Source organism: Paraplanobispora takensis (assembly GCF_016863195.1).
GTDB lineage: Bacteria > Actinomycetota > Actinomycetes > Streptosporangiales > Streptosporangiaceae > Planobispora > Planobispora takensis.
This window is the reverse complement of the sequence record NZ_BOOK01000010.1, coordinates 1-56709: the sequence shown is the minus strand read 5'-3', so window position 1 is coordinate 56709 and position 56709 is coordinate 1. Positions and strand designations below refer to the sequence as shown.

General features: G+C 72.3%; 46 protein-coding genes, 1 other RNA gene and 2 pseudogenes. 24 read left to right on the top strand and 25 right to left on the bottom strand.

The window, feature by feature from the left end; genetic code table 11:
* The first annotated feature begins 220 nt into the window (after positions 1-220).
* Positions 221-712: a tyrosine-type recombinase/integrase gene (locus tag Pta02_RS07820; protein ID WP_203874019.1), complete on the top strand. Its 492-nt coding sequence runs from the start codon at positions 221-223 to the stop codon at positions 710-712.
* A 77-nt stretch (positions 713-789) separates the two neighbouring features.
* Here Pta02_RS07820 and rnpB read toward each other — a convergent pair.
* The 4 genes from rnpB to Pta02_RS07800 form a co-directional block, all read right to left on the bottom strand.
* An RNA gene (gene rnpB, locus Pta02_RS07815) (RNase P RNA component class A) lies at positions 790-1184 on the bottom strand.
* 60 nt (positions 1185-1244) lie between these two features.
* Complete coding sequence (locus tag Pta02_RS07810; RefSeq protein ID WP_203874018.1) at positions 1245-2555, bottom strand: bifunctional RNase H/acid phosphatase; 1311 nt, start codon at positions 2553-2555, stop codon at positions 1245-1247.
* A complete protein-coding gene (locus Pta02_RS07805) occupies positions 2552-3292 on the bottom strand; it encodes a zinc ribbon domain-containing protein (protein ID WP_203874017.1) in 741 nt (246 codons plus the stop codon). The genes Pta02_RS07810 and Pta02_RS07805 overlap by 4 nt, the downstream gene beginning before the upstream one ends.
* Entirely contained in the window at positions 3289-4128 is an 840-nt protein-coding gene (locus tag Pta02_RS07800; protein WP_203874016.1) for a Nif3-like dinuclear metal center hexameric protein, read from the bottom strand. The genes Pta02_RS07805 and Pta02_RS07800 overlap by 4 nt, the downstream gene beginning before the upstream one ends.
* Positions 4129-4348: 220 nt before the next feature.
* On the opposite strand from Pta02_RS07800, the gene Pta02_RS07795 reads away from it, so the two are divergent.
* The gene (locus tag Pta02_RS07795; RefSeq protein WP_203874015.1) at positions 4349-5857 is read left to right on the top strand and encodes a flavin-containing monooxygenase; all 1509 of its coding nucleotides are present in this window, start codon (positions 4349-4351) and stop codon (positions 5855-5857) included.
* A gap of 67 nt (positions 5858-5924) precedes the next feature.
* The gene (locus Pta02_RS07790) at positions 5925-6965 is read left to right on the top strand and encodes a dipeptidase (RefSeq protein WP_239129846.1); all 1041 of its coding nucleotides are present in this window, start codon (positions 5925-5927) and stop codon (positions 6963-6965) included.
* 69 nt (positions 6966-7034) lie between these two features.
* Here the strand turns inward: Pta02_RS07790 and Pta02_RS07785 are convergent, their stop codons facing one another.
* Positions 7035-7871, bottom strand: coding sequence for an NmrA family NAD(P)-binding protein (locus Pta02_RS07785; protein WP_203874014.1), 837 nt, complete (start codon positions 7869-7871; stop codon positions 7035-7037).
* 82 nt (positions 7872-7953) lie between these two features.
* Between Pta02_RS07785 and Pta02_RS07780 the strand changes: the two genes are divergently transcribed.
* Positions 7954-8910: an AraC family transcriptional regulator gene (locus Pta02_RS07780; protein ID WP_203874013.1), complete on the top strand. Its 957-nt coding sequence runs from the start codon at positions 7954-7956 to the stop codon at positions 8908-8910.
* 19 nt (positions 8911-8929) lie between these two features.
* On the opposite strand, the gene Pta02_RS07775 is transcribed toward Pta02_RS07780, so the two are convergent.
* The gene (locus Pta02_RS07775; RefSeq protein ID WP_203874012.1) at positions 8930-9622 is read right to left on the bottom strand and encodes a hypothetical protein; all 693 of its coding nucleotides are present in this window, start codon (positions 9620-9622) and stop codon (positions 8930-8932) included.
* Positions 9623-9684: 62 nt separating this feature from the next.
* Here Pta02_RS07775 and Pta02_RS07770 point away from each other — a divergent pair, with 62 nt between their 5' ends.
* Positions 9685-10398, top strand: a complete 714-nt coding sequence (locus Pta02_RS07770) for a MerR family transcriptional regulator (RefSeq protein ID WP_203874011.1) — start codon at positions 9685-9687, stop codon at positions 10396-10398.
* A gap of 55 nt (positions 10399-10453) precedes the next feature.
* On the opposite strand, the gene Pta02_RS07765 is transcribed toward Pta02_RS07770, so the two are convergent.
* The 5 genes and pseudogenes from Pta02_RS07765 to Pta02_RS07745 all read right to left on the bottom strand — a co-directional run bounded on the left by Pta02_RS07765 (position 10454) and on the right by Pta02_RS07745 (position 15125).
* Positions 10454-10753: a helix-turn-helix domain-containing protein gene (locus Pta02_RS07765; protein WP_203874010.1), complete on the bottom strand. Its 300-nt coding sequence runs from the start codon at positions 10751-10753 to the stop codon at positions 10454-10456.
* A pseudogene (locus tag Pta02_RS07760) lies at positions 10750-10968 on the bottom strand (type II toxin-antitoxin system RelE/ParE family toxin); the annotation flags it as partial. The gene Pta02_RS07765 and the pseudogene Pta02_RS07760, both read right to left, overlap by 4 nt.
* 388 nt (positions 10969-11356) lie before the next feature.
* Positions 11357-12820, bottom strand: coding sequence for an AMP-binding protein (locus Pta02_RS07755; protein WP_203874008.1), 1464 nt, complete (start codon positions 12818-12820; stop codon positions 11357-11359).
* A gap of 18 nt (positions 12821-12838) precedes the next feature.
* Positions 12839-13816 carry an acyl-CoA dehydrogenase family protein gene (locus tag Pta02_RS07750; protein WP_203874007.1) on the bottom strand — a complete coding sequence of 326 codons (978 nt, stop codon included), beginning with the start codon at positions 13814-13816 and terminating at the stop codon, positions 12839-12841.
* A gap of 109 nt (positions 13817-13925) precedes the next feature.
* Positions 13926-15125 carry an acyl-CoA dehydrogenase family protein gene (locus Pta02_RS07745; RefSeq protein WP_203874006.1) on the bottom strand — a complete coding sequence of 400 codons (1200 nt, stop codon included), beginning with the start codon at positions 15123-15125 and terminating at the stop codon, positions 13926-13928.
* A 171-nt stretch (positions 15126-15296) separates the two neighbouring features.
* On the opposite strand from Pta02_RS07745, the gene Pta02_RS07740 reads away from it, so the two are divergent.
* Positions 15297-16340 (top strand): sensor histidine kinase, encoded by a 1044-nt coding sequence (locus Pta02_RS07740; protein ID WP_239129843.1) that lies wholly within the window; start codon positions 15297-15299, stop codon positions 16338-16340.
* A gap of 75 nt (positions 16341-16415) precedes the next feature.
* On the opposite strand, the gene Pta02_RS07735 is transcribed toward Pta02_RS07740, so the two are convergent.
* On the bottom strand, positions 16416-17351 hold the full coding sequence (locus tag Pta02_RS07735; RefSeq protein WP_203874005.1) for a DMT family transporter: 936 nt from the start codon (positions 17349-17351) through the stop codon (positions 16416-16418).
* Positions 17352-17627: 276 nt separating this feature from the next.
* Between Pta02_RS07735 and Pta02_RS07730 the strand changes: the two genes are divergently transcribed.
* Both Pta02_RS07730 and Pta02_RS07725 read left to right on the top strand, forming a co-directional pair.
* Positions 17628-18620 carry an AurF N-oxygenase family protein gene (locus Pta02_RS07730; RefSeq protein WP_203874004.1) on the top strand — a complete coding sequence of 331 codons (993 nt, stop codon included), beginning with the start codon at positions 17628-17630 and terminating at the stop codon, positions 18618-18620.
* Entirely contained in the window at positions 18617-19453 is an 837-nt protein-coding gene (locus Pta02_RS07725) for an SDR family NAD(P)-dependent oxidoreductase (RefSeq protein ID WP_203874003.1), read from the top strand. The genes Pta02_RS07730 and Pta02_RS07725 overlap by 4 nt, the downstream gene beginning before the upstream one ends.
* Positions 19454-19608: 155 nt before the next feature.
* Here the strand turns inward: Pta02_RS07725 and Pta02_RS07720 are convergent, their stop codons facing one another.
* The 4 genes from Pta02_RS07720 to Pta02_RS07705 all read right to left on the bottom strand — a co-directional run bounded on the left by Pta02_RS07720 (position 19609) and on the right by Pta02_RS07705 (position 24258).
* On the bottom strand, positions 19609-20997 hold the full coding sequence (locus Pta02_RS07720) for a glycoside hydrolase family 5 protein (RefSeq protein WP_239129841.1): 1389 nt from the start codon (positions 20995-20997) through the stop codon (positions 19609-19611).
* Between the two features lie 4 nt (positions 20998-21001).
* Positions 21002-21901 carry a carbohydrate ABC transporter permease gene (locus Pta02_RS07715; protein WP_203874002.1) on the bottom strand — a complete coding sequence of 300 codons (900 nt, stop codon included), beginning with the start codon at positions 21899-21901 and terminating at the stop codon, positions 21002-21004.
* Complete coding sequence (locus tag Pta02_RS07710) at positions 21898-22902, bottom strand: carbohydrate ABC transporter permease (protein WP_203874001.1); 1005 nt, start codon at positions 22900-22902, stop codon at positions 21898-21900. The genes Pta02_RS07715 and Pta02_RS07710 overlap by 4 nt, the downstream gene beginning before the upstream one ends.
* Before the next feature lie 75 nt (positions 22903-22977).
* Complete coding sequence (locus tag Pta02_RS07705; protein ID WP_239129839.1) at positions 22978-24258, bottom strand: extracellular solute-binding protein; 1281 nt, start codon at positions 24256-24258, stop codon at positions 22978-22980.
* Positions 24259-24433: 175 nt separating this feature from the next.
* Here Pta02_RS07705 and Pta02_RS07700 point away from each other — a divergent pair, with 175 nt between their 5' ends.
* The 4 genes from Pta02_RS07700 to Pta02_RS07685 all read left to right on the top strand — a co-directional run bounded on the left by Pta02_RS07700 (position 24434) and on the right by Pta02_RS07685 (position 27697).
* The gene (locus tag Pta02_RS07700; RefSeq protein ID WP_203874000.1) at positions 24434-25447 is read left to right on the top strand and encodes a LacI family DNA-binding transcriptional regulator; all 1014 of its coding nucleotides are present in this window, start codon (positions 24434-24436) and stop codon (positions 25445-25447) included.
* Between the two features lie 77 nt (positions 25448-25524).
* A complete protein-coding gene (locus Pta02_RS07695) occupies positions 25525-25731 on the top strand; it encodes a hypothetical protein (protein WP_203873999.1) in 207 nt (68 codons plus the stop codon).
* Between the two features lie 200 nt (positions 25732-25931).
* Complete coding sequence (locus tag Pta02_RS07690) at positions 25932-26525, top strand: copper resistance CopC family protein (protein ID WP_203873998.1); 594 nt, start codon at positions 25932-25934, stop codon at positions 26523-26525.
* Positions 26522-27697: a CopD family protein gene (locus Pta02_RS07685; RefSeq protein ID WP_239129837.1), complete on the top strand. Its 1176-nt coding sequence runs from the start codon at positions 26522-26524 to the stop codon at positions 27695-27697. The genes Pta02_RS07690 and Pta02_RS07685 overlap by 4 nt, the downstream gene beginning before the upstream one ends.
* Positions 27698-27740: 43 nt before the next feature.
* On the opposite strand, the gene Pta02_RS07680 is transcribed toward Pta02_RS07685, so the two are convergent.
* Entirely contained in the window at positions 27741-28865 is a 1125-nt protein-coding gene (locus tag Pta02_RS07680) for a hypothetical protein (protein ID WP_239129833.1), read from the bottom strand.
* 95 nt (positions 28866-28960) lie between these two features.
* Between Pta02_RS07680 and Pta02_RS07675 the strand changes: the two genes are divergently transcribed.
* Positions 28961-29542 (top strand): GNAT family N-acetyltransferase, encoded by a 582-nt coding sequence (locus tag Pta02_RS07675; RefSeq protein ID WP_203873996.1) that lies wholly within the window; start codon positions 28961-28963, stop codon positions 29540-29542.
* Positions 29543-29549: 7 nt separating this feature from the next.
* Here Pta02_RS07675 and Pta02_RS07670 read toward each other — a convergent pair whose 3' ends face one another.
* Positions 29550-31865, bottom strand: a complete 2316-nt coding sequence (locus Pta02_RS07670) for a xanthine dehydrogenase family protein molybdopterin-binding subunit (RefSeq protein WP_203873995.1) — start codon at positions 31863-31865, stop codon at positions 29550-29552.
* Between the two features lie 127 nt (positions 31866-31992).
* On the opposite strand from Pta02_RS07670, the gene Pta02_RS07665 reads away from it, so the two are divergent.
* The 3 genes from Pta02_RS07665 to Pta02_RS07655 all read left to right on the top strand — a co-directional run bounded on the left by Pta02_RS07665 (position 31993) and on the right by Pta02_RS07655 (position 37169).
* Positions 31993-34800, top strand: a complete 2808-nt coding sequence (locus Pta02_RS07665) for an alpha/beta fold hydrolase (RefSeq protein WP_203873994.1) — start codon at positions 31993-31995, stop codon at positions 34798-34800.
* Entirely contained in the window at positions 34797-35768 is a 972-nt protein-coding gene (locus tag Pta02_RS07660) for an ABC transporter permease (protein ID WP_203873993.1), read from the top strand. The genes Pta02_RS07665 and Pta02_RS07660 overlap by 4 nt, the downstream gene beginning before the upstream one ends.
* 189 nt (positions 35769-35957) lie before the next feature.
* Positions 35958-37169, top strand: a complete 1212-nt coding sequence (locus tag Pta02_RS07655; protein ID WP_203873992.1) for an amidohydrolase family protein — start codon at positions 35958-35960, stop codon at positions 37167-37169.
* 256 nt (positions 37170-37425) lie between these two features.
* Here Pta02_RS07655 and Pta02_RS07650 read toward each other — a convergent pair whose 3' ends face one another.
* Together Pta02_RS07650 and Pta02_RS07645 are read right to left on the bottom strand one after the other, a co-directional pair.
* The gene (locus Pta02_RS07650; RefSeq protein ID WP_203873991.1) at positions 37426-37596 is read right to left on the bottom strand and encodes a hypothetical protein; all 171 of its coding nucleotides are present in this window, start codon (positions 37594-37596) and stop codon (positions 37426-37428) included.
* Between the two features lie 88 nt (positions 37597-37684).
* Positions 37685-38410 carry an RNA-guided endonuclease InsQ/TnpB family protein gene (locus Pta02_RS07645; protein WP_203873990.1) on the bottom strand — a complete coding sequence of 242 codons (726 nt, stop codon included), beginning with the start codon at positions 38408-38410 and terminating at the stop codon, positions 37685-37687.
* Positions 38411-38651: 241 nt separating this feature from the next.
* Here Pta02_RS07645 and Pta02_RS07640 point away from each other — a divergent pair, with 241 nt between their 5' ends.
* Complete coding sequence (locus Pta02_RS07640) at positions 38652-40709, top strand: ATP-binding protein (RefSeq protein WP_239129830.1); 2058 nt, start codon at positions 38652-38654, stop codon at positions 40707-40709.
* A gap of 64 nt (positions 40710-40773) precedes the next feature.
* On the opposite strand, the gene Pta02_RS07635 is transcribed toward Pta02_RS07640, so the two are convergent.
* Positions 40774-41685, bottom strand: coding sequence for a 4-epi-cubebol synthase (locus Pta02_RS07635; protein ID WP_203873988.1), 912 nt, complete (start codon positions 41683-41685; stop codon positions 40774-40776).
* A gap of 413 nt (positions 41686-42098) precedes the next feature.
* On the opposite strand from Pta02_RS07635, the gene Pta02_RS07630 reads away from it, so the two are divergent.
* Positions 42099-43007, top strand: a complete 909-nt coding sequence (locus tag Pta02_RS07630) for a proteasome assembly chaperone family protein (RefSeq protein WP_203873987.1) — start codon at positions 42099-42101, stop codon at positions 43005-43007.
* Entirely contained in the window at positions 43000-44037 is a 1038-nt protein-coding gene (locus Pta02_RS07625; protein WP_203873986.1) for a Gfo/Idh/MocA family oxidoreductase, read from the top strand. Before Pta02_RS07630 ends, Pta02_RS07625 begins: the two co-directional genes overlap by 8 nt.
* Positions 44038-44039: 2 nt before the next feature.
* Here the strand turns inward: Pta02_RS07625 and Pta02_RS07620 are convergent, their stop codons facing one another.
* Positions 44040-45074, bottom strand: a complete 1035-nt coding sequence (locus tag Pta02_RS07620) for a PucR family transcriptional regulator (protein ID WP_203873985.1) — start codon at positions 45072-45074, stop codon at positions 44040-44042.
* Between the two features lie 117 nt (positions 45075-45191).
* Here Pta02_RS07620 and Pta02_RS07615 point away from each other — a divergent pair, with 117 nt between their 5' ends.
* The 3 genes and pseudogenes from Pta02_RS07615 to Pta02_RS07605 form a co-directional block, all read left to right on the top strand.
* On the top strand, positions 45192-46088 hold the full coding sequence (locus tag Pta02_RS07615) for an alpha/beta hydrolase (protein WP_239129828.1): 897 nt from the start codon (positions 45192-45194) through the stop codon (positions 46086-46088).
* Positions 46085-48070 (top strand): ABC transporter ATP-binding protein, encoded by a 1986-nt coding sequence (locus Pta02_RS07610; RefSeq protein ID WP_239129826.1) that lies wholly within the window; start codon positions 46085-46087, stop codon positions 48068-48070. The genes Pta02_RS07615 and Pta02_RS07610 overlap by 4 nt, the downstream gene beginning before the upstream one ends.
* Positions 48067-49536 (top strand): annotated as a pseudogene (locus Pta02_RS07605) (ABC transporter ATP-binding protein); the annotation flags it as partial. The gene Pta02_RS07610 and the pseudogene Pta02_RS07605, both read left to right, overlap by 4 nt.
* 320 nt (positions 49537-49856) lie before the next feature.
* Here Pta02_RS07605 and Pta02_RS07600 read toward each other — a convergent pair.
* Together Pta02_RS07600 and Pta02_RS07595 are read right to left on the bottom strand one after the other, a co-directional pair.
* The gene (locus Pta02_RS07600; RefSeq protein WP_203873983.1) at positions 49857-50501 is read right to left on the bottom strand and encodes a flavin reductase family protein; all 645 of its coding nucleotides are present in this window, start codon (positions 50499-50501) and stop codon (positions 49857-49859) included.
* 274 nt (positions 50502-50775) lie between these two features.
* Positions 50776-51573, bottom strand: a complete 798-nt coding sequence (locus tag Pta02_RS07595) for a tyrosine-protein phosphatase (protein ID WP_203873982.1) — start codon at positions 51571-51573, stop codon at positions 50776-50778.
* A 160-nt stretch (positions 51574-51733) separates the two neighbouring features.
* Here Pta02_RS07595 and Pta02_RS07590 point away from each other — a divergent pair, with 160 nt between their 5' ends.
* Positions 51734-52609, top strand: a complete 876-nt coding sequence (locus tag Pta02_RS07590; protein ID WP_203873981.1) for a hypothetical protein — start codon at positions 51734-51736, stop codon at positions 52607-52609.
* A 104-nt stretch (positions 52610-52713) separates the two neighbouring features.
* Here Pta02_RS07590 and Pta02_RS07585 read toward each other — a convergent pair whose 3' ends face one another.
* A complete protein-coding gene (locus Pta02_RS07585; RefSeq protein ID WP_203873980.1) occupies positions 52714-55329 on the bottom strand; it encodes an ATP-binding protein in 2616 nt (871 codons plus the stop codon).
* 127 nt (positions 55330-55456) lie between these two features.
* Here Pta02_RS07585 and Pta02_RS07580 point away from each other — a divergent pair, with 127 nt between their 5' ends.
* Positions 55457-56602 (top strand): acyl-CoA dehydrogenase family protein, encoded by a 1146-nt coding sequence (locus Pta02_RS07580; RefSeq protein ID WP_203873979.1) that lies wholly within the window; start codon positions 55457-55459, stop codon positions 56600-56602.
* Positions 56603-56709: the final 107 nt, after the last annotated feature.

Sequence of the window (56709 nt, the reverse complement as noted above, 5' to 3'; positions counted from 1 at the left end):
ATAGAGCCCGCGATTCAGGTCACCCTGGCCCGCCGCCCGCGAGCATTGGCTGTCGCCCTGGCGGTTAACGTCATCATCCCGACCACCGAACGTCTGGACGGAGGCAGATCAACGAGGTCCGGCGAGATCACCTCGACGAGCTTGCTCAGCCGCACGACGGGCTTTGGTCTCCTGGATGCGCTTGACGAGACCCTCGATGACTGCGGTGTTGTGATCGACGGTGACCGGCCTGGCCGTGGACCGGATCGACTTCGGCGAGGGCATGCTGACGGTGGATCTGCAGGTCGTGGTGATCGATCGCCGCCCGGTGCCGGCTCCGCCGAAGACGAAGGCCTCCGTCCGCGACGTCCCGATGCCGGCCGTGCTCGCCGACGCGCTGGCCGGCCACATCGACCGGCACAAGCCCGAGGACGTGCTGTTCCGCACGACGCGCGGCAATCTGATCCGCCGTGACTACTTCAACGCCGACATCCTCAAGCCCGCGATCCTCGCGGCCGGGGTGCCGATGGACATGACCTTCCACGATCTGCGGCACACCTTCGCCAGCACCGCGCTCGCCGAGGGTGTGCCGATCTCCGAGGTGTCCCGGTGGCTGGGCCACGAGTCGATCACCACGACCGTGGACCTGTACGGGCACCTGGTCCCGGAAGCCTCCGAGCGGGCGCGGGCGGCGCTGGACAACGCCTTCGCCGCCGCACTCGGCTCCACGTGAATGTGCCCCCATTGTGCCCTCTGAGCGCTTCGATCTTGCCGAGGACACGCTCCGCCGCAGGTCGGGGGCGGGGAAGGCGGACGAGTCGGCCTGTAGGCCGGGTTCTGTCCTTCACTGGTGTGAAGGGGCGACCATCCATCTAGGACCGGCGTTGCCGCCGGTCTCGAGCGGTCTACCCGCGCGGCTCGGGCGGGCAGCCCTCGAACGTCGCGCGCGGGACGCCCCGGAGGGCGTCCCTTCTTGACCTTGCTCCGGGTGGGGTTTACCGAGCCGCCCACGTCGCCGTGGGCGCTGGTGGTCTCTTACACCACCGTTTCACCCTTACCCCTCCGAGGAGGGGCGGTCTGTTTTCTGTGGCACTGTCCCGCGGGTCACCCCGGGTCGGCGTTACCGACCACCCTGCCCTGTGGAGCCCGGACCTTCCTCGGCGGGTCTTCGAAAGAAGACCCGACGCGGCCGCCCGGCCGGCTCGTCCGCCGTGCCGCCAAGCTTATCGGCTCCCCGGCGGACTCCCGTCCGGCCGCCGGAGGACTCAGCGCAGGTGCGCGGTGTCGTTGAAGGCCTTCACCACGGCCGGGCCGTCGGCGTAGTGCTCGATCAGGGAGACGCAGGCCAGGTCCAGGTGCATGCGGTACAGCGCCGCGGGCGGGGCCATCAGCGCGAGCCTGAGCAGCGTCTTGATCGGCGTGACGTGGGAGACGACGAGGACCGTCCGGCCCTCGTAGCGTTCGACGAGCTTCTCCCCGGTCGCCCGGACCCGCTCCGCCACGGCCTCGAAGCTCTCCCCGCCCGGCGGCGCGACCGAAGGGTCCGCCAGCCAGGCCGCGAGCTCGTCCGGCCAACGGCGCTGGATCCCGGTGTAGGTGTGGCCCTCCCACTCGCCGAAGTCGGCCTCCCGCAGGCCCTCCTCGACGATCACCTCCAGGCCGGTACGCGCGGCGACGGCCTCGGCGGTGGCGCGGGCGCGCTTGAGCGGGGAGCTGACGATCACCTGGACCCCGTACGGCTCCCGCGACAGCCTGGCCGCCGCGGCCTCGGCCTGAGCGCGGCCGTTGGGGGTGAGCTCGGGGTCGCCGATCCCGGAGAAGCGCCGTTCGACGGACATCGGGGTCTCGCCGTGGCGCAGCAGGATCAGGGTCGTGGCCGTGGAGGTGGGCGGACGCCAGCCGCTGCCCTTGGTCACGGACGCGGCCACAGGGGCGTCGGATGATATTTCGGAAATGTCGGTCGAGTCGAAGAGCGACCCCTGCGCCGGAGCCGGGGACGGCGAGGCCGGGCCGGCGGACGCCGGGACGGGGACGGCGGACGCCGAGGAGGAAACCGCAGACGGGGAAGCCGCCGGTGAGCCCCACGCAGGCGGCGAGGCCGGCGCCTCGGACGACACGACCGGCGAGGCCGACGCCGTCATCGTGGAATGCCACGGAACACCCTTGGCCGCCGCGTCCATGGCCTCGTTGGCCAGGCGGTCGGCCTCCTTGTTGCGCTCGCGGGGGATCCACTTCCAGGTCACCCGCAGGCGGCGGGCCAGCGCCCCGGCTTCCAGGGCGAGCGGCCGCAGGCCCTCGTTCTTGATCTTCCAGCGGCCGGCCATCTGCTCGATGACCAGCTTGGAGTCCATCCGGACCTCGGCGGTCGCGCCGTCGCCGGCCAGGTCGAGCAGCGCCCGCAGCCCGGCGATCAGCCCGCGGTACTCGGCGACGTTGTTGGTCGCGGTGCCGATCGCCGCGGCGTCCTCGACGAGGATCTGGCTGTCGGAGGCGTCCCTGACCACCGCCCCGTAACCGGCGGGGCCGGGGTTGCCCCGGGATCCGCCGTCGGCCTCGATGACGTACGAGGTCGTCACAGACCGGACTCCGGCGTGCGGACCAGGATGCGGCGGCACTCCTCGCAGCGGAGCACCTCGTCGTGGGCGGCGGCCTTGATGCGGTTGATGTCGGCGATGGACAGGCTCGTACGGCAGCCGAGGCAGCGGCTGCCCTGGAGCATCGCGGCGCCCACGCCGAACTGCTCGCGGAGCTTGTCGTACAGCGCCAGCAGGTCGGCGGGGATGTCGGCGACGATGTCCCCGCGCCTGCCCTTGACCTCCGCGCTCTCCTTGTCGATCTCGGCGAAGAGGGCGTCCCTGCGGTCCTCGGCGGCGGCGCGGGCGGCGGCGAGCTCGTCGCGCTCGGCGGCCAGCTTGGTCACCCGCTCGTCGGCGGTCTCGCGGCGCTCCATGATCTCCAGCACGACCTCCTCCAGGTCGCTCTGGCGGCGGTGGAGCGAGGCGATCTCCGACTGCAGGCTGGCCAGGTCCTTGGGCGAGGACACCTGGCCGGAGTCGAGGCGCTTCTGGTCGCGCTCGGCGCGGGTGCGCACGGAGTCGACGTCGGCCTCGGCCTTGGTCTGCTCCCGGGCGAGGTCGCCCGCCTCGGTCTCGGCGGCGATCACCTGGGTCGCCAGCCGGGCCACGCGGGCCGCGAGGTCGTCGATCTCGGCCAGTTCCGGCAGAGTGCGGCGGCGATGGGCCAGCCTGTCGATCACGGAGTCGAGTTCGGCCAGGTCGAGCAGGCGCTTCTGGGCTGCCGGGGCTGCTTTCACGTGAGTTCCTCGCACTTTGCTGTTGTGATCCAGGCGTCCGTGACCGTCTCGGAGACGCGCGTCTCAACATTAATCCCCCCGGCCGCCAACCCGGACGCCACGAGTCGCGCGGCATCGGCCAGCCAGGGCCACTCGGTGGCCCAGTGGGCGGCGTCGACGAGCGCGGGCCCGTCACCGCCGGCCTCCACGAACTCGCTGGCGGGGTGATGACGCAGGTCCGCGGTGAGGAACACGTCCACCCCGACGGCACGGGCCGTGCCGAGGAGCGAGTCCCCCGCTCCCCCGCTCACCGCGACCCGCCGGACCTCGCGGTCCAGGTCTCCGGCGACGCGCAGGCCGCCGGCCGTGCCGGGCAGGCCGGCGGCGGCCCGCCGTACGAAGTCGCGCAGGGGCAGCGGCTCCGGCAGCGAGCCGACGCGGCCGAGCCCGCGCCGGGGGTCGTCGGCGGAGGGGCTGAGCGGGACCAGCGGCCCGGTCAGGCCGACGGCGCGGGCCAGGGCGTCGGAGACGCCGGGGTCGGCGACGTCGGCGTTGGTGTGGGCGGTGTAGAGGCCGATGTCGTTCTTGATCAGGGTGTGGACCAGGCGGCCCTTGAAGGTGGTGGCGGCGACGCTGGTGGTGCCGCGCAGGTAGAGCGGGTGGTGGGTGACGATCAGGTCGGCGCCCCAGTCCACCGCCTCCTCGGCGACGGCGGCCACCGGGTCCACCGCGAACAGGATCTTCGTGACGGGCTGGGACGGGTCGCCGCAGACGAGCCCGACCGCGTCCCACGACTCCGCCCACCGGGGGTCGTAGTGGGATTCGAGCTCTCTGACGACGTCGGCAAGCGTGGACACGTGCGCAGACTACCGGCCTCCCCGCGTGATCACGTGAATCCGGCTCCCGGCCCCTCGCCGTGATCACGTGAATCCGCTACCCGCCCCCGCGCGGTCCCCCGGACCCGGCGGCCGCCGTACGGCATGGCGGACCGGACGTTCCCGACAAGACTCACACCTGTTCCCCAATGCCAGCAGATCGCCTAATGTAAGTGAATCCTGACTCCCCCGGAGGATTCCCATGGGTCCGACTGTCGCGATCATCGGTGCCGGATTCGGCGGGCTGTGCATGGCCATCCAGCTCGAACGGGCGGGCGTCGACTCCTACACGCTCTTCGAGAAGGGCGGCGACGTCGGGGGGACATGGCGCGACAACACCTATCCGGGAGCGGGCTGCGACATCCCCTCCCACCTGTACTCCTTCTCCTTCGAGCGCTACTCCAGCTGGACCCGCCGCTATCCCGGCCAGCGGGAGATCCTCGACTATCTGGAGAGATGCGCCGACAAGTACGGCCTGCGCTCACACATCCGCCTGCGCACCGAGGTCGTCTCGGCCGTCTTCGACGAGGCGCTGGGCAAGTGGCGGGTGCGTACGGCGGGCGGCGCGGAAGCCCGTACGGCGGGCGGCGGCGAACGCGAGAAGAGCGACGGACACGGGAGAGACGAGGAGCGCGAGGAGCTCTTCGACGTGGTGGTCTCGGCCGTGGGCCAGCTCAACCGGCCGCACCTGCCCGAGATCGCGGGCATGTCGTCCTTTGCGGGACCCTCCTTCCACTCCGCCCGCTGGGACCACTCGGTGGACCTGACCGGCAGGCGGGTGGCCGTGATCGGGACCGGCTCGTCGGCGGCCCAGCTCATCCCGCCGGTGGCCGAGGAGGCCGCGCACCTGGACGTCTTCCAGCGGACCCCCAACTGGGTGATCCCCAAGCCGGACGCCGCCTTCGGCCGGGCCGCCCGGGCCGTCTTCCACCACCTGCCGTTCTCCCAGCGGATCTACCGGGAGTGGATCTACCGCTACGCCGAGGGCGCCCTCTATCCCGCCCTGGCGGGCGGCTGGAGCACCGCCGTGGTGCGCAAGCGCGCCCTGGACCACCTGCGCGCGCAGATCCCCGACCCCGTACTGCGGGCCAAGCTGACCCCGGACTATCCGATCGGCTGCAAGCGGATCGTCATCGACAGCAAGTTCTATCCCGCGCTGGCCCGTCCCGACGTCGACGTCGTCACCGAGAAGATCGTCCGGATCACCCCGGAGGGCGTGGAGGCCACGGACGGGGTGCGCGAGGCGGACGTGATCATCTACGCGACGGGTTTCCGGAGCACCGACTTCCTGGCGCCGATCGAGATCACCGGCAGGCAGGGGCGCCGGCTCCACGACGAGTGGAAGGACGGCGCGGAGGCCTATCTCGGCATCGCGGTCCCGCACTTCCCGAACCTGTTCATGCTCTACGGGCCCAACACCAACCTCGGTCACAACTCGATCGTCTTCATGATCGAGTGCCAGGTCCGCTACATCATGGGCTGCCTGCCGCACCTGGTGGAGCGGGGGCCGATGGAGGTGCGGCCCGAGGCGATGGACGCCTGGCGCAGGAGCCTGGAGCGGGCCATGGACCACATGGTGTGGCAGGCGGGCTGCGCGAGCTGGTACAAGAACGCCGCAGGCCGGGTGACCAACAACTGGCCGGGCTCCACGCCCCTGTACCACCGGCTGACCCGAGCCCCGCGCCCGGCGGCGTTCCGCTTCGCCCGCTGACCTCCCGGCGCACCCCCCGGGGCCGGTAGGGTCCGGGACACAGTCACCCGCGAGGAAGGGCCCGCACGTGTCCGCCGCAGCCGACCTCCACCACGACGCCGTGGTCGCCGACACCCACAACGACCTGCTCATGGCCGTCACGGCCCGGCCGCCGGCGCGCTGGGCCCCGTTCTTCCGCGAGCGCTGGCTGCCCCAGCTGCGCGAGGGCGGGGTGGACCTGCAGGTGCTGCCGGTGTTCATCGACGAGCAGTACCGCCCCGAGGGAGCCCTCCGCCAGACGCTGCGCATGATCGAATGCGCGCACACGCTGGCCGGGGGCAACGCCGACGAGGTACGCCTGTGCACCACCGGCGCCGAGGTCGACGAGGCGCTCTCGGAAGGGCTGATCGCCCTGGTCCTGGCGTTGGAGAGCATGCCGGGCCTGGACGCGAACGTGGAGTTGCTGCCCACGCTGCACCGGCTGGGCGTGCGGGTCGCCTCGATCGCCCACTGGGGCCGTACGGCTCTCGCCGACGGCAGCGGCGAGGACGCCACCGGGAGCAGGCTGACCGCGGCCGGGGTGGAGGCGGTCCGCGAGATGGAGCGCCTGGGCATGATCTTCGACGTCTCGCACCTCGGCGCGGCGGGGGTCGAGCACGTGCTGGAGCTGTCGGCCCGCCCGGTCATGGCCACCCACTCGGCCGCCCGCGCCCTGCGCGACCACCACCGCAACCTGACCGACGAGCAGATCCGCGGCGTCGCGGCGACCGGCGGCGTGGTCTGCGTCAACTTCCTGGCGGCCTTCCTGTCCGACGACCCGGCCGGCTACACGCTGGACCGCCTGGTGGACCACATCGCGCACGTCGCGGGTGTCGCCGGGATCGACCACGTCGGGCTGGGCCCCGACTTCGTCCGCGAGGTCCTGCACGACGTCACCCCGCCCTGCTGCGAGATCGGCACCGGCGGCCTCGACGCGATGGCCTCCGTCCCCGGCCTGTCCGGGCCGGGCGGCCTGCCCCTGGTCACCGAGGCGCTGGACAAGCACGGCTTCGCGGAGGAGGAGATCGTCAAGATCCTCGGCGACAACGTCCTGCGCCTGTTCCGCGCCGAGCTGGGCCGCCCCGCCTGACCCCCGGCCCGGCACCGGCACGGGACCCGTCGGGATGTCCCACCCGATCCCGGCCCGGCGCGGGACCCGTCAGACGTTCCAGACACCGGTGGCCGCGGCGTCCCTCGCGTAGTCCGAGAAGTCGCGGGGCCCGCGCCCGAGCGCGCGCCGTACCCCGTCGGACAGGTGGGCGTTGCGGCCGTCCAGGACCGTGGTGAACAGGCCGGTCAGCTCCGCCGCCTCCGCGGCCGGCACGCCGTACTCCACCAGCGTGGACTCGTAGTCGGCCGCCGAGACCGGCAGATAGCGGACCTCCCGCCCGCAGGCCTTGGAGATCTCCGCCGCCGCCTCGGCGAAGGTCAGCAGCCGGGGGCCGGTCAGCTCGTAGACGCGGCCCCCGTGCCCGGCCTCGGTGAGCGCCGCGACCACCACGTCCGCGATGTCCTCGGCGTCGACGAACGGCTCGGCCACGTCCCCTGCCGGGAGCGCGATCGTGCCGGCGAGCACCGGCTCCAGCAGGTGGCTCTCGTCGAAGTTCTGGCAGAACCAGCTGCAGCGCACGATCGTCCACTCGGCGCCGGACTCCCGTACCGCCTCTTCGCCGAGCAGCGCGCCCTCCTCTCCCCTGCCGGACAGCAGGACCAGCCGGCGCACCCCGGCGGCCACCGCCTGCGCGGCCAGGTCGCGGACCGTCTCCGCCGCCCCGGGGAAGGCCAGGTCCGGCTGGTAGGTCACGTACGCCGCGTCCACCCCCCGCAGCGCGGGCTCCCAGGTGGCGCGGTCGTTCCAGTCGAACGGCGGGTTCGCCGAGCGGGAGCCCTCGCGTACGGCCAGGCCGCGCGCCCGCAGCCGGGCCGCCACCCGCCGGCCGGTCTTGCCCGTGCTGCCGATGACCAACGTCGTGTTCTGTGTCGTGTTCTCCGTCATGGCACCCATCAAATCCGCACGGCGTGAGACGGAACATGGTTGAGATGCTCGATTCCATGTTCATGCGTCTACACTGATCCACATGGACGCACTCGCCGGCCTCCTGGACGGGCCGCGGGCCCGGGAGGCGTTCCTGCTGCGCGCGATGTTGAGCCCGCCGTGGTCGGTGCGGATCGAGGACGAGGCGCCGCTCTCCCTGGTGGCCCTGGTGCGCGGCGAGGCGTGGGTGATCCCCGACCGCGGCGAGCCGGTACGGCTGCGCCCGGGCGACGTCGCGATCACGCGCGGCCCCGGCCCCTGCACCTTCGCCGACGACCCGGCCACCCCGCCGCAGGTCGTCATCCACCCCGGGCAGCGCTGCACGACCCCCGGGGGCGAGGACCTGTCGGGGACGATGGACCTGGGCGTGCGGACCTGGGGCAACAGCCCGGACGGTCCGGTGGTGATGCTCGTCGGCACCTACCAGCCGAACTCCGAGATCAGCAAGAGGCTGCTGCGGGCCCTGCCCGCCCTGCTGGTCCTGCCGGGCGAGTCCCTGGGCAGCCCCCTGGTCCCCCTGCTCGGCCAGGAGATCGTCAAGGAGGAGCCGGGCCAGGAGGTGGTCCTGGACCGGCTGCTCGACCTGCTGCTCATCGCCGTCCTGCGGGCGTGGTTCTCCCGCCCGGAGGCCGAGGCGCCGGCGTGGTACCACGCGCTCGGCGACCCGGTGGTGGGCCGGGCGCTGCGGCTGCTGCACGCCCACCCCGACCGCCCCTGGACTGTGGCCGGCCTGGCCGCCGAGGTGGGCGTCTCCCGTGCGGCCCTGGCCCGTTCCTTCACCGAGCTGGTCGGCGAGCCGCCCATGGCCTATCTGACGGACTGGCGGCTGGCGCTCGCCGCCGACCTGCTGCGCGGCTCGGACGCCACCGTCGGCGCGGTGGCGGCGCGGGTCGGGTACGGCAGCGCGTTCGCGCTCAGCACCGCCTTCAAACGGGTGCGCGGCATCAGCCCCCAGGAGCATCGCAGGATCGCCCGGACCGAACCCGCCGCAGTCTCCTGACGCACCCCGCCCGGCCGTTTCACACCGCGGCCACGGCGCCGGGCGCCGGTTCGCGATCGCCCATGTACCGCCACCCCAGGACGCCGTACCAGACCATGATCGGCAGGTGAAGGGCGTACCCGAGCTGCTCCAGCGCCACCGTCGGGCCGCCGGTCCCGCTCGTCCACGGAAGCGCCACCCCGACCAGCCCGGAAAGCGCGGCGATCAGGCCGGCGGCACGGAACCTCGCGGACATCGGGATGCCCGCCGCTCCGGCGACGGTGGCGGCGACCCACAGCAGCCCGGCCAGGTTGACCGCCCACTTGGCGGTGAGCAGGACCGCCAGGGCGACGGCGGCGGCCGCCGGGGCGGCGGGGTCGGCGGCCAGCCGGGTCAGCGCCAGGTTCCCGGCGTCGTGGAGGAGACCCGCCAGCCCGGCGGCGGCCAGCAGGCCGCCGGAGAGCGTCACCAGGTGCGGTCTGGACGCGCCGGCCGGGCGGGCGGCCAGCACCGTCCCGGCCGCGGTCAGGGCCAGCCAGCCCAGCACGTCGAGGGCCAGCTCGGTCATGTGCAGCCCGGCCAGCTCGCCCACCGCGGCCAGCGCGGCACCGGGATCGGCCGGATTCAGGGTCAACCCCGATGGCACCACGATGGCCGCACCGGCGATCATGGCTGTCAGCGAGGTCAGCAGCAGGACACCGGCGAGGCGGTTGCGAGGGTTCAGATCGGTCATGGACGGTGACGGTAGAACCCTGACGCAGGGACAGAGTCAACGCGCCGGGGAGAGGAGACGCCATGTGGCGGATCGGGCAACTGGCGCGCATGGCCGGGGTCTCCGAACGCACTCTGCGCCACTACGACAAGATCGGGCTGCTGGCCCCGGCCGCGGTCGACCGCGCGACCGGTTACCGCTGGTACGGCGTGGCCGAGCTGTCCCGGCTCGAACGCATCCGCGGACTGCAGCGCCTCGGCCTGCCGCTGCGGCAGATCGCCGATCTGCTGGACGCTCCCGAGACACAGCTGCGGCAGGCGCTGACCGAGGCCGTGGCCGGCATCCGGCATGACATCGCCGCCCTGACCGCGACCGCGGCCCACATCGCCGACCACCTCACCACGCCGATGTCGGTCCTGCCCCAGCAGGCCGCGGTGGGACCGCGCCGGCTACGCGTCCGCCGCATGCGCATCGGCCATCCGTCCGAACTGGCCGGCCTCTGCCCGGCGCCACCGGCGACGCTGCTGACCTGGCTCGACGGCCGGCCGACGGGCGCGTTCACCGCCGCGGTCACCACCGGCCGGGACGGCGAGCGGCTCACCCTGCCCGCCCGCACCGTCGTACGAGCCGTCGTTCCCCCCGCGGGAGACGTGGTCCGCGCCGGGCAGGACCTGTTCGGCTGGCTGCACCGCCATCGCCTGGACGTCGCCGGTCCCACCGTGGAGGAACACCTCCTCGACGCCGACGGCGCCCACGCCGTCGTCCTGGAGATATCCACCCGCCCCCGCGCCGCCTGACCCCGCCTCCGCGGCGACCGAGGACTCCCCTCCGCAAGAGAGCACCGGGCGGTCCTCAGGCGGCCGGAGCCCTCGGCGTCAGGCGGACCTCGAGGTCGGCGTCCAGGGCGCGGGCCAAACGTTCCAGCACCGGCAGGGTGGGAATGGTTCCGCCGGCCTCGAAGCGCGCCACCGCCGACTGCGTCATGCCGGCCTCCCGGGCCAGGTCGTTCTGGCTCCAGCCGCGCCCCTCACGCATCGCCCGGACCGCCTTGCCCAGCTCGTAGGCGATGCGTGCGGCCTCGTAGGCTTCGGCCGCACCCGGCTCGGCCATGCGCCGGCCCCTGAGCTCCCGCCGGCTTTCCTGCTTGCTCATACCGCCTCTTCTCCCTCATCGACGGTGTGCGCCAGTGCGATACAGCGGCGCATGGCCCGCCGAGCCCGCTCGATCTCCCGATCTTCGCGTGCCCGCGTCTTGGAGAACACGGTCAACAGCACGATCCGGCGACCGGGCGCGATCCAGTAGGTGATGCGCATGACGAGCTCGTCGAGGTGGAACCGGAGTTCACGCAGCTTGCCGTCCAACCGCCTGGCGCGGGGCTCCCCTCATAGCATCGATGCTATGAGGAACGCTCTTGTCGCGATGTGCTTTTATGCAAATACGCTGAGCGACAATCCCTGTCCCGGGGCCCGCCGACTCCCGGCCCGAGGCTTCGAACGTTCAGCAGATCGACCGCCGGGGAGCATGAGGCGACCGCGCGCTCGGACCGCCGCGATCGGGCTGGTGGGCCCGGTGGTGAGCGTGGCGGCCAACGCGGTCAGCTTCCTGCTGCCGACCGCGCTCCTGCTGCCGCGCGGCGACCGCACGCCCCCGACCCGGCGTCCCCGGAAAAGGCGGACACGCGCAGCACCCACCCGGCCTGACGCGGCGCCGCCGGGGGCGCGGGGGTCTCCGGCGGCCCCGGCGGGCGTGGGCCGGTCATCCCCTCGCGGCCAGATAGTCCTCCCGGACCTTCGAGCGGGAGAGCTTGCCGGTGGGGGTGCGGGGCAGCTCGTCGCGGAACTCGACGAGCTTGGGGTGCTTGAAGCGGGCGATGCGCGGGCCGAGGTGGTCCAGGAGTTCCTCCGGCGAGGGCCGGGCGCCGGGGACCGGCTGGACGAGGGCGACCACGTTGTGGCCCCACTCGGGGTCCGGGACGCCGATCACGGCGACGTCGGCGACCGCCGGGTGCTCCAGCAGCGCCGCCTCGATCTCGGCGGGGTAGATGTTCACCCCTCCGGAGATGATCAGGTCGGTGCGGCGGTCGCACAGGAACAGATAGCCCTCCTTGTCCATGAAGCCGATGTCGCCGGGGGCGTACCACTCCCCGCGCATGCTGGCGGCCGTCTTGCCCGGGTCCTTGCGGTATTCGAAGCCGGCGAGGCTCGACTTGACGTAGATCATCCCGGGCTCGCCCGGCGGGAGCTCGTCCCCGTTCTCGTCGAAGATCTTCGCCTCGAAGGTCGGGACCGGGCGGCCGACCGTGCCGGGGCGCTCCAGCCACTCCTCGGGCTTGACGGCGAAGGCGATCGTCGACTCGGTGGAGCCGTAGTACTCGTACAGGACCGGGCCCCACCAGTCCATGATCCCCTTCTTGACCGCCACCGGGCAGGCCGCGCCCGTGTGGATCACCTGCCGGAGCGAGGACACGTCGTATCCGTCGCGGACCTCGGGCGGCAGCTGGAGCATCCGGTGGAACATCGTCGGCACCATCATGGCGTTGGTGACCCGGTATCTGTCGACGAGCTCCAGGACGGTGACCGGCTCGAACCTCTCGGCGATCACCAGTGTGTGCCCCAGGTGCAGGGCGAACATCGTGTGCGCGCACGGGGAGGAGTGGTACATCGGCGAGGTCACCAGGTGCACCTCGTCGCCCGGCCGCAGGTCGCAGACCTCGCCCAGGAACCAGGTGTACAGGGGGACGATCGCCTCCGGCTCGGCGCCCGGCAGGGGCCGCTGCACGCCCTTGGGGAAGCCGGTGGTGCCCGAGGTGTACCACATGACGGCGCCCCCCGAGCGGTCCGCGGGGGCGGTGTCCGGCTGCCCCTCGGCCAGGGCCGCGGTCCCGCCGGACTCCGGGGTGACCACCACCCCGGCGTCGCAGTCGGTCAGGATGTAGTCGATCTCGGCGCGCGTCAGGTGCCAGTTGATCGGTACGTAGTACAGCCCGGCCTGTCCCGTGGCCATCAGCATGATCACTTGGTCGATCCCGTTGCGCAGCACGCCCGCGACCACGTCTCCCTGGACGAGGCCCCGGGCCCGCAACCCGTTCGAGACCTGGTTGACCCTGGCGAGCAGCTCGCCGTACGTCGTCGTCGTGCCGTCTGTGTCGATCACCGCCCGGCGTCCGGGATCGGCCTCCGCGATCCGGTAGAAGCCGGGCAGCCCGCTGATGTCGGCCATGGTTCTCCTCGTACGGTGTTACAGCTCCAGAAGGTCGGCGAGGCGGGCCCGGTGGATCCGCGGCGGGCCGAGGAGAACCTCGTCCGCCTTGGCCCGCTTGTAGAACAGATGCGCGTCGTGCTCCCAAGTGAAGCCGATGCCGCCGTGCAGCAGAAGGCTGTCGCGGGCCACTTCGAAGCAGGCCCGGCCCACATAGACCTGGGCCAGGGCGGCGGCCGAGGCCAGCTCCTCCGGCGCCTCGTCGGCGGCCCAGGCCGCGTGCCGGACGATCGACTCGGCCTGTTCCAGTTTGCAGTGCATGTCGGCCAGCCGGTGCTTGACCCCCTGGTAGGAGCCGATGAACCTGTTGAAGGCGACCCTGACCTTGCCGTAGGCCACGATCGCCTCCAGCGAGGCGCGCAGCACGCCCAGCTGCTCGGCCGCCACGGCCACCGCGAACAGGTCGCGGGCCCGCGCCACCCCCTCCGCGGAGGCGGCCACGACGTCGCCGCCGGGCTCCACCAGGGCCTGCCTGCGGGTGGGGTCCAGGGTGGTCAGCGCGGTGCGCTCGCCGCCCCGCAGGGCCCGTACCCGGTCGCCGTCGATCGACAGCACCACGTCGGCCTCGGCGCCGTTGAGCGCCCGGTTCCCGTCGAGGACGACGGTCGCGACGGTGGTCCCGTCGGCGATCCCGGGCAGCAGCTCCTTGTCCCCCGTCTCCCTGAGCAGGATGGCGGCCAGCGTCGTGGCCAGGAACGGGCCCGGCAGCAGCGCCGCGCCGGTCTCCTCCAGCACGACCGCGAGCTCGGCGTATCCGGCCCCGGAGCCGCCGTGCTCCTCGGGGACGATCAGGCCGGACAGGCCCAGCTCGCCGTTGATCCGCCGGTAGACCTCGGGGTCGTGGCCGCCCTCCGACTCCATCGCGGCCCGTACGGCGGGCAGCGGCGAGGCGGCGGCGAGGAAGCCGCGGACGGCCTGGCGCAGCTCCTGCTGCTCGGTGGTGAGCACGAGTTTCATGCGGGCCGCCCTTCCGCGGTGGTCGCCTGCCCGGTGGCCGTCCGGTCGATGGTCGTCCGGCCGGTGGTCGTCTGCCCGGGAACCGTCTGGTCGGAGGTCGTCCGCCGGGTCACGAGGGGAGTCCCCCGCTCGTCTTCAGGTCCTTGAACGGCACGTTCTTGTCCGTGCGGGGTTCGGGCGGCAGGTTCAGCACCCGCTCGCCCACGATGTTGCGCATGATCTCGTTGGTGCCGCCGCCCAGGGCCATGGCCGGGGCCAGGGAGATCGCGTTCGCCAGCCCGCCGCCGTACCCGCCCTCTGCGGGGTGGGCCACGGCCTCGGGACCGGCCAGCGAGGTGGCCAGGTCGGCCTGGAACATGGTCAGCTCGGCCAGCAGCAGCTTGGCGGCGCTGCCCCGGGCGCCGGGGAAGATCCCGGCCTTGGTCTCCTGGGCGAGCCGCTGGTTGAACAGGGCCAGCGCGCGGGAGCGGACGTAGAGCTCGACGAGCTGGTCCCTGACCACGGGGTCACCGGTGTCCACGGTCGTGCGCAGCGCGTCGAAGGCGACCGGATTGTCCTTCTGGCCGCCCATGCCGACCCCGCTGGAGATCGACAGCCGCTCGTGCAGCAGGGTCGTGACGGCGCAGCTCCAGCCGTCGCCGACCTGACCGACCAGGTTCTCCGCCGGGATGTGCACGCCGTCGAAGAAGATCTCGTTGAAGTGCGCGCGGCCGGTCATGTCCCGCAGCGGCCGGACCGTGACGCCGGGGGCGTGCATGTCCACGACGAACATGGTCAGGCCCTTGTGCTTGGGCACCTCCACGTCGGTGCGGGTCAGCAGCAGGCCCCAGTCGGCGTGCTGGGCGACGGAGGTCCACACCTTCTGCCCGTCGACCACCCAGCCGCCGTCGGTGGCCGTCGCCCGCGTCTGCAGCGCCGCGACGTCGCTGCCGGCGCCCGGCTCGGAGAACAGCTGGCACCAGATCTCCTCACCGCGCAGCAGCGGCCGGATGAAGCGGCCGCGCTGCTCGTCGGTGCCCAGGTCCACCAGGGTCGGCCCGCACATGCCCAGGCCGATGGAGAACACGTAGGTCGGCAGGGTGAAGCGCGCGGCCTCCGCGGCGAAGGCGCGCTCCTCGGCCTGGGTCAGCCCCTGCCCGCCCCACTGCTGCGGCCAGGTGATCCCGGAGTATCCGGCGTCGTACAGCTTCGCCATGAAGGCCTTGGCCGCGGCCACGCCGCTCTCGTCGGGGGCGCCCTCGGGCCGGTCGCCCGGCGCGTTGGCCTCCAGCCAGGCCCTGGCCCGCTGCCGGTAGTCCTCAAGGTCCATGTCAGCTCCAATCAGCGCTCACTTACTTTAACCAGTGGGCGATCAGCCGTACAGAGCATTGCTCTACACCGGAAGGAGAATCGATCTTTGCCATTGATTGGCCATGTATCGCCAGGAAAAGGCAATTAATCCGCCCAAGGTGATCGTCTGATCCGGGGGGTGAAGATCGGCGTGCCCACACGGCACTCGTGGTCCGTCCGGACCCGGCTCACGCTGATCGCCGCCACCACGGCCGCCCTGTCCGACGCCGTCGTCACGGTCGTCGCGATGTTCTTCCTGCACGACCTCGCGGAGGCCCACTATCCGTATCCGGTCCCCTGGTACGTCCATCCGGGGCTGTTCGGCTTCCTCGCCGGAACCTGCGTGCTGACCGCGACGCTGGCGGGGGCCGGCGCCTACCGGACGGTGACCGGGGCGCTGACCCCGGTGAACTCGATCACGAGCGAGCTCGCGGAGATCACCGCCACCGACATCGGCCGACGGGTCCCGGTGCCGCGGGCGCGCGACGAGATCAGGGAGCTGGCCGAGACGATCAACCAGACCCTGGACCGGCTGGAGGAGGCGGTGGAGAAGCAGCGCAGGTTCGCCGCCGACGCCTCCCACGACCTGCGCAGCCCGCTGACCGCCATGCGCACCCAGGTGGAGGAGGCGCTGCACTATCCGGAGGGCGTCGACTGGGAGGCCAAGGCCCACGCGATGCTCGCCAGCCTGGACCGGCTCCAGGCGATCGTCGCCGACCTGCTGATGCTCGCCAGGCTCGACGCCGGCATGCCCGCGGCCAGGGAACTCCTCGACCTGGGCGAGCTGGTGCAGGGCGAGCTGGACCGCCGCGGGCGCCGGGCGAAGGTGGTGCGGGAGGTGGAACCCGGCGTGCTGGTGGTCGGCGACCCGCTCCGGCTCGCGCGGCTGCTGACCAATCTGGTGGACAACGCCGAGCGGCACGCCGCCTCCACCGTGGCGGTGAGCGTGCGCGAGCACGACGGCACGGCCGTGCTGGAGGTGCTCGACGACGGCGCCGGGATCGACCCCGCCCAGCGCGAGGCGGTCTTCCGCCGGTTCGTCCGGCTGGACGCCGCCCGGGCCCGCGACGCCGGGGGGACCGGGCTGGGACTGCCCATCGCCAGGGAGGTCGCCGAGGCCCACGGCGGGAGCCTCGTCGTGGAGGACAGCCCCCGGGGCGCGCGCTTCGTCCTGCGGCTGCCCGTGGCCCGCTGAGCCGCCGTCCCCGTTCCCCGCCTCCCCCGCTTCGCCGTACCCCGTGCCCCGTGGGCCGCCGGTGCGGACCGTCCCTCACGCTCCGCTGGGCTCCTCGTGCACCCTCCGCCAGGGTTTCTCCCGCACGCGCCGGTGGACTCCTCCCCTGCCGGGCTCTCCCTCACCGGGGCGCTGTCTTCCGGGCAGGACCACCAGCAGCATCGCGGCGGCGATCAGCCCTCCGCCGAGGAAGACGGTCCAGGTGAGCGACTCGCCGTACACCAGGGCGGCAAGGGCCGTCACCCACAGCGGCTGGGCCGACAGGATGACCGCCGCCGGCGCCGGCCGGACGTGGGCCTGGCCGAACGAGCGGGCCAGGAAGCCCAGGGCGCAGGCCACGACCGACAGGTGGCCGAGGATGGCCCAGTCGACGGCGGTCGCGGGCAGGGTGAGGCCGTCCGGGACGGCCAGGAGACCCGTCATCAGGGCGATGACGCCGAGCTGGATCACGGCGACCGCGTAACCCTCCTGCCGCGCCCGCTCGAAGCCGCCGAGCACCAGCGTGTGCCCGGCGTACAGCACCGCCGAAAGCAGTGTGACGGCCAGCGCGGGCAGGGAGATGTCCGCGCCCCCGGTCCCCCGCAGGAGCGTGAAGGCCGTCATCGCGGCCATCGCCAGGGCCACCGCCGCCCAGGTCCGCGACGACGGCCGGACGCCCAGCAGGACCAGGCCCAGGACCGGGGTGATCACCACGTAGGAGCCGACGGTGAACCCCGAGACCGACGACGGCAGGTCGTGCAGCGCCACGGCCTGAACGGTCTGCCCCACCCCGAACAGCAGACCGAGCAGGATCCCGGTGAGCCAGGTGTTCTCCCTCAATCCCCGCAGGCAGTGCGGGCGCAGCAGGAGCAGGACCAGCGTGGCGAGCCCGTAGCGCTCGGCGAGCAGGTCGGCCACCGGTATGCGATGGATGAGGTCTTTCATCAGCGGGAAGGCCGACCCCCAGGCGGCGCTGACGAATAACAGAAGCACGACTCCCACCAGGGGCCGGGGAGCGGTCACCGCTGTCATAGGGGAAGACTCGCATCACCTGAGGGAAGCCGGAGCTAGCCGAACGGCTCGGGAGTGGCCTGTATACAACCCTGAGGTAAGGACCCCACTCCGACAGCAGATCCCTCACACCCCAAAGAGCACGAGAGAAGCCCACGTCTCCACAGAACGTGACCTACCTCACACCGGGGGGAGGACTTCCCGCGCTATTGGATTCTCCGTACAATTAGGGCCAGGACATCCGATGGGAGTGCAGTGATGACACCGGCTCCGAACACCACCGCGGACAGGGAGAACGACCAGACGGTCGTGGAGAGGCGCGCCTACGAGGCGGTCATCGAGCGCCTGTCGAAGGCCTCGGTCGACAAGCACTGGGAGCCCTACGTCGACATCCCCTGGGACGACCCGGACTTCCTGGTCCGCCAGGACGACCCGCGCTGGGAACTGCCCGCGGTCGACAAGCTGGGCGGCCACCCCTGGTACCGGGCCCAGCCGCCCGAGGTGCGCGCGAAGATCGGGCTGTGGCGGGTGGCGACCGCCATGAAGATCGGCCTGCAGTTCGAGAACCTGCTCAAGCGCGGCCTGCTCAACTACGCCTACCGCCTGCCGAACGGCTCACCCGAGTTCCGCTACGTCTACCACGAGACCATCGAAGAGGGACATCACGGGATGATGTTCCAGGAGTTCGTCAACCGTACGAAGCTCCCGATCAGGGGCATGCCCGGGCCGCTCAGCGTACTCGCCCAGGTCGCCCCGTGGATCCCGCTGATCTCCACCGAGCTGTTCTTCATCTTCGTGCTCGGCGGCGAGGACCCGATCGACCACGTGCAGCGCAAGACCCTCAGGGAAGGTCAGATCAAGCACCCGCTCGAGGAGACCATCATGCGCATCCACATCGCGGAGGAGGCCAGGCACATCTCCTTCGCCCGGCACTATCTGCGCCGCCGGGTCCCGCGCATGCCGCGCTACCGCCGCTTCACACTGGGGCTCATCTCCCCGGTCATCCTGGGCATCATGGCCCGGATCATGCTCTCGCCCCCCGGACCCATGATCAGGGCGTTCCGCATCCCGGAGCAGGTGGTCAGGGACGTCTACACCGACAACCCCGAGGCCGCCGCGCAGATCCGCGACTCGGTGGGCAAGACCCGTGAGCTCTGCGCCGAACTGGGCATGATGAACGCGTTCCAGCGCAGGATCTGGAAGATCATGGGTATCTACGACGACCCTCCGGCGAAGAAAGCGGCACGGTGAGCACGACATCCGACAGATCATCCGGCGGTACGGCCCGGCCCAGGACGGCGATCGTGACGGGGGGCGCCTCCGGCATCGGCCGGGCCCTGTGCCGCGAGCTCGCCCGGCGCGGCGTGCACGTCGTGGCCGCCGACCTCGACGCGGCGGGGGCCGAGCGCACGGCCAAGGAGTTCGGCTGCCGGAGCGCCGCGCTCGACGTCACCGACGCGCAGGCCGTACGCGACCTCGTCACCGGGGTCAGGCGCGAGCACGGACGGCTGGACTTCCTGTTCAACAACGCCGGGATCGCGGTCGGCGGCACCACCGACGAGCTCACCCTCGACCACTGGAACCGCACGATCGACGTGAACCTGCGCGGTGTGGTGCACGGCGTGCACGCCGCCTACCCGGTCATGATCGAGCAGGGCCGCGGCCACATCGTGAACACCGCCTCGCTGGCCGGGCTGACGCCCGCCCCGCTGATGCTGCCCTACACCGCGACCAAGCACGCGGTGGTCGGCCTCTCGCTCGCGCTGCGGGCCGAGGCGCGGGCGCACGGCGTGCGGGTGAGCGTGGTGTGCCCGGGCTTCACCGACACCCCGCTGCTCGACCACGCCAACCCCGGCCTGCCGCAGACCGAGACCGGGGCCGGCGCCCGCGAGTCGGCGACCAGGACCATGGGACGGCTCTACTCCGTCGACTCCCTGGCCGAGGACATCATCCGGGGCGTCGCGCGCGACAAGGCGCTCATCGTGGCCCCGGCCTCGGGGCGGATGGCCTGGCGCGGGGCACGGCTCTCGCCCGCGGGAGCGGTCCGGGTGGCCGCGCTCGCCGTACGGCGCCTGCGCGGCTGACCGTCGACGCGCCGCGCGGCCGATCACCCCGCGCGGCCCGACGAACCCGCGCGGCCGGACGGGCCGCGCGACCGGACGCCCCCGCGCCGGGGGCGGTGCACGGCCGTCCGGGAGTCCATGTCGGGTTGCCCCCCGGACGGCCGTCCCTCCCCCTCTCAGCGCTCTCCGGAGGCTCCCAGGTTCCCGGCGAGCAGCTCGATCAGGGGTTCGCGGCGCGCGCAGGCCGACAGCGCGAAGGAGTCGGCCAGCGCGAGCAGTTCCTCCTGCGGCAGTCCCTTCAGCAGGGCCGCGTACTCGGGCAGCAGCGCCTGCGCGAGGAGGATGTGCCGGATCAGGTCGTCGGTCTGGTAGCGGGCGCCCCACGGGTAGGGGTCCCACCCGGGGAACTCGGTCTCCATCAGCTCGTGCAGCGGCGCCAGGACCTCGGCCGACTCCTCCATGGTGGAGCCCCACCGGTCGGCGCCCAGGCGCCCCTTCTTGGCGATGAACGATCCGAAGCGCTCCATGTACGGCCCGGCCGGGTCCGCGGTCACCAGGCCCTGGAGCCCGACGTCCTTGTAGGTCCACAACGACCAGCCCGCCCCGTGCGCGTCGTAGATCTCCAGCTGGTCGCGGAGGATCTGGTAGCGCTGCTCGTCGACCGCCGGGTCGCCGGTGTAGACCGGGCCGAACTCCCCCACCCACAGCGGCGTGCCGGTCTGGCGCTGGAAGACGGTGCGGCGCTCGAAGGTCCGCTCCAGCTGCTCGCGGTCCACCCACTCGCCCCGGGTGTGGCCGGGGTACGGCCCGCCGTGCGCGAAGCCGGCCAGCGCGTAGTCGTGGCAGACGAAGACGGTGTTCTCGTAGACCTCGCGGAACACCGAGAAGTCGGTGGAGTAGGTGTTGCCGTCGAGGAAGAGCACGTGGTGCGGGTCGGCGGCGCGCACCGCCTTGACCAGCCGGTCGTAGAACGGGCCGACCACGCGCCCGGTGGGGTCGCCGGGCTCGTTGACCGGGTTGTACCCGGCCACCCAGGGGTTGTCCTTGTAGCGGTCGGCCATCGCCTCCCACAGGTGGATCACCCGGTCCTGGAAGTGGCGGTGCCGCCAGAAGGAGGCCACGTGCGTGGGGTTGTCCGAGTGCCAGTGCTGGTTCTGCGACCCCGGCAGCGCGTGCAGGTCGATCACGCTGTAGATGCCGTGCCGGCCGAGCAGGTCGATCACCCGGTCCAGGTGGCGGAAACCGTGCTCGATGAGCTCGAAGGGCCGCTCGTCGGACTCGAAGTGGTGGTAGTTGACCGGGATCCGCACGCAGTTCATGCCGATCCGGCTCAGGAGAGCCGCGTCGGCCTCGCCGAAGAACGACGTCAGCAGCCGGTCGAAGAACAGCTCCGCGTGCTCCTCCCCGATCGCCTCCGCCACGGCCTCGCGCATCGCCGACTCGTTCGCGGGGTAACCGGTGATGAAGTTCTCCATGTTCATCCAGCCCCCGAGGCCCACTCCGCGCAGCCGTACCGGGGTGCCGTCGGCGGCGACGAGGTGGTTTCCGGACACATGCAGGGTCACGCGTTCATCCCTTCGTAGCTCCAGCGGTCAGCCCGCTGATCAGGTGGCGTTCGGCGACCGCGTAGAAGGCCAGCGCGGGCACCATGGCCAGGACGACGTAGGCGAGGGTTCGGGCGACATCGGTGGAGTACTGTCCCTGGAACTGCTGGACGCCCAGCGGGATGGTCCACCAGTCCGGATTGTTGAACACCGCCAGCGGCAGGAAGAAGTTGTTCCAGCTGGCCACGATCGCCAGCACCGAGACGGTGGCGAGGGCGGGCCGGGCCATCGGCAGCAGGACCCGCCAGAAGACGCCGAACGGCGTGCAGCCGTCGATGACGGCGGCCTCCTCCACCTCGCGCGGGATCCCGGCGAAGAAGCCACGCAGGATGATGATCGTCATCGGCAGGCCGAACGCGGCCTGGACCAGGATCACCCCGAGCGGGTTGTCCAGTAGCCCGAAGGTACGCATCAGGACGAACAGCGGCAGGATCGCCACCGCGAAGGGGAACATCAGCCCGGCCGTGAAGATCGTGAACAGCACCTCCCGGCCCCGGAACGCGAAGCGCGCGAACGCGAACGCGGCCATCGCCGACAGGACCACGACGAGCACGGTGGTACTCAGCGCGATCAGGACGCTGTTGCCGACCTGCCGCCAGAAGGAGGCGGAGGCGAGCACCTCGGTGTAGTTCTCCGGATGCCACGGCGCGGGCAGCCCGAAGGGGTTGGAGGAGAGCTGGGCGTTGTCCTTGAACCCGCCGATCAGGCCGAACAGGAGGGGGACGAGGACGAACAGGGCCAGGGTCCCGGCCAGCAGGTGCAGGGAGACCCCCCGGGCGCGCGACGGCCCGGCGGGACGACGGCGGCGGTTCGGGCGGTCGTCCGGGAGACGGTCCGTGCGGCGGCTCTGCGCAGTGCTGCTCATCGGTGGTCTCCCATCGTCGTGACGGCGCCCTGGGTGTCACGCCGCATGACGAAGCGCAGGTAGGCGAGCGCGAAGATCATGCTGAGGACGAACATCACCACGCTGATCGCGCTGGCGTAGCCGATCTGGGTGCGCTTGAAGCCGAACTGGAACATGGTCACGGCCATCGTCTCGGAGGCGTGGTCGGGCCCTCCGCCGGTGAGCACCCAGACCAGGTCGAAGAGCTGGATCGTGCCGATGACGGACAGGAATGCGGCGATGCGGATGGTGGGACCGAGCAGCGGCAGCGTGACGTGCCGGAACTGCTGCCAGGTGCCGGCCCCGTCGATGGAGGCGGCCTCGCCGAGCTCCCTGGGGATGCCCTGCCGCCCGGCCAGGAACAGGATCATGTAGAAGCCGAAGTACTTCCAGGTCATGACGGCGAACAGGGCCGGCATGACCGTCACGGGGTCGGCCAGCCAGGCGCGCTCCAGCTCCTCCAGGCCCACCGCGCGCAGGATCTGGTTGGCCAGCCCGGCCTCCGGCGACAGGATCAGCGAGAACAGCACACCGGTGATCACTTCGGACAGGACGTAGGGCGCGAAGAACAGCAGCCGGTAGACCGCCCGGCCGCGCATCCGCTGGTTGAGCAGGAGCGCCAGGCCCAGCGCGAGCGGCAGCTGGACCACCAGCGACAGGACGACGATGATCAGGCCGTTGCGCAGGTCGCCGTGGAAGACGTCGCTGGAGAACAGCCGGGTGAAGTTGTCGAAGCCGATGAAGTCATCGGGCCACCCGCCCAGGCCGTTCCACCGGAACATGCTGGTGTAGGCGGCGATCGCGATGGGGGCCAGCACCAGCAGGCCGTACAGCACGAGTGCGGGGAGGATGAACAGGGCGACGGTCGCCAGGCCCTTGAGACGCCGGCGGCGCCGTATCGCGGCGGAGGGCAGGCCGCGCGCGGGCGGGGCCGCGGCCCGCGGCCGCTTCTCCGGCCTTTCCGTCAGCGCGGGAGGTGTCATGTGCATTGCTCCAGATGGGGGTGGAACGGGCGGGCCGGTCCGGCCCGCCCGTCGCTTGTGCGGATGTCGCCGCCGCTACCCTTCGGCCTTGGCCGTCTCGGTGATGCTCTCGGCGACCTGCTCGGGTGTCTTGGAGCCCGCGATGAGTCCCGCCACGCTGTCGTTGATCTCCTGCCCGACCGCCGGCGGGTAGGCCTGGTCCAGATAGAGCTGGAAGCCGGTCGCCCCGGCCAGCGTGCCGGCCACGGTCTTGAGGTTGGCGTCCTTGATCGCTTCCTCGGCGCCGTTCACCGCGGGCAGCCCGGCACCGGACTCCACGAACTGCTTCTGGTTGTCCATCTGGGTGATGAACTTCAGGAAGTCCACGGCCTCGGCCGGGGCGTCCGCGCCGACCGCGAAGCCGTTGCCGCCGCCGAGCGCCTCGGTGGCCGCGCCCTTGCCGCCCTCGACCGCCGGGAAGGAGAAGAAGGCGAGGTCGTCACCGATGCCGCCGCCGGCGTCCTTCTGCACGGCCGGGGCCCACTGGCCCATCAGCTCCATCGCCGCCTTGCCGCTGCCCACCGCGGCGGCCTGCCCGTCGGGTGAGCTGTAGGCCGCGTTGAGGAAGCCCTTCTGGAAGGGATCCAGGTCGGAGAGCTCCTTGAGCCTCTGCCCGGCGGCGACGAAGTCGGGCCCGGTGAAGTCGTGGGTGGTCGCCGCCTGCTTGAGCACGTCGAGCCCGCCGATGCGCATGGCGAGGTAGGTCCAGTAGTAGTGGCCGGGCCACTTCTCCTTGCCCGCCAGCGCGATGGGGGTGACGCCCGCCGCCTTGAGCTTCTTGACCGTGTCCAGGAAGCCCGACCAGGTGGTGGGCGGCTCGGAGACCCCGGCCTTCTCGAAGAGCTTCTTGTTGTACCAGAAGCCCACCATGCCGACGTCGATCGGGACGCCGTAGGTCTTGCCGTCGATCTGGTAGGCGGCCAGCGCCGCCGGGGTGAAGTCCGCGATCGCCTTCGGGTCTCCGAGGTCCTTGACGATCTCGGCGTCGAGCTGCTGCTTGAGCACGCCGCCGCCCCAGGTCGAGAATATGTCCGGGGCGCTGGCCGCCGTGGTGACCGTGGCCATCTTGGACTTGAAGGCGTCGTTCTCAAGCGCCGTCACCTTGATGGTGACATTGGGGTTCTTGGCCTGATAGGCCTTGACCCATCCGTCGTAAATCGTCTTGTTGGGCTCAGTGGTGCCAATGTGCCACCAGTCGATGGTGACCTTGCCTCCGGCGGACGGGGCCGTATCCGCACCGTCCGACCCGCTGCCGCACCCTCCGAGGAGGAGAACCGAGGCCGCTACTACCACCACACCGCGCCGACGCAGTGACATCGCCGTCAATCCTTTCCGCGCCGCGTTGAAAGTTTCGGTTACCCCCCGAATATTTCGTGCCCGAAGCTTAGGTAAAAAGCGCGTTACGCGTCAATAGACACCGTGGCGAGAGTATGGATACGCGGCTGCACCTGGGGGGCGCGGATTCCGAAAACTTTCGGCTACACTTCCTCGCATGTCCACCAAGAGGCGGGTAACCATCGCCCAGATCGCGGAAGAGGCCGGGGTCTCGGTCCCCACGGTCTCCAAGGTCATCAACGGCAGGCCCGAGGTGGCCCCCGACACCCGTCACCGCATCGAGCGGCTGCTGCACAAGCACGGCTACCAGCGCCGCGTCAGCCAGGACGAGGGGCCCGCCGGCCTGGTCGACCTGGTCTTCGCCGAGATCGAGAGCCCCTGGGCGATGGAGATCGTCCGCGGTGCCGAGGACGCGGCCCACGAGGCGGGCGCCAGCGTCGTCATCTCCGTGCTGCACACCCACGCGGGGCCGGGGCGCGACTGGCTCGAGCGGCTCGCCGCCCGCCGCACCGACGGCGTGGTGATCGTCGCATCCAAGCTCTCGACCGTGGTGCAGGCCCAGCTCAGCGCCCGGTCCCTGCCGTTCGTGGTGGTCGATCCCGAGGGCGAGCCCGCGCCCGGCGTCGCCTCGGTCGGCGCGACCAACTGGCACGGCGGCCTGGCCGCCACCCGGCACCTGCTGGAGCTCGGCCACCGGCGCATCGGCATGATCAGCGGGCCCGCCGACATGCTCTGCAGCCAGGCCAGGATCGACGGCTACCGGGCGGCGCTGGAGACCGCGGGACTCCAGGTGGAGCCCGAACTGATCCGCCGCGGCACCTTCCTGGTCGACTCCGGGCACGACCACGGCCACGCCCTGCTCTCCCTCGACGACCCGCCCACCGCGATCTTCGCCGGGAGCGACCTGCAGGCCTTCGGCGTCTTCGAGGCGGCCCGCCAGCGCGGGATGCGCGTCCCCGAGGGCCTGTCCGTGGTCGGCTTCGACGACCTCCCGCTGTCGCGCTCGGCGTGGCCCCCGCTCACCACCGTCCGCCAGCCGCTCCAGGAGATGGCCGCGCTGGCCACCCGGACCGTGCTGGGCATGGGCCGGGGCGAGCCGCCGGAGACCAGGCGGGTGGAGCTGGCCACCGAGCTCATCGTCCGGGAGAGCACCGCGCCGCCCCGGTCCTGACTCCTTCCGCTCACATGTTTCCCCCGCCAAGAAACGGACATAAGCCCCTTTAAGTTAAATACCTCTCGGGGGGCTTGATGAGTTCGAAATCACGCCAGACGAAGGCACAGCACCAGCAGCGCGAGCAGGGGACGCCCGTGCGCAAGGGCCCGGGTCCGGTGACCTCCGCCCAGCTGCGCCAGGAGAAGGGCGCGGGCGGCCGGGGAGCCGCCGCCGGCCGCGCGGCCGCGCAGTCCCCGCCCGTGCGTCACGAAAAGCGCATGTCGGCCAACCGGCAGGCCTGAGCCGGGGCGCGACCGCCCGGCCCGTGGCCGAGCGGGGGCCGGTCAGGACACCGGGCGGTCGCGTCCGCCTCGGCACGAGCCCGTGTTCGCCCCGGCGCGGGCGGGCGATGGCCTCGGCACGGGCCCGCGGTTGCCTCGCTGACCGGCCGTGATGGGAACATGGTCGGGCTATGAGGACGCAAAAAGGAACGCCTCGCCCGATGAGGCGGCTATTGACGGTTCTGCTGCTGGCCTGCACCGCGCTGCTCGGCGTGGCCGGCCCGGCGCGGGCCCACAACGTGTTGATCGACAGCGACCCCGACGACGGCGCCCGGCTCGCCGCCGCACCGCAGCGCATCACGCTGACCTTCGACCAGACGGTCCGGCAGGGCTTCGCGCAGATCAGCGTGACCGGCCCGGACGGGAGGCGCTGGGAGGAAGGCGCGACGGCGGTCGACGGCGCCAAGGCCAGCGTGACCCTCAAACCGCTCGGCCCGGCCGGGGAGTACGTCGTGGGCTACCGCATCCTGTCCTCCGACGGGCACCCGGTGGCCGACAAGCTGACCTTCACCCTGACCGCCCCGGGCACGCAGGCCGCCTCCCGGCCGACCCCCGCCGCCTCGCAGGCGGCCCCGCCCCCCTCCGCCGCCGCGGAGCCCGCCACCACTCCCGACCTGAGCGCGCAGGCGGCCGAGGCCGCGCAGAACGGCGGTGCCGGGATGGCCGTGCTGTGGATCGCCGGAGCACTGGTGATCCTGGGCGGGGCCACCGTCGTGGCGATGCGCCGTACGCGCGAGCGGGAGGAGGCGAAGTGAGCGCGGAAGGGAACGAGGCGCCCGCCGGAGCGGGCAAGGTGGCCGCGCCCGCCGGACAGGTTCAGGAGCCGGGGGCGGCCGGGCAGGGACCGGAGACGGCCGGGCAGGCGCGGGAGCCGGGGACCGGCGGGCAGACCCTGGGGCCGGGGGCGGCCGGGCAGGCGCGGGGACCGGGGCGGGCCGGGACACTGCCCGCCTGGGGTCTCGTCGCGGGGGCGGTGTCCGCCGTCCTCGTCGCGACGGCGTTCGGCGCCGCGGAGGCGGTGCCCGGGATCACACTGCCCAGCCCGCTGGTGGAGTACGGCCTGCCGGTGCTGCGGGTGCTGCTGGACCTGGCGGCGGTGGCGGTGGTCGGGCTGAGCTTCCTGCCCAAGCTGCTCGGCTTCGACGACCCGGACCGCACCGAGCCGGTGATGCGCCGGGCCCGGCCGATGGCGGTCTCCTTCGCCTGGGCCTGGGCGGTGCTGGCGCTGCTGACCATCGTCTTCATGACGGCCGAGCTGAACCCCGGCGTGTTCCCCACCCCGGGGATGATCGCCGAGTACGTCGACGAGGTCGGCGCGGGGCAGGGCCTGCTCTTCAGCGCCGCCTGCGCGCTGACCTACGCCGGGATCGGGCTGCTGGCGGTGCGCTTCGGCGAGAAGGTCCCCGCCGAGCTGCGGATCGTGATCGCCCTGTTCGGCCTGCTGCCGATCCCGGTCACCGGTCACGCGGTGGACTCTGTCTGGCACGACCCCATCATGGTCTCGATGGAGCTGCACGTGCTGGGCGCGGCGGCCTGGACCGGCGGGCTGACCGTTATCGCGCTGCTGGTCGCCCGGGACCGCGAGCTGCTGGCCCGGATCCTGCCGCGCTTCTCCCGGCTGGCCACCCTCGCGCTGGTCGTCGTCGGCCTCTCCGGGCTGGTGAACGGCCTGGCCACCATGGCCCTGACCCCGGGAACCGAGCTGCCCGGCGCGCTGCTGACGAGCGAGTACGGCCTGCTGGTGCTGGCCAAGGTCGCACTCACGGCCCTGCTGATCCCGCTGGCCGCGCACATCCGCTTCCGCCTCCTGCCGCCGATCCGGCGGCGGGAGGGGACGGCCGTCGCCGCGTGGGCGGCGGCCGAGGTCACCGTGATGGGACTGGCCTACGGCGTGGCGGTGGCGCTGACCACCGCCTCCATCACCTGAGCCGCCGCGTCCGTTTCAGGGCGCGGCGGCCTGTCCGCCGGGCTCAGGCCGGGACGGTCTCCCCGGTCCGGTCCCGGAGCCTGTAGCGGGTGAGGAACCACTCGCCGGCCAGCCACAGGACGGCGAGCCCGGCCCCGCCGAGCGCCATGGTCATCGGGCTGATCAGGGGCGGTGAGGCCAGCCACGCGTTCTGCACGCGCAGGACCTGGTCCACCACGAGGGTGACGACGACGGAGCCGACGAGCGCCCGGACGGCGGGGTGGCGGATCAGGAACGCCAGGTCGATCGCGAGCGCCCCGGCGATCAGGAAGATCGGGACCGCCGAGCGCGGGAAGTCGGCGACCGCCAGCAGCGGCCAGATCAGCGTGCGGTAGACGACATAGGTGGCGGCCACGGCGGTGGCGGCGAACCTCCTGCCGATCATCGCGTGGGCGAAGACGAGGACGATCATCGCCGCCATCGCGCCGTAGAGCGGGTAGACCTGGTCGGGCACCGGCAGCGAGAAGTTGACCACCATCTCGCGGTCGATCGGACGGCCCATCTGGTCGGCGGCGAACTGCAGCAGGATCGGCTCGGCCTCCGGCTTGCCGGCGTCCCACGCCCGGATGCCGAAGACGCCGTACTCCTGGTGCTGGGCCGGGAACCAGACGTTCTCGAACATGAACACGAACAGGCCGCCGAGGACGAGCGTGCGCATGCGGCCGGGCGGGGCCCCCATGAACCAGCCGCGGATGACGCCGCAGATCATGAAGAACGTGCCGATGTACAGCAGCATGTGCGACGGGCTCCACGACGTGATGTCGAGCCCGTTGACCCGGTGGTTGATCAGGTCGAGCGGCACGGCGATCAGGAAGGTCGCGGTGCCCCACTGGATGAGGCGCTGCGCCGTCTTGTCGACGCCGTAGCCGGTGTAGACGTGGATGATGGTCAGGGCGACCACGATGACCGTGCCGACGCTGTTGAGCATGTGCGGCGGGGCCAGGTCGTCGCGCAGCCACTTGAAGTGCCAGGAGACGTCCCAGGACGCTCCCAGGACCTTGAGGGAGAAGGCGACCAGCCATCCGAGGTAGAGGACCTTGAACAGGTCCTCGGGGGTCTCCCTGCCGGCCTCCCCGCGGGTCCAGTAGGGCAGCGCCCACTCGGCGACCGAGCCGGCTCTTCTTCGCAAGTTTGCTGCTGACTTCACGCGTTGAAATGATGCCCGGCCTTCACGAAGACCGCAATCAGGGATAACCCCTCCACATGCCCGGATAATCATCAAATATGCGAGTCTTTGTACGCCAGGGCGTCCCGGATGACCTCGAGGCCGTTCTGCGGATCAAGAACGAGACGTGGAAGACGGCCTACCGCGGCCTGCTCCCCCAGGACTTCCTCGACGGGCTGAGCGTCACACCCCGGGCACTGGAGTTCTGGCGGGAGTGGACCACTTCGGGCGGGGGGCACCTGCTGGTCGGCGGGGAGGGCGGTGACGCGGACGGCGGGCCCGGCGAGGAGATCGCGGGGTTCAGCGTGTTCGGGGCGGAGCGGGACCCGGAGCAGGGCCGGGCGGCGGCCGGGGAGGGTGGAGAGGCCGGAGGGGGCGGGGAGGTCTTCGCGATCTACGTCCTTCCCGAACGCTGGTCCACCGGGCTCGGCCTCGCCCTGATGACGCGCTCGGTCGAGCGCCTGCGCGAGCTGGGGCACCGGGAGGCCGGGCTCTGGGTGCTGGAGGGCAACGCCCGCGCCCGCCGCTTCTACGAGCGTTTCGGCTTCACCCTGTCGGGCCGGGTCCAGGACGTGCCGGGCATGCCGTTCCCGGCGACGGAGGTGCACTACAGGATGCCGATCGGCCCCCGGGAGCCCTGACGCCCGGTCACCCGCCCGGTCGGCCCTCCTGCCCGGACAGGGCCGCCCAGACGGCCTGCGGGGTCAGGGGGGTGGCGGTGATCCGGCCGGCGACCCCGGGCAGGGCGGCGGCCACGGCGTTGCCGATGGCCGCGGGCGGCCCGATGGTCCCGGCCTCGCCCACGCCCTTCATCCCGCCGGGCGTCACCGGGGACGGGGTCTGCATCAGCCGTACCTCGACGTCGGGCACGTCCGGCGCCCCCGGCGGGAAGTAGTCCATCAGCGGCTGCCCGCCGGAGGTGTAGGCCACCTCCTCGGTCAGCGCCATCCCGATCCCCTGCACGACCCCGCCGAGGATCTGCCCCTCCACGATCGCCGGGTTCACCGCCACGCCGCAGTCGTTGACCACCCAGTAGCCCTCCACCTCGACCGCGCCGGTCTCCGGGTCGACGGCCACCGCCGCGGCGTGCGCGCCGAAGGCGCAGGTGTAGGCGGAGGGGTCGTAGGTCACCCGTTCCTCCAGCCCGGGATCGACCCCCTCGGGCAGGTCCCAGGCCCGCCACGCCGAGACCGCGATCTCCCTCAGCGTGCGGGCGGCCGACGGGTCGCCCTTCACCCGCACGACGTCGCCGGCGATCTCCATGTCGCCGGCGGAGGCCTCCAGCTGGTGGGCGGCGATCAGCATGATCTTCTCGCGCAGCCGTACCGCCGCCCGGATCAGCGCCCCGCCGCCGAGCGCGAGCGCCCGGCTGGCGATGGAGCCCACCGGGGAGTACGGCGTGGCGGCCGTGTCGCCCAGCAGCACCCTGACCCGCTCCAGCGGCACCCCCGCGTGGTCGGCGGCGAGCTGGGCCAGCGTCGTCTCGATGCCCTGGCCGATGGCCGCCACCCCGCAGCAGACGACCAGTGAGGCGTCCTGCTCCATCCGCAGCACCGTCGTCTCGTAGGCCCCGGTCTGGGTGCCCGCCTGCCGCATCTCCTCCGAGGGGCCCATGCCGGTCGGCTCGACGTGGCAGGAGAACCCGATCCCGCGCCGCCGGCCGTCGCCGGCCTCGCGCGGCCGCACCAGATCGCGCAGCGCCTCCAGTGCGGCCGGATAGTCCCCGGAGTCGTAGGTCTGCCAGGTCCGGGAGGCGTAGGGCAGCTCGTCGGGGCGCAGCAGGTTGCGCAGGCGCAGCTCCACCGGGTCCACGCCCAGCAGGCGCGCGGCCTCCTCGACCAGCCGCTCGCGGGTCCACGTCGCCTCGGGCTGGCCGAAGCCCCGGTAGGAGCCGGTCGGCGTGGTCGTCGTCACCGCCCCGCGCACGCGCGCGCCGACCCGCTCGAACCGGTACGGTCCCGGCAGCGTCACCGCCGTCACCGCGAACGTGGAGATGCCCGCGTTGGACGGGTGCGCGCCGAGGTCGCCGACGATGTCGCAGTACAGCGCCCGGAACCGCCCGTCGCCGTCGAAGGCCAGCCGGGCCCGGTGCACGGCGTCCCTGGCGGGCAGGGTGGCCGCCAGGTGCTCGGTGCGCGACTCCACCCACCGCACCGGGCGGCCCAGCCGGATCGCCGCCAGGCACACCAGCGCCTCGTCGGGATACGGGTGCTCCTTGCCGCCGAAGCCGCCTCCCACGTCGCACGCCACGACGCGCACCCGGCCGTGGCCGAGCCCGAGGGCCTCGGCGAGGTGGTCACGGGCGTGGTGCGGCGCCTGCGTGGAGGCCCACACGGTCAGCTCGCCGTCCTCGAACGCGGCCACGATCGCCCGCGGCTCCATCGGGTACGGCGCGGCCCGCCCCAGCCTGGTCGTCAGCTCGACCACGTGCTCCGCCGCCGCGATGGCCGCCTCGCATTCGTCCGGCGGATCCCCCAGCGGGAAGTCGGCGACCAGGTTCGTCTCCCATTCGGGATAGAGCAGGGGCGCGTCCGCGGCCAGAGCGCGCTCGGCGCCCAGCACCGGGGGCAGTTCCTCGATGTCCAGGTCGACCAGCTCTGCGGCGTCCTGGGCGGCCGCCTCGCTGCGCGCCACCACCAGCGCCACGGGCTGGCCGGCGTAGCGGATCTCGCCGGAGAGCACCGGATAGTCCGTCATCCGCTGGCCGGGGGCCAGCGTCACGCACGGCAGCCGCATCCCCGCGGCGTCGGCGGGGGTCAGCACGTCCAGCACGCCGTCGGCGGCCAGTGCGGCCTTGACCTCGCACCGGGTCAGCCGTCCGTGCGCGACCGGGCTGCGGACCACCACCGCGTGGACCGTCCCCGCGATCCGCACGTCCCCGGCGAACCGGGCCCGCCCTGCCACCAGGCGGGCGTCCTCCCTGCGCGGCACCCGCCGCCCGACATACCGGCGATCATCGCTCATCATCCGATGATGAGCCGCCGGACGGCTCCCGCCAACAGCCCGCCGGGCCCCGGCCGGATATCGGCAGGCGGTTCCAACGCGGGGGTCGTCTCAGCTATCTCTCAGCTCCAGTGAGTAATCTCCCTGCATGAGGCTTTCGGGGAGGCGTGTCACCTGGATCGCGGTGGTCGCCGTGCTGGTCATCGGTGTGGTGACCTGGCTGGTGTGGCCGTCGGGCCCGACGGTACGCGCCCAGGAACAGACGATCACGGTGGTCGACGGACCCGCCGACGACCAGCGCGTCACGCTCGACACGAGCTTCTTCCCGCCCTCGGGCGGCGGGAAGGCTCCCGCGGTGCTGCTCGCGCACGGCTTCGGCGGCAGCAAGCAGAGCGTCAGGGACGCCGCCGTGCGGCTCGCGCAGGAGGGCTACGCCGTATTGACCTGGTCGGCCCGCGGCTTCGGACGCTCGAGCGGGCAGATCGCGCTCAACTCCCCCGACTACGAGGTCAAGGACGTCCGCCAGCTGGTGGACTGGCTGGCCGAGCGCCCCGAGGTCCGGCTCGACGCGGACGGCGACCCGCGCGTGGGCATCGCCGGCGGGTCCTACGGCGGCGCCATCGCGCTGATGGCCGCCGCCCACGACAGCCGGATCGACGCGATCGCCCCCCAGATCACCTGGTACGACCTGGCCGACGCGCTGTTCCCCAACGCCACCGGGCAGGGCCCGGAGAGCGGCGTGTTCAAGCGGATGTGGGCCGGGCTGTTCTTCAGCCGGGGCGGCCCGCAGGCCCCGGGCGGCCTGGCCGCGCTGACCGGCCAGGGCGGCGCCGGCGGTCAGGACGGGTCCGGCGGTCAGGACGGCGAGGAGACCGGGGACGCGCAGGGCGGCCCGGCCGGGCAGAACGGCCGCAGCCCCGCCGCGGTCCGGCCGCCGACCGTCGAGGAGGTCCGGTGCGGCCGGTTCCTGCCGGCGATCTGCGACATGTACCAGCAGGTGGCCGAGACCGGGCGGGCGACCGCCACGGCGGTGCAGACGCTGCGCCGCTCCAGCCCGATCTCGGTGCAGGGCAGGATCAGGATCCCGACCCTGCTGCTGCAGGGGCAGCGCGACTCGCTGTTCCCGCTGAACCACGCCGACGCCAACGCCAAGGCGATCGCCGCGACCGGCGCGCCGGTCCGCGTCGCCTGGTTCGACGGCGGCCACGACGGCGGCGAGGGCGAGGTGGACTGGCTGCACGACCAGACCCGCGCCTGGTTCGACCACTATCTGAAGGACGCCGCCGCCGGGAACCCGGCGACCCCCGCCACCGCCCCGGCCTCCCCGGCCGCCGGGCCCGCCGAGGTCGGCGGCTTCACCGTCACCCGCGACGGGGGCCGGGACCCGGGCACCCGCCGCCCGGTCCAGTTGCACGCCGTGGCCGGCGCCTACCCAGGCCTGTCGGGCACGGAGCGGACCTCCATCCCCCTGGCCGGTCCCGAGCAGCCGGTGGCCAACCCGCCCGGCGGCTCCCCCGCCTCGATCTCCGCCATCCCCGGCTTCGGCGGCCTGAGCACCGGCTCGGCCAACCTGAGCCTCTCGGTGGACATGGCGGGCCAGAGCGCGGCCTTCGAGTCCGCGCCCCTGTCCGCCCCGCTGCAGATCACCGGAAGCTCCACCGTCAAGGTGCGTGTCCGGATCGCCGAGGCCGCGTCCTCCCCGGACACCGCCGGCGAGGACACCGGGAACACCGGGAACACCGGGGACACCGGGGACACCGGGGACACCGGGGACACCGGGGACACCGGGGACGACGCCTCGGGTCCGCGGGACGTGACGCTGTTCGCCAAGCTGTACGACACCGCCGGCGGGACGCAGGCGCCGGTCCTGCCCGAGGGGCTCGTCTCGCCGGTCAGGATCACCGTCCCCGAGGGCGGCGCCGGGGAGGCCACGGTCACCCTGCCCGCCGTCGACCACCGCTTCGAGGCCGGGCACCGGCTCCGGGTCGCCTTCACCACGACGGACCTCGGCTATCACACCCCCGCCTCCTCGGCCGTCTACCAGGTCAGCCTGGCCGCCCCGGCCCTGGAGGCGCCCACCGTCACCGGGCTGCGCGCCCCCTCCACCGGCCCCGCCTGGTGGACCTGGGCCCTGCCGCTGGCCTCCGTGATCGCCGCGGCGGTCCTGATCGTCGTCGGGCGGCGCAGGCTCCGCGACGACTACGACCCGGCCCTGGACACCGTCCCCCTGCGCATCGAGGGACTGACCAAGGCCTACCGCAACGGCGAGCTCGCGGTGAACGACCTGTCCTTCACCGTCGAGCCCGGCCAGGTGCTCGGCCTGCTCGGCCCCAACGGCGCGGGCAAGACCACCACGATGCGGATGATGATGGGCCTGATCCACCCCGACCGGGGCGAGATCAGGATCTTCGGCCACCGGGTCGTCCCCGGCGCGCCGGTCCTGTCCCGTCTGGGCTCCTTCGTCGAGGGCGCCGGGTTCCTGCCGCACCTGTCGGGCCGGGCCAACCTGGAGCTGTACTGGAAGGCCACCGGCCGCCCCGCCGAGGACGCCCACATCGAGGAGGCCCTGGAGATCGCCGGGCTCGGCGCCGCCCTGGAGCGCGCCGTACGGACCTACTCCCAGGGCATGCGCCAGCGCCTGGCCATCGCCCAGGCCATGCTGGGCCTGCCGGACCTGCTGGTCCTCGACGAGCCCACCAACGGTCTCGACCCGCCCCAGATCCGCGAGATGCGCGAGGTCCTGATCCGCTACGCGGCGCGGGGCCGTACCGTCATCGTCTCCAGCCACCTGCTCGCCGAGGTGGAGCAGACGTGCAGCCACGTGGTGGTCATGCACCGCGGCCGGCTCGTCACGGCCGGTCCGGTGAGCGAGCTGCTGCGCAGCCGTACGAGCGGCAACGGGGTGAGCACGCGCCTGGAGGACGTGTTCCTGGACCTGATCGGAGAGAACGCATGAGCGACGCCAACGGCACCGCGGCCGGTGGTGCCGCGATCGGCCCGGGCGGGTCCGGTCCGATCGCGCCGGGCTCGACGCCGTCCGGCGGCGGGACGGCCGTGGCCGCGCCGGACCGGGAGCACGGGGCCGCGCACGGATACTCGCCGAAGCGGACGCTGCCGATCTCGGTGGAGATCGTGCGCCAGTTCAGGCGGCGCCGGACGCTGGTGATGTTCGGCCTGCTGCTGGCGCTTCCGTGGGTGCTGGTGATCGCCTTCAAGGTCGGCGGCGGGTGGGGGCGGCCGGGTGGCGGCTCCCTGCGCATCTCCGACCTGGCCGCCGACGGCGGGCTGAACTTCGCCGCGTTCGCGCTGTCGGTGTCGGCGAGCTTCCTGCTGGTCGTCGCGGTCGCGCTCTTCTGCGGGGACACGGTGGCCAGCGAGGCCGACTGGTCGTCGCTGCGCTATCTGCTGGCCGCCCCGATCCCCCGCGACCGGCTGCTGCGCCAGAAGCTGATCGTCGCCCTGGGCTACTCGGCGGCGGCGGTGATCTGCCTGCCGCTGATGGCGCTGCTCGCCGGGACCCTGGCCTTCGGCTGGAACGACGTGCGCGTCCCCGGGACGGGCGAGGTCATCCCGGCGCTGGACGTGCTGCCCCGCTTCGGGGTCGTGATCGGCTACGCGCTGATCAGCCAGCTCGTGGTCGCCGCGACGGCCTTCCTGCTCTCGGTCAGTACCGACTCCCCGCTGGGCGCGGTCGGCGGCGCGGTGGGCCTGGTGATCGTGAGCACCATCCTGCAGGCGGTGGAGGCGCTGGGCTCGCTGCGGGAGTTCCTGCCGACGTTCTGGAACACGGCCTGGCTGGACGCGCTCGCCCCGGAGCCGGACTTCAGCGGCATGATCAAGGGCGTGTCCGTGTCGATCACCTACGCGGCGATCCTGATCGCCTTCGCCTTCCGCCGGTTCCGGAGCAAGGACGTCGTCTCCTGAGGCTCCTCCGGGTTCTGTTGAGGCTCCTCCGGGTTCTGTGAAGTTTCGCCGGGTCTCCCGAGGTCGCCCCGGGCTTGAGGCGGCGCCGGGTCCCGAGGTCTCCCGGGGGGCGGTCACGGGGGTTGTCCCGAGGCCGTCCCGGGGGTCGGCCCGGTGTCCCATCCGGGCCGCCGGGCGCACACTGGGCGCATGACGGCGACCGAGACCGCCGCGACCCGGCGGCGACCGCCCACCGTGCTGCGGGCGAAATGGCTCTTCGACGGGATCGGCGACACGCTGGTCCCCGAACCGGTGATCGTGATCGACAACGGTGTGATCACGACCGCCGGCACATCCCTGCCGGTCCCCGAGGGCGCCGACGTCGTCGACCTGGGCGGCGCCACGCTCCTTCCCGGGCTCGTCGACGCCCACGTCCACCTGGCCTTCGACGCCTCCGAGGATCCGGTCGGCCGTCTCGCCGGCCGCGACGACGCGGCCGCTCTGGAGGCGATGGCCGCCGCCGCCCGGCACGCCGTCCGGGGCGGGGTGACCACCGTGCGCGACCTCGGCGACCGCGGCTATCTGTCCCTGCGGCTGCGCGACTCCGCCGACGCGACGCTGCCCACGATCGTCGCCGCCGGACCGCCCATCACCAGCGAGGACGGGCACTGCCACTTCCTGGGCGGCTGCGCCACCGGCGTGGACGGGATCCGCGCGGCGGTCCGCGAGCACGCCGAACGCGGCGTCGACGTCATCAAGATCATGGCGAGCGGGGGGAACCTCACCCCGGGCAGCCGGCCGGAGCTGCCGCAGTTCGACCTCGACGAGCTGCGCGCGGCGGTCGAGGAGGCCCACCGCCACGACCTACCGGTCACCGCCCACGCCCACGGCACGCGGGCGGTCGTCGACGCCCTGGCCGCCGGCGTCGACGGCCTGGAACACGTCACGTTCATGACCGCCGACGGGGTCGACCCCGTCCCCGAGGGCCTGGCGGAGGCGATGGCCGCCGCGCCGGTCGCCCTCGGCATCACCCTGGGCACCATGCCGATCCCCGGGTTCGCCATGCCGCCCGCCATCGCCGCCCGCATGCCGGCGATGGCGGCCAATCTCCGGCTCCTGCACCGGGCCGGCGCGTCCATGGTCACCGGCACCGACGGCGGCATCGCCCCCTTCAAACCGCACGACGTACTGCGCTGGGCGCTCGCCCAGCTCGCCGGGGTCGGCATGACCCCCGCCGAGGCGCTGCGCGCCGCCACCTCCCGGGCCGCCCTGGCGTGCGGCCTCGGGCACCGCAAGGGCCGTCTGGCACCCGGCTACGACGCCGACGTCCTGGCCGTCGACGGCGACCCGCTGCACGATCCGGACGCGATACACCGCATCCGCGCCGTCTATCTGCGCGGGACCGCGGTGCCCCGGCCGTGACCCGCCCGGCGATCAGCTGCGGACCACGCTCAAGGACGGCCCTCGGCACCCGGCTTCGTCGAGGCTCGGAAGTGATCGGCGTCCCGGTGTCGTGAGCAGGCCCATCTGTCGTGAGGCGCAGCCGGGGTGGGCGACACCCGGCCCACCGCGGACGCGCCTCACGGGTGGGCGACACCCGGTCAAGCGTGGACGCATCCCACGGACGAGCCCGTCGCCCGGTACGCGCCGCCGTACCCGATCCCGGTTCTCAGCACCACTAGCCCCAGTGGGGCGGGCGATCCTCGATCAGGCGATCGTCGTTGCCGCCGGAGTCACGCCACTGTCCCCATCCGAGATCGGTGTCGTCGGAGGTCTGGTCGGGGAGGATCTCCGGGCCGTCCTCGAAGAGATCCACAGGACGCAGGTCGTCTGGCTCGTGCGCTGTCACGTGTCCATGGTAACGATGATCACCGTACGTGATGACCTGGTGGGTTGACCTGCTCTCCGTCTTGAAGGGACGAAGATTCCCGTGCCGCTCACACGGCAGCGCGCGGCGCGCCGCGCGCTGTGGAACGGGTGCTTGACGCTTCACCGACCCGGGCGGCCCCGAAGTCTCCACGCCCTGAAACGACCGGCCCGGCCGCCCGCCCTCTGGCCTTGATGCATTTCGCCGCGTTCACGTCGGCATGCTCGCTATGCCCGCAGGCGGTGCACGTGAAGAGCGCTTGGCTATCGCGGCTCTTGGCATCCACCCGCCCGCAGGCCGGATTCGAGCACGTCTGGGACGTGTACGCGGCAGGAACCTTGTCGAGGATGCTGCCGGTACGGCGGGCCGCCGAGCGCACCGCGATCTCCAGCCCGTACCAGCCCTTGTCCAGGATCGCCCGGTTCAGTCCGGATTTCTGCGCCACCCGCGCACCCGGCGCGGTGGCCGTGCCGGACGCCGAGGCCGTCATGCCCCGAACGTTCAGGTCCTCGAAGACGACGTGCGCATAATCGCGGGTCAGCCGGTGCGCGCCGTCGCACGAGACGGTCGCCGAGCGCACGCTTGCGCTCAGCGGGCGCGACAGGCGGAAACGCACCCAGCCGAGTTTAGGCAGGAACACCCGCCCCCACCGGTGGTTGATCGTCTCGACCGAGATCTGCCCGGGGGTGGGAAACCGGAACGACGGCCTCCAGCGGGTCTTGGTCTTCCAGCGCACCTTCGCCGTGCCGTACCGGCGGCATGCCACATCCAGATCTTTGAGGGTCTGCTGCAGCACCTGGGCAGGCGCGGTGGCCGGCCAGGGGAAGTCGTTCTTGGCCTCGGCGAGCTGCCGGCAAGGCGAAGTCTCGTGTGGACCGTGGGGTAAAGCTCATCCTCCTCCTCCCGGGCGAAAAGACAGTGGATGACCAGGGGGGTACGATGCCAGAGCAGGTGTCAGCTACCCCCGTGAGGCGGCCATGGCAACGCCATCAGGATGGCGGCGAGAAGGCAATCTCCCCAATGAGCTCACCAGCTTCGTGGGACGCACCAGACTGCTGGCGACACTCAGGCAGAGGCTCCACGAGCACCGCCTCGTGACCGTGACCGGCATCGGCGGTGTCGGCAAGTCCCGCACCGCGCTGCGCATCGCGCACATGGTGCGCGGCCAGTTCAAGGACGGGGTGTGGTTCGCCGACCTGGCCCGGCTCCAGGACCAGGGGATGGTCCGGCACACGATCACCTCGGCGCTCGGCATCGCCGACCAGTCGCCGCGGACGGCGGACGAGACGCTGGTCGAGTGGCTCGGCGACCGCGAGATCCTCCTGATCATCGACACCTGCGAACACCTCGTCGACGCCTGCGCCGCCCTCTTCGAGGACCTGCTGACCCACGCTCCGGGCCTGACCATCCTGGCGACCAGCCGTCAGTCGCTCAACGCCCGGGGCGAGCACACGGTCACCATCCCGCCGCTGGCCGTCCCCGGCGACGCGCCCGGTGAGAACGTCTTCGCCAACGAGGCGGTGCAGCTGTTCGCCGCCCGGGCGAGCGCGGTCATGCCCAGCTTCGTCCTCGACGAGCACAACATCGGCCCGGTCTCCGAGCTCTGCCGCCGCCTGGACGGCATCCCGCTGGCCATCGAACTGGCCGCGGTGCGGATGCGGGCGTTGTCGGTGGAGCAGATCCTCACGCTGCTGGCCGACCGCTTCAGCCTGCTGGCCGGCGCCAGCCGTACGGCGCTGCCCCGTCACCAGACGCTGCGCGCCGCGATCGGGTGGAGCCACGAGCTGTGCGAGCCCTCCGAGCGGCTGCTGTGGGCCCGGCTGTCGGTCTTCGCCGGTGACTTCGAGCTGGACGCCGCCCGCTACGTGTGCGCGGGCGACAGCCTGCCCGCCGAGTCGATCATGGATCTCGTCTCCAGCCTCGTGGAGAAGTCCATCCTGCTGAGCGAGGGCACCCCTTCCGGGCACCGCTACCGGCTGATCGACACCCTGCGCCAGTACGGCGAGGAGTGGCTGGAGAAGCTGGGCGAGATCGAGCCCGTGCGCGAGCGGCACCGCGACTACTACCTGCAGCTGGCCAAGCGCAGCGAGGACGCCTGGTCCGGTGCCCGCCAGGTCTACTGGTACGTCAGGATGCGCCACGAGCACGACAACATCCGGGTGGCGCTGGACTACTGCCTGCGCACTCCCGGCCAGGTGGGCGCCGGGCTGGAGCTGCTGTCGTCCCTGTGGTTCCTCTGGGTGGCCTGCGGGCTGGCCCGTGAGGGCAGGCTGTACCTCGAGAAGACCCTGGAGCTGGCCTCGCAGCCCAGCTCCGAGCGGTGCAAGGCGCTGTGGGTGCTGTCCTACATCAACAGCGCCCAGGGCAACATCAGCGGGGCGATCGAGGCCGCGGAGCAGTGCAGCTCCGACGCGGTCCGGGTGGGCGACTCCGGCGCGGTCATCCTGGCCACCAAGATGCTGGGCACCGCGGCGTGGCTCCAGGGCGACCTGCAGAAGGCCAGCGCGCTGCTCGGCGTCGCGATCGAGTTCCACAAGAGCGGCCGCGAGCTGAACCCCGGCCTGCTCCCCTCGATCGTCGAGCTGTCGATGGTGCTGCTCATGCAGAACGACCCGACCGAGGCCGAGGTGCTGCTGCGCGACTGCATCGCCGTGTGCACCCAGCGCGGCGAGGTGTGGCTGCGCTCCTACGCCATCTACGCCCTGGCCAGCGCCTTCCACGGGCTGGGCCGGGCCGAGGAGGCGATGGCCCACGCCCGCGAGGCCCTGCGGCTCAAGCGCTACTTCCACGACGTGCTCGGCATCAGCCTGGCGGTCGAGTTGATCGCCAGGCTGACCCTGGACGAGGGGCGGCCGGCGCTGGCCTCGCAGCTGATGGGCGGAGGCCAGCAGAACTGGCGGGCGTTCGGGATGCCCCAGCTGGGCTCGCCGTTCTTCAACATCGAGCACGACCAGGCGGTCAAGGAGTGCAAGCGGCTCCTGGGCGAGGCGCCCTTCGAGGAGGCCTTCGCCATGGGACGGCGGATGAACCTGGAGGAGCTGATCGAGCTGGCGCTCGGCGACCAGGGACCGGAGGACCCGTTCCCGCACCTGTGACGGCGCCCCCTGCGGCGGCCCGCCGCTCCTGAAGGGCGCCTCCCGCGACGGTCCCGTGCGGCGGCTATCCGGCCAGCGGGGTCTCGTCCTGCCGGTCCTGCCAGGCGATCGTGTAGCGGGGGCTCGTCATCGAATAGTCGATGCTCCCGCTGATCCAGTACTCCAGGCCGCGCACGTAGGCGTCCACCGCCTTCGAGTCGAGCCGCGACAGGGAGCCTCGCAGCTTCACCATCCGGGCGACGGCCCGGTCGCGCATCGCGCCGACCTCGTCCATGGCCTCCTGGCAGGAGTGGCCCCGGTGCCGGGCGAGCACGTTCACCAGGTTGTTGACGGAGTTGCCCGCGCCGCTCTCCTTGGCGTAGGAGATCAGGTCGTTGTCCCAGACCACGACGTCGTTGGCGCTCTCGGTGATCGCCCGCACGTCGGGGTGGCGCCACTCCTGGGGGGTGAGCCGGTACCCGGCGGCCACGTCGATGAGCGCGAAGACGGTGAGCATGGCCCCGGTCCGCCGCCGCATCAGGATGTAGTCCGCCAGGGTCGGCACCACGGCGTCCTGCCGGTTGGCCGCCTCCCACACCTGGGCGAACAGATAGTCCTTGACGACTCCGCACCACCGGTCGAGCTGGTCGGCGTCGCCGTTCTCGGCGATCCGGCACTTGATCTCCCGCAGCGCCCTGGCGAAGACGTTGTCCACCGGCCCGCAGCCCTCGATGCCGTCGAGGACCGCCACGAACTGCGGCAGCGTCCTGGCGATCTCGGCGGCGTGCCGGTCGGTCTCGCAGAAGACGTCGTCGAAGGCGAACAACCACACGCACCAGTCGGTCGCCAGGCGGAGCATGGTGTAGTCGGCGTAGGGATAGGTGCGTGCCCCGAGCAGGCCGTAGCGCGCCTGACGGTATCTCACCACCATCTCGGCGCCCTCCAGCAGGCCCGACTCCACCGCCCAGCCGATGGTCTCCTTGTCCACCCTCTCCACATGGGGGTTCACCTCACTGGGGAAAGGACACGACAACTCGGGGAGCTTCAGGGACCGGTAGGGCCGCGCAGTGGTTCTTGGCACGTCACCCAGCATGGCCGAACGGCACAAAATTTCCTATACGTGACGAACAATGGGCCCTGGTACCCCTGGGGTAGGGCAGGAGCACTCCGGGGTTAGCTTCGGCCGTGTCATTCCAGGTATTCGTCCTGACCGAACATTTCACTCGGTGTCCACATCCGGTGACAGTTCCGTGCCGGTCTGCGGATCACGCCTCCGGGAGCCCGGACGATCGGACTGCGTGGGATCCCCCGTCCCCCGGTAGGGTTCGCTCCAGGTCACCGGGGCAGCGGAATTCACCGGCGACCGCGCGAGTTCACCTGAAGAGACGATCGACGAAAGGCTGGAGAACGGTGTTCGACCCGACGGATCTCTACCGGCTCAGCGGAGACCTTCCCGAGCTGACCGATCCGGTGCTGCTCTACCACTTCGACGGGTTCGTGGACGCGGGCGGAGCCGGCCGGCTCGCCATGGAACACCTCCTCGCCGAGCTGGAGCACCGGGTCATCGCGACCTTCGACGTGGACCGCCTGCTCGACTACCGGTCCCGCCGCCCGATCATGACGTTCGACACCGACAGGTGGGTGGACGTCGACGCTCCCACGATCGCCCTGCGCCTCGCCCACGACACGACGGGCACGCCGTTCCTGCTGCTCAGCGGTCCCGAGCCGGATCGCGAGTGGGAGCTGTTCACCGCCGCCGTCGAGACGCTCGTCACCCGGCTGGGCGTCGCCAAGCTGGTGACCGCCCACGGCATCCCCATGGCCGTCCCGCACACCCGCCCGCTGGGCGTCACCGGGCACGCCAGCCGCCCCGAGCTGGTCGCCGGGCAGACCAGCTCCTTCGGCAAGGTCCAGGTCCCCGGCAGCGCGGCCGCCCTGATCGAGTTCCGGCTCGGCGCCAAGGGGCACGACGCCCTCGGCTACGCCGTGCACGTCCCCCACTATCTCGCCCAGGCCGAGTATCCCACGGCCGCGGTGACCGCCCTGGAGTCCGTCACCAACAGCACCGGGCTGGTCTTCCCCCTGGAGAGCCTGCGCGCCGCCGCGGACCGGACCACCGCGGAGATCGCCGAGCAGATCGAGGCCTCGGAGGAGCTGTCCACCGCGATCAGCGGCCTGGAGCAGCAGTACGACGCCTTCGCCGCCGGCGCCGAGCGGGAGAACCTGATCGCCGAGCCCGTCGAGATGCCCACCGGCGACGAGCTCGCCGCCCAGTTCGAGGCCTTCCTGGCCGAGCGGGACGAACGCCGCAATGACTGATCTGCGGGTCGGCCTGATCGGGTACGGCGTCGCCGGGGCGTTCTTCCACGCCCCGCTGATCGCCGCGACGCCGGGTCTGCGGCTGTCGGCGGTGGTGACGCGCGATCCCGCGCGATCCGCCGAGGTGAAGGACCGGTACGGCGCGCGGCCGGTCTCCGACCCCGACGAGCTGTGGGATGACGTCGACCTGGTCGTGGTGGCCTCCCCCAACCGCACCCACGTCCCGCTGGCCGAGGCGGCGCTGAAGGCGGGCCTGCCGGTGGTGGTGGACAAGCCGCTGGCCGCGACCGCCCGGGAGGCCCGCGACCTGGCCGAGCTGGCGCGGGAGCGCGGCGTGATGCTGACCGTGTTCCAGAACCGCCGCTGGGACGGCGACTTCCTGACGATCGAGCGGCTGGTCGCCTCCGGCGAGCTGGGCACCGTCAACCGGCTGGAGTCCCGCTTCGAGCGGTGGCGGCCCGTCCCCAAGGGCGGCTGGCGCGAGGTCGGCGGCGCCGAGGAGGTCGGCGGCCTGCTGTACGACCTGGGCAGCCACCTGGCCGACCAGGCGCTGCGCCTGCTGGGCCCGGTCACCTCGGTCTACGCCGAGTCCGACGTGCGCAGGACCGGGGTCGTCTCCGACGACGACACCTTCATCGCCCTGACCCACGCGAGCGGCGCCCGTTCCCACCTGTGGGTCAGCGCGGTGACCCCGCAGCTCGGGCCGCGCTTCCGCGTGCTGGGCTCGGCGGCGGCCTACGTCAAGCACGGCCTGGACGTCCAGGAGGACCGCCTGCGCGCGGGCCTGACCCCGGACTCGCCCGGCTTCGGCGACGACCCGCAGGAGCGGTGGGGCGTGCTGGGCACCGACCGGGACAACCACCCGGTCCGCACCGAACCCGGCGCCTACCTGGACTTCTACCGGGCGGTGGTCCCGGCCGTGCGCGACGGCGCCCCGCCGCCGGTCGCCCCCGAGGAGGTCGTGGAGGCCCTCACCGTCCTGGAGGCCGCCCGCCGCTCCGCCGCCGAGGGCGTCACCGTCACGCTGTGACGTCAGTCGTCGAGCAGCCGCCATGCGGTGAGGGCGAGCCTGGCCCGGACCAGTCCGGCGGGCTCGGTGAGGTCGATGCCCAGGGTCTTCGCCAGCTGTTCGAGCCGGCGGGCGACGCTGCTGTGGTGCAGGTGGAGGAGGTCGGCGGCACGGCGCAGGGAGCCGGTGGCGCAGTAGGCGTCCAGGGTCTCCAGATCGTCCGGGTTGCCGGCCATCCGGGCGATCGCGGCCACGTCGGCGTTGTCGCGCGCGACCTCCCGGGGCACCTGTGCGAGCAGCGCCATCACGCCCAGGCTGTCGTGGTGGACGACCGGCTGGCGCGGAGTGGTGAAGCGCAGGGCGGTGCGGGCCTCCTGCCATGATCGGTCCGGGCTCTCGGCGGCGCCGATGCCGGCGCGCACACCCGCGGGGAACCGGGCCGGGTCGACAGTGGTGGCCAGCAGGACGCCCACGTCGGCCAGCGGTGCCGCCTTCACCGGGCGGGCCGGGCAGATCAGGGCGCCGATCCGGTCGAGCGGGAGCTGCGACCGTACGGCGACGACGCGGACCGGCAGGTCCGCGGCGAATCCCAGCAGCCTCAGCGCCCGGGCCCTGGCCGCCTCGTCGCTGCCCGCGCTGATCGCCAGTTCGACCAGCGCGGGATCGGCCATGGTGGTGCGGGCGGGGCCGTACCGCTCGACGACCGCCGCGACGGCGATGGCGAGCCGGTCCAGCAGCAGTTCGTCGAGCGGATTCGGCGGGCCGGGGCGTTCCAGCCACACCGTGCCGATCTCCTCCTCGTCGAGCGTGATCGGCGCCGTGCCGGAGGCCGCGGACGGCGTCGCGGACGCCTGCTCACCGTCGGGCGAGAAGCGGACCACCCGCCCCGTGCCGTGCAGCCGGATCCCGGTCACGCACCCGGCCAGGCCCGCCGAGGCCCGGGCGAGCGCCGGCAGATCCACCCGCCGGCGCATCAGCGTGTCGTAGAACATGACGACCCGGAGGGCGCCTTCGGCCTGCGAGTCCAGGTGCGACAGCCGTTCCGCCAGTGCCTCCATGGCAGGAGGATAGGCCCTTGCGGGCGGGGAGGCGGGCAACGATCGGTGCGTGATCGGCACCGGATGCCCGACGGATGGCGGATGATCCGCAGGGCGGCGGCGGTGAGGATGTCCGGCATGGATCCCGAACTTGAAGCGTTCGTCCCGCTGTTCCCCCAGGCCGACCTGACCGACCCGATCATCCAGCGCAAGAAGTTCGCCGAGCTGGCCGCCGCGGTGCCCGCGCCGGACACCACGGGGATCGAGATCGAGGACCGCACGGTGCCCGCCGATCCGGACGTGATGGTGCGGATCTACCGCCCGTACCAGGCGCAGGGCGCCGTCATCTGGCTGCACGGCGGCGGGTTCGTCATGGGCGACCTCGACACCGAGCACCCGTGGGCCGCCCGGCTCGCGGGCGCCTGCGGCGCGGTGGTGATCTCGGTGGCCTACCGGCTGGCCCCCGAGAACCGCTTCCCCGCCGCCCTGGACGACGCCTACGCCGTCCTGACCTGGACGGCCGAGCACGCGGCCGAGCTCGGCGTCGGCCCGGAGCGGATCGCGGTCGGCGGTCACAGCGCCGGCGCGGGGCTCGCGGCCGCGACGGCGCTGCGGGCGCGCGACCGGCAGGGTCCGCCGATCCGCTTCCAGCTGCTCAACCAGCCCGAGCTCGACGACCGGCAGGAGACGTGGTCGGCGCAGAACTTCACCGACACCCCCTGGGTGAACCGCGACAAGGTCGCCGAGTCGTGGCGGCACTATCTGGGCTCTGAACCCGCCTCTCCGTACGCCGCCCCGGCGCGGGCCGAGGACCTGTCCGGCCTGCCCCCCGCCTACATCGCCACCGCCGAGCTGTGCCCGAACCGCGACGAGGACATCCTCTACGCGCTGCGGATGCTGCAGGCGGGCGTGTCGGTCGAGCTGCACCAGTGGCCCGGCACCTTCCACGGGTCGCAGGCGATCCTGTCCGCCGAGGTGTCGCAGCGGCAGCTCGCGGAGCTCGGCGCCGCACTGCGCCGGGCCCTGGCCGAGTGAGGCCGTCACAGCCGGCCACGGCCACCGGCCCGGTCACGGCCACGGGCCCGATCACGACCACCGACTCGGCCATCGGCTCGGCCACCGCCACCGCCACCGGCGCGGCCGCGACCGCCGGCTCTCCGGCGGAACAGGGCCTGGCGGGGCTCCTGCGCCCGTACGCGTGGAGCTTCGCCGGTGTCGTCATCCTGCAGGTCATCGGCGCCGTCGCGGGGCTGGCGCCGTTGCTGGCGGTCGTCGAACTGGGCCGTGCCCTGCTGGCGCCCGGCCCCATCGACCACGGTCACGTCTGGTCCGTCGTGATCGCGGGCGCGGCCGGCCTGTTCGTCCGGCTGGTGTTCACGGCCGCGTCGGCCGGGACCGGGCACGTTCTCGACGGCCGGGTGCAGCTGGCGTTCCGCCGCCGGCTGGCCGCGCGGCTGGGGCGCGTGCCGATCGGCTGGTTCTCCCGGCGCCGGACCGGGGAGCTGGCGAAGGTCGTGGGGCAGGACGTGAGCGCCGTGCACCCGTTCATCGCCCACGCCCCCGGTGAGCTCGTCTCCGCGTTCGTGGTGCCGCTGGTGTCGCTGGTCTACCTGTTCACCGTCGACTGGCGGCTCACGCTGATCACGCTGATCCCGGTGGTGCTGGCCGTGGCGCTGGTCCCGCTGCTGATGCTCCCCGCCAGGACGCGCGAGCAGGAGGAGTTCGACGCGGCCATGGGCCGGATCGCCGGTTCCGTCGTCGAGTTCGTGCAGGGCATCGCGGTGGTCAAGGCGTTCGGCGGATCCGGGCGCGCCCACCGCGCGTTCCTCTCGGCCGCGGACGATTTCGTCGCCACCTTCAGCCGGTGGGTACGCGGCGTGTCCGCGGTCGCCGCCGGGATGCAGCTGGCGCTGTCGCCGCCGTTCGTGCTGCTGGTCGTCCTGGCCGGCGGTGCGGCTCTGATCACGACCGGCGGCATGGCCCCGGCCGACCTGCTGCCCTTCCCGCTGCTCGGGCTGGGCCTGACCGCTCCGGTGGCGGCCCTGGGCCACGGCTTCGACGACATGCAGGCCGCCCGGCGCGCGGTCGGCAGGATCAGGGACGTGCTCGCGGTGCGGTCGCTGCCGGAGCCCGCGCACCCGGTCGCACCGCGGGGGCACCGGGTGGAGTTGCGCGGCGTCCGCTTCGGCTACCGGGCCGATCACGAGGTGCTGCGCGGGATCGACCTGGTGCTCGAACCGGGGACGGTCACCGCGGTCGTCGGTCCGTCGGGGAGCGGGAAGTCCACCCTGGTCCGGCTCCTGCCCCGGTTCTTCGACCCCTCCCACGGTTCGGTCACCATGGGCGGCGTCGATCTGCGCGAGATCGGCAGCCGGGACCTCTACCGGACGGTCTCCTTCGTCTTCCAGGACGTTCGCCTGCTGCGCGCGTCGGTCGCGGACAACATCGCGCTGGCGGTGCCGTACGCCGACCGTGACGACGTGATCCGCGCCGCCCGGCTGGCGAACGTCCACGACCGGATCCTCGAGCTGCCTCGCGGATACGAGACGGTGATCGGTGAGGAGGCCGGGCTGTCGGGCGGCGAGGCGCAGCGGATCTCGATCGCCCGCGCGCTGCTCGCGGACACCCCCGTTCTGGTGCTCGACGAGGCGACCGCCTTCGCCGACCCGCAGACCGAGCAGGCGGTACGCCGGGCGCTGGCGACGCTGGAGGGCGACCGGACGGTCCTGGTCATCGCCCATCGTCTGGAGACGGTCGCCGACGCCGACACCGTCGTGGTGCTGGAGAACGGGGAGATCGTCGAGCGTGGCGGGCCCGCCGAGCTGCTGGCCGGGAACGGGAGGTTCGCCGCGTTCTGGCGGTCCCACCGGTCGGCGCTCGCCGACGAGGCCGGGACCGAGACCGGGGCCGGGACCGAGACCGGGGCCGGGACCGAGACCGGGACCGAGACCGAGACCGAGACCGAGACCGAGACCGAGACCGACGATGGCGTATCGCGAGGAGGCGAGCCGCGATGATCCGAATGCTGCTGCGCGTGCTGGGACCCGAGTACGCCCGGACGCTGCGTCGCACCGTGATCCTCATGACGATCACCGCGACGGCCGAGGGCCTGTCCTATGCCCTGCTGGTCCCGGTGCTGCGGGCGCTGCTCGGGGACACGCCCGCGGACGCCGGGCCGTGGCTGGTCGCGTTCGGGGCCGCGGTCGCGGGCTACGCCGTACTGCGCTATGTCAGCGACCTGTCCGGCATGCGCGTGGGGACCACGATGTTGCGGGGCATGTATCACCGGCTCGGCGAGCATCTGGCCCGGCTGCCCATCGGCTGGTACGGCGCCGGCCGGGTCGGCGAGGTGTCCGTCATGGCCGGCCAGGGTCTCCTGCGGGCGATGAGCATCATGGCGCATCTGCTGGCGCCGTTCATCGCCGCCCTGGTGACTCCCCTGACGATCGTGGTGGTGATGCTCGCCTTCGACTGGCGACTGGGGCTGGCCGCCCTGGCCGCCGCCCCCGTCGTGGCGGTGATCCAGATCCGGACGGCACGCTCGACGGCCGCCGCCGACGCCGAGGGCCACGAGCGCGACAAGGAGGCCACCGGGCGGGTCGTCGAATTCCTCCAGGCCCAGCCGGTGCTGCGGGCCGGCGGCCGGAGCGGCGAACGCTTCGAGCTGCTCGACGACTCGCTGCGCGAGCTCCGGCGCGCGTCCCGCCGTACCGTGCTGGCGACGCTGCCCGGCGCGGTGGGCCTGACGCTCACGGTGCAGGCGGTCTTCACCGTGGTACTGGCCCTGGGTGCCTATCTCGCGCTCGGCGGGAGCATCGGGGCGGCGGAGGTTCTGACGATCCTGGTGCTCGCGGCCCGCTGCGCCGACCCGCTGCTGTCGCTGTCGGACATCGGCGGCAAACTGCGCGGCGCGCGCTCCGAGCTGGACAGACTCGACACGGTGCTGCGCGCCGAGCCGCTGCCGGAACCCCGCGAGCCGGTCCGGCCGGTCCGCCACGACCTGGAGTTCGCCTCCGTCACCTTCCGGCACGGCGGCCGTACGGTGATCGACGACCTGTCGTTGTCCGTACCGCAGGGACAGCGGCTCGCCGTCGTCGGGCCGTCGGGTGCGGGCAAGAGCACACTGCTGCAGTTGCTCGCGCGCTTCCACGACGTGGACGCGGGCGCGGTGCGCGTGGGAGGGGTGGACGTGCGCGCCGTCAGCACCGAGGTTCTGATGGCGCAGATCGCCATCGTCTTCCAGGACGTCTATCTCTTCGACGGCACCATCGAGGAGAACGTCCGTCTCGGCCGTCCCGGCGCCTCCGAGGCCGAGGTACGGGCGGCGGCGACCGCGGCGCGGCTGGAGGAGGTGATCGGGCGGCTGCCCGGCGGATGGGCGGCCGACGTCGGCGAGGGCGGCGCGCTGCTGTCGGGCGGTGAACGCCAGCGTGTCTCCATCGCGCGGGCGCTGCTGAAGGACGCGCCCGTCGTGCTGCTGGACGAGGTGACCTCCGCGCTGGACCCGGTGAACGAGGCGGCCGTCCACGACGGCATCGAGCGCCTGATGGCGGGCCGGACGGTGGTGATGGTGGCGCACCGCATGCGGACCGTCCGGCGCGCCGACCGCGTCGTCTTCCTGGACGGCGGCCGGATCGTGGAGGAGGGCGGCCACGACGAGCTGCTGCGCCGCGGCGGCCGCTACGCCGGCTTCTGGGAGATCTCCGCCTCGGCGATGCGTACCGGGTGAAACGCCCGTTCCGTGAGATGCGTCCGCGGCAGGCCGGGTGCCGCCCGCCATGATCTCAAAGTGTCACCGGAGTACTAGGAGAATGCGGCCGGGGTCCGCAGATCGTGCGGCATCCGCCAGCCTGCGGCGAGCCGGGACGAACGGACGTTGCGCGCGTCGCCGAAGAACTCGCAGAACTTCATGATGAGCGGGTCCCAGGCGATCGGGTCGACATAGCGCGTCCCCGGGATGATGAGCTCGTCGTCGACATGGGCGCGGCGGACCGTAACGTGGAATGCGGTGGCACTCGCGTTGTGATCGGCGAACGGATGCGCGGCCACCACCTCGCACTCCAGCTGGATCGGGCACTCCAGGACGCGCGGCGGGGCGACCAGCTCCGAGGGTTGTTCGGTCAGTGCCGCGGCCGCGAACTTGCGCGGCTCGTAGCGGTAGCCCATCTCCGCCTTGTGCCGCGGTACGACGGGTGCGCCGGTGGTCATGGCCAGCCGGTCGACCGCGTCGACAAGCGACGACGGCGCCAGGTTCAGCACGCATTCTCGTTCTCGGCGCAGGTTGGCCGTGGTCTGGGCGGAGTCGCCCAGACCGAGCATGCAGGACTGGCCCAGCCACCACGCTGAGGACATCGGCGCGAGGTTGGCGCTGCCGTCGGGGTTGCGGGAGCTGATCAGTACGACCGGCGTGCCGAAGTACAACACCTTCAGGTCGCGGACCTTGTGCATGGATTCGCCCTCTGGGGTTGGAGTCGCTGCAGTGAGCGCGGGAGACGAGATCAAGTGTGCGTGATCGGCCGAAGGGGGCGCTGGCGGAAAACGGACGTCGAGCCGGCACGCCGGACAAGCATCTTCCGGCAGGCCGGCGGGCGGCGCAGCCGGGTGGGCGGCACCCGCCCTGCCACGGAGGTGCCCACGGGTACGGCGGCACCCGTCTCACCGCGCGCCGCCGTACCCGCTTTCAGCCTCGGATCTCAAGCCTCAGACCTCAGGGCCTGCTCCTCTAGTCGCGCAGGCGGGAGCGCATGGCGCGGGTGTCCTCGTCGGTCCAGCCCTGCTCGGCGAGCCATGCCAGCGGGCCGCCGAAGCGGTCGTCCAGCACCTGCAGGAACCTCTCGATGTACTCCCGCCGCGGGCGGTGCTCGTCGGGCGAGCGGGTGTCGAGGTCCTCGCGGTAGGTGTCGCTGGCCCGCAGGCGGGCCAGGATGTCCTCGATGCGCTCGCCGGTGGCCGCGTAGTCCTCGACGATGGCCTCCCGGGTGGCGCCGGCGACCTCCAGGGCCAGGGCGCACAGCACGCCGGTGCGGTCCTTGCCCGCCGCGCAGTGCACGATGGACGCGCCGTCGTCGCGGGCCATGGCCCGCAGGGCCGCCAGCACCGAGTCGGGACGGTCGCGCAGGTAGGCGTAGTAGAAGCCGGTGACCCGCAGCTCGGCCAGGTCCTCCTCCTCGCGGCTCTGCCAGGGCAGCACCCGGTCGGCGTCGATCGTGTCGGCGTCGACGTCGGTGTACTTGCCGCCCTCGGCGAAGAGCGTGTGGTGGTGGATGCTCACCTCGGGGATGCGGGTGAGCGGGCCGGGGCCCTCCAGGGAGACCTCGGGTCCGGAGCGGAGGTCGACGACGTGGCGGAGTTTGAGTTCGAAGACCAGGCGCTCGACGTCGCGTCCGCTCAGGCCCTGAAGATTGTCCGACCGGTAGATCCGGCCGAATGAGGTGGTCCCGCCGTCCACCGTGGCGAGCCCGCCGAGGTCGCGCACGTTGACGGCGCCTTCCAGATCTATCCAGCGCGTGAAGTCGTTCATCACGAAGGAGTCTATACATCGATATATGGCTACACAGTTAACAGCGGGACGTATTACCGCAAATACCGATGTTTGCCATCTCGCGTCCTAAATTATTCTAAAACGCTCATGATGGTGAAAAGTGGAAGCACTTGGCGACGCCTCTTCGTGAGGAGGTCATGTGGACCCGCAGAGCCGTCCCCCGAGTCTGATCGTCGACCCCGCCCTGCCCGACTCGGTCTCCTCGGTGCTGCGCGCCAGTCCCGAGACGCTCCGGGCGGTCCGGATGGGGGACATCCCCTCCGCCCGGGGCCCCGACCCGGTCAAGGTCTTCTCGGTCGCGGGCTCCATGGGGCTGATCTGGATAGTCACCAACTTCACCGTCATGCTCGCGATGCTGATCCTGATCGGCGTCTTCTCCGGCGTCCAGCGGCTGGCCGCCGATCCCGGGCCCCGGCAGGAACGGCGCCGGATGCGGGTCGCCATCGACCACGCCAACCGGTTCATCCTGCCCGAGGACCTCGACGCGGAGTGCGGCGCGCTGCTGCGCCGCGCGCAGGACGCCGCCGAGACGGTGCTCGAGTCCCGCGTCAACCGCGCGGCCCTGCTCGACACGATCGACAACGCGGTGACGCTGCCCGACCAGACCTGGCAGATCGCCACGAAACTGGTCCGGCTCTCGTCCCTGCGGGCGGAGTATCTGCGGATCGTCCCCAATACGCCGCCGCCCGAGGTGGCCGAGGCCTTCGTCCCCTACTCCAAGGCGCTGGAGACGGCCAGGACCTCGCTGATCCGGCGGATCGAGGCGATGGAGGAGTACGCCGCCCAGGTGCGCAGGGCCGACGCGGTCTACCACTCCTACCGGCAGCTGGAGCTGCTGGCCGAGCGGACGCCGCAGTACGAGCAGCTGGTCGCCGACACCACGGGGGACGCGCTGGCCATCCCGCAGCTGCAGGAGCTGACCGGCCAGGCCCGGCGGATCAGAGAGCTGTTCCTGGAGAGCATGGAGGACGCCCGCCGGGCCGCGGGGTACCTGATGGACTCCGGCGGCCGGTGATCCCTCCCGTTCCGCGACCCTGCGTACGGTGACCCGCCCGGGCCGGACGGCGCCACCCGGCCGGCACCGTACGAGCAGCGGTCCCGGACGTGACACCCGGCCGGTCACTCCGGGGTGCCGCGTGGCGGCTTGGGGGCGGGGGTGCCGTCCTCCCTGGCCCGGCGCAGGAGTTCCAGGGTACGGCCCATGCCCGACTGGTTGCCGAGACTGCGGTAGATGTCCAGGGCGCGGCCGAGCGGCAGGAGCGCGGCCTCGCCCTCACCGGCCTCCAGGTGCACCTCGCCCAGATAGCGCAGGCACCGGGCCATCCACCACCGGTCGCCGAGGTCCTCGAAGGCCCGTACGGCCCGCCGCAGCGTTTCCTCGGCCTCCAGGGCCCTGCCGGCCCTGGAGTGCACCCGCCCGGCCGACAGCTCGGCCCTGGCCACGCCCCACGAGTCGCCCAGCTTGCCCAGCAGCTCGGCGGCCTGCCGAACGTACTTCAGCTCGTTGAGCCGGTTGGCCGGGTCGCCGACCTCTCCGGCGGCGCGCAGGCACCGGGCCACCTCCCACTCCTCGCCCCGCAGCCGGAACATCTCCGCGGCGCGGTCCAGGCTGAACCCCGCCCGGGTGAAGTGGTCCTGGGCGGCCCGCAGCTCTCCCCGCTCCTGCAGGCTCCGCGCGGTCGCGCCGAGCACCTCGCCGTAGGCGCGCAGGGTCTGCGCCTCGGAGTAGCGGTTGCGGTCGTGCTCGAAGACCCGCAGGGCCTCCTCCAGCAGTTCCCTCGCCTCATCGGGCCTGCGCTGGGCGAGCCTGAGCTCGGCCAGGTTGCGCTGGGTCCTGGCCGACCACCACCGGTCCTCCTCGCTCTTGAAGGAGGCGATCGCGTCGATGAGATAGCCCTGCGCCCGGTCGAGGCTGCCGTCGCTGAAGAGCGTCATGCCGACCGTGCGCATCGCCCGCGCGGCCCACCACGCCTCCCCCAGCTCGGTGAAGACGGCCAGCGCCCGCTCGGCGTCCTCGCGGGCGCTCTGGTGGCTGCCCTGCCCGCCGGTCACGGCCGCCCGGTCCAGCAGCGCGATGCCCAGCGCCCGCCGGTCGTCCATGTGCTCCGCCGCCTCGCACACGATCTCGGCGACCGCCCGCCAGTCGGACCAGTAGGCGCGCAGCGAGTGGCACAGCGAGCAGAACGCCCGGCCCAGGCCCCAGGCCGGCTCCCACAGCTCCAGGTTCCGCGCCTCGCCGATCATGGCGACCACGGTCAGCCGCTCGGCGTTGAGCCAGTCGGCCGCCGACGCCTGGCCCCGCACCACCGACGAGTGGTCGCCGCCGCGGCCGCTGCGCCCCCAGTCCTGCGGCCAGCGCGCCATCGCCGCGGCCTCGCCCCTGCGACGGTAGCCGGACAGCACCCGCTCGATGGCTGCCCGGCCGGAGCCGTCGGCGTCGTAGGAACCGGCCAGCTCGCGGGCGAAGATCCGCACCAGGTCGTGCAGCCGGTAGCGCATGGCGCCGGCGAAGTCGACGCCCGAGCACTCGGCGAGCTGGGTGTCGATGAGCGCCTCCAGCTGGTCGGCGCCGTCCAGCTCGGAGGTGCCCAGCAGCTCGCCGGCCGCCCAGCCGGGCACGTCGGGGGCGGTCAGCAGGCTGAGCCGGCGCAGCAGCCGGCGCTGGATGCCGGTGCAGGCGTCGTAGCTGAGCTGGAGGGAGGCGCGCACGCTCTTGTCCAGGCTGGGTGCGAGTTCGAGCTGGTCCAGGCGGCGGCGCTCGTCCCTGAGCCGGTCGGCCATCTCGCGCAGCGACCAGTTCTCGCGCGTGGCCAGGCGCCCGCCGCAGATGCTGATGGCCAGCGGCAGGTGGTCGCACATCTGGACGATCTCCCGGGCGGACTCCAGCTCCGAGGCGACGCGCTCGTCCCCGGCCAGCCGGGCCAGCAGCTCCAGGCTCTGCGCCTCGCCGAACACCGCGAGCCGCTTGTCGTAGGTGTTGAGCAGGAACAGCGGGTGCCGCGAGGTGATCATCACCGTGCATCCGGGCTCGGCCGGGATGAGGTCCTTGACCTGGTCGCCGTGCTCGGCGTTGTCCAGGCCGATCAGGATGCGCTTGCCCTTGGTCCAGGTCAGCCAGAGGTTGCGCAGCTCGTCCAGGCCTCCGGGGTCGGTGGTGAGCCGCACGCCCAGCGCCCGCAGGAAGCCGGTCAGCACCTCCTCGGGCCGGATCGGTGCGTCCACCGCACCGCGCAGGTCGGCGTAGAGCCGCCCGTCGGGGAACCGGCCGGCGATCTCGTGGCCGAACCTGGTCATCAGCATGGACTTGCCGACGCCGCCTCTGCCGTACACCGAGACGATCAGGGGCGAGCCGCCGTCCCGGCTCTGGTTCCTGCGGTGCCCGTCGAAGACCTCGCGCAGCTCGGCCAGCGCCTCGGCGCGGCCGGTGAAGTGCGCGGGCGTCGGCGGCCACTGGTCGGGCGCCCGCCAGGTCCCCTCCGGCACGCCCCCGGCGGCCACCGCCCGCCGGTCCGTCGTGGCCCAGGTGAGCACGCCGACCAGGACGCCGGCGAAGACCGTGATGGCGAGCTTGGCCGGGACGGGCAGGTCCCACACGTCCAGCGAGGTCGCCATGATGCTGGCCGCGGCGGCGGCCAGGCCGGCCGCCGCGGGCGCCGCCAGCGAGATCGGGCGCCTGCGCGGTTGCGGCAGCCGGTCGGCGTCGTCGTGGTCGGGCACGTGCGGTGACCCGCGCATACGTCTCCCCGAGGAAGGCCGCGGCCCCCGGCGCGGCCGGTGTGTCGTCTCAAGATTCATTCAACCAGAAGCAAAGCGGATGGTCCCCTCCGCGGGAGATACCAACCGGTCGGTATATTCACATGTCATGAAGCGAACCGTTTACGGCCCCGACCACGAGGCCTTCCGCGAGTCCGTCCGGGAGTTCCTCTCCCGCTCGGTGGCGCCGCGTGCCGAGGAGTTCATCGAGAACCGGCTGATCGACCGCGACGTGTGGCTGGAGGCCGGCCGCCAGGGTTTCCTCGGGCTGGAGGTGCCGGAGGAGTACGGCGGCAGCGCGGCCGGCGACTACCGCTTCAACGCGGTGCTGGGTGAGGAACTGTCCGGGCAGAGCGCGGCCCTGTCCTCCAGTTTCGGCATCCACTACGACGTGGTCGCGCCGTACCTGGTCGAGCTGACCACCGAGGAGCAGAAGAAGCGCTGGCTGCCCCGCTTCTGCTCCGGCGAGATGATCACGGCCATCGGCATGACCGAGCCGAGCGGCGGCTCCGACCTGGCCGCGCTGCGCACCACCGCGGTCCGCGACGGTTCCGACTGGGTCGTCAACGGGTCCAAGACCTTCATCACCAACGGCTACTGCGCCGACCTGGTGGTGGTCGCCGCCCGGACCAGCCCGGAGAAGAGGGCCAAGGGCATCACGCTGTTCGCGGTGGAGACCGGGATGGAGGGCTTCACCCGGGGCCGCAAGCTGGACAAGGTGGGCCAGCCCGAGGCCGACACCGCCGAACTGTTCTTCGAGAACGTGCGCGTCCCCGGGGAGAACGTGATCGGCGAGATCGACCGGGGCTTCATCGCGATGATGGAGCGGCTCCCGCAGGAGCGGCTCGGCTCGGCGGTGGCGAACCTGGCGCACGCGGCCGCGGTGCTGGCCGAGACGCTGGTCTACGTCAAGGAGCGCAAGGCGTTCGGCCAGCCGGTCGGCTCCTTCCAGCACAACAAGTTCGTCCTGGCCGACCTGGTCACCAAGGTCGAGGTCTCCCAGGCGTTCCTGGACCAGTGCATCGCGGCCCACACCGGGCGCGAGCTGAGCGCGGTCGACGCGGCCAAGGCCAAGATGTGGACCTCGGAGGTGCAGAACGAGGTGCTGGACGCCTGCGTCCAGCTGTTCGGCGGCTACGGCTACATGAAGGAGTACCGCGTGGCCCGCGCCTGGATGGACGCCCGGGTGACCCGCATCTGGGCCGGATCCAACGAGATCATGCGCGAGATCATCGGCCGGGACCTCGGCCTGTGAGGCCAGGGCCCATGACGGGGTGCGGCCGGCCGGTGACGTGACCGCACACGGCGGGGTGCGGCCGGCCGGTGACGTGACCGCACACGGCGGGGTGCGGCCGGCCGGTG

What these genes read in the sequence shown, in the direction of transcription:
- Pta02_RS07795 (WP_203874015.1), top strand. Translation starts at nt 4,349, where the DNA reads ATGGGTCCGACTGTCGCGATCATCGGTGCCGGATTCGGCGGGCTGTGC.
- Pta02_RS07785 (WP_203874014.1), bottom strand. Translation starts at nt 7,871, where the DNA reads ATGACGGAGAACACGACACAGAACACGACGTTGGTCATCGGCAGCACG.
- Pta02_RS07780 (WP_203874013.1), top strand. Translation starts at nt 7,954, where the DNA reads ATGGACGCACTCGCCGGCCTCCTGGACGGGCCGCGGGCCCGGGAGGCG.
- Pta02_RS07775 (WP_203874012.1), bottom strand. Translation starts at nt 9,622, where the DNA reads ATGACCGATCTGAACCCTCGCAACCGCCTCGCCGGTGTCCTGCTGCTG.
- Pta02_RS07770 (WP_203874011.1), top strand. Translation starts at nt 9,685, where the DNA reads ATGTGGCGGATCGGGCAACTGGCGCGCATGGCCGGGGTCTCCGAACGC.
- Pta02_RS07765 (WP_203874010.1), bottom strand. Translation starts at nt 10,753, where the DNA reads ATGAGCAAGCAGGAAAGCCGGCGGGAGCTCAGGGGCCGGCGCATGGCC.
- Pta02_RS07755 (WP_203874008.1), bottom strand. Translation starts at nt 12,820, where the DNA reads ATGGCCGACATCAGCGGGCTGCCCGGCTTCTACCGGATCGCGGAGGCC.
- Pta02_RS07750 (WP_203874007.1), bottom strand. Translation starts at nt 13,816, where the DNA reads ATGAAACTCGTGCTCACCACCGAGCAGCAGGAGCTGCGCCAGGCCGTC.
- Pta02_RS07745 (WP_203874006.1), bottom strand. Translation starts at nt 15,125, where the DNA reads ATGGACCTTGAGGACTACCGGCAGCGGGCCAGGGCCTGGCTGGAGGCC.
- Pta02_RS07730 (WP_203874004.1), top strand. Translation starts at nt 17,628, where the DNA reads ATGACACCGGCTCCGAACACCACCGCGGACAGGGAGAACGACCAGACG.
- Pta02_RS07715 (WP_203874002.1), bottom strand. Translation starts at nt 21,901, where the DNA reads ATGAGCAGCACTGCGCAGAGCCGCCGCACGGACCGTCTCCCGGACGAC.
- Pta02_RS07710 (WP_203874001.1), bottom strand. Translation starts at nt 22,902, where the DNA reads ATGACACCTCCCGCGCTGACGGAAAGGCCGGAGAAGCGGCCGCGGGCC.
- Pta02_RS07705 (WP_239129839.1), bottom strand. Translation starts at nt 24,258, where the DNA reads ATGTCACTGCGTCGGCGCGGTGTGGTGGTAGTAGCGGCCTCGGTTCTC.
- Pta02_RS07700 (WP_203874000.1), top strand. Translation starts at nt 24,434, where the DNA reads ATGTCCACCAAGAGGCGGGTAACCATCGCCCAGATCGCGGAAGAGGCC.
- Pta02_RS07695 (WP_203873999.1), top strand. Translation starts at nt 25,525, where the DNA reads ATGAGTTCGAAATCACGCCAGACGAAGGCACAGCACCAGCAGCGCGAG.
- Pta02_RS07690 (WP_203873998.1), top strand. Translation starts at nt 25,932, where the DNA reads ATGAGGCGGCTATTGACGGTTCTGCTGCTGGCCTGCACCGCGCTGCTC.
- Pta02_RS07675 (WP_203873996.1), top strand. Translation starts at nt 28,961, where the DNA reads ATGCGAGTCTTTGTACGCCAGGGCGTCCCGGATGACCTCGAGGCCGTT.
- Pta02_RS07670 (WP_203873995.1), bottom strand. Translation starts at nt 31,865, where the DNA reads ATGAGCGATGATCGCCGGTATGTCGGGCGGCGGGTGCCGCGCAGGGAG.
- Pta02_RS07665 (WP_203873994.1), top strand. Translation starts at nt 31,993, where the DNA reads ATGAGGCTTTCGGGGAGGCGTGTCACCTGGATCGCGGTGGTCGCCGTG.
- Pta02_RS07660 (WP_203873993.1), top strand. Translation starts at nt 34,797, where the DNA reads ATGAGCGACGCCAACGGCACCGCGGCCGGTGGTGCCGCGATCGGCCCG.
- Pta02_RS07655 (WP_203873992.1), top strand. Translation starts at nt 35,958, where the DNA reads ATGACGGCGACCGAGACCGCCGCGACCCGGCGGCGACCGCCCACCGTG.
- Pta02_RS07625 (WP_203873986.1), top strand. Translation starts at nt 43,000, where the DNA reads ATGACTGATCTGCGGGTCGGCCTGATCGGGTACGGCGTCGCCGGGGCG.
- Pta02_RS07620 (WP_203873985.1), bottom strand. Translation starts at nt 45,074, where the DNA reads ATGGAGGCACTGGCGGAACGGCTGTCGCACCTGGACTCGCAGGCCGAA.
- Pta02_RS07615 (WP_239129828.1), top strand. Translation starts at nt 45,192, where the DNA reads ATGGATCCCGAACTTGAAGCGTTCGTCCCGCTGTTCCCCCAGGCCGAC.
- Pta02_RS07600 (WP_203873983.1), bottom strand. Translation starts at nt 50,501, where the DNA reads ATGCACAAGGTCCGCGACCTGAAGGTGTTGTACTTCGGCACGCCGGTC.
- Pta02_RS07595 (WP_203873982.1), bottom strand. Translation starts at nt 51,573, where the DNA reads ATGAACGACTTCACGCGCTGGATAGATCTGGAAGGCGCCGTCAACGTG.
- Pta02_RS07585 (WP_203873980.1), bottom strand. Translation starts at nt 55,329, where the DNA reads ATGCGCGGGTCACCGCACGTGCCCGACCACGACGACGCCGACCGGCTG.
- Pta02_RS07580 (WP_203873979.1), top strand. Translation starts at nt 55,457, where the DNA reads ATGAAGCGAACCGTTTACGGCCCCGACCACGAGGCCTTCCGCGAGTCC.